Annotated in this window: 53 protein-coding genes and 8 pseudogenes (1 of these 61 running past the window's edge); 28 read left to right on the top strand and 33 right to left on the bottom strand. The window is 67.9% G+C overall.

Annotated features, from left to right (window positions below; translation table 11 throughout):
- A protein-coding gene (locus OG488_RS00835; RefSeq protein WP_329224907.1) for a pyridoxamine 5'-phosphate oxidase family protein crosses the window boundary here: on the bottom strand, positions 1 to 668 show its 5' portion. The gene continues 13 nt to the left of window position 1, outside the view; only the first 668 of its 681 coding nucleotides appear in the window; its start codon is at positions 666 to 668; its stop codon lies off the left edge, out of view.
- A 436-nt stretch (positions 669 to 1,104) separates the two neighbouring features.
- Between OG488_RS00835 and OG488_RS00830 the strand changes: the two genes are divergently transcribed.
- The 4 genes from OG488_RS00830 to OG488_RS00815 all read left to right on the top strand — a co-directional run bounded on the left by OG488_RS00830 (position 1,105) and on the right by OG488_RS00815 (position 6,176).
- On the top strand, positions 1,105 to 2,814 hold the full coding sequence (locus OG488_RS00830) for a RecQ family ATP-dependent DNA helicase (protein ID WP_329224905.1): 1,710 nt from the start codon (positions 1,105 to 1,107) through the stop codon (positions 2,812 to 2,814).
- A gap of 233 nt (positions 2,815 to 3,047) precedes the next feature.
- The gene (locus OG488_RS00825; RefSeq protein ID WP_329224903.1) at positions 3,048 to 3,407 is read left to right on the top strand and encodes an NUDIX domain-containing protein; all 360 of its coding nucleotides are present in this window, start codon (positions 3,048 to 3,050) and stop codon (positions 3,405 to 3,407) included.
- A 105-nt stretch (positions 3,408 to 3,512) separates the two neighbouring features.
- Complete coding sequence (locus OG488_RS00820; RefSeq protein WP_329224902.1) at positions 3,513 to 3,659, top strand: hypothetical protein; 147 nt, start codon at positions 3,513 to 3,515, stop codon at positions 3,657 to 3,659.
- Positions 3,660 to 4,031: 372 nt separating this feature from the next.
- Positions 4,032 to 6,176 (top strand): cellulose binding domain-containing protein, encoded by a 2,145-nt coding sequence (locus OG488_RS00815; RefSeq protein WP_329224901.1) that lies wholly within the window; start codon positions 4,032 to 4,034, stop codon positions 6,174 to 6,176.
- Positions 6,177 to 6,242: 66 nt separating this feature from the next.
- Here OG488_RS00815 and OG488_RS00810 read toward each other — a convergent pair whose 3' ends face one another.
- Positions 6,243 to 6,503, bottom strand: coding sequence for a hypothetical protein (locus OG488_RS00810; protein ID WP_329224899.1), 261 nt, complete (start codon positions 6,501 to 6,503; stop codon positions 6,243 to 6,245).
- Here OG488_RS00810 and OG488_RS39190 point away from each other — a divergent pair.
- Positions 6,394 to 7,104, top strand: a complete 711-nt coding sequence (locus OG488_RS39190) for a GrpB family protein (RefSeq protein ID WP_443074194.1) — start codon at positions 6,394 to 6,396, stop codon at positions 7,102 to 7,104. The genes OG488_RS00810 and OG488_RS39190 overlap by 110 nt on opposite strands.
- A gap of 180 nt (positions 7,105 to 7,284) precedes the next feature.
- The gene (locus OG488_RS00805) at positions 7,285 to 9,084 is read left to right on the top strand and encodes a hypothetical protein (protein ID WP_329224897.1); all 1,800 of its coding nucleotides are present in this window, start codon (positions 7,285 to 7,287) and stop codon (positions 9,082 to 9,084) included.
- 509 nt (positions 9,085 to 9,593) lie between these two features.
- On the opposite strand, the gene OG488_RS00800 is transcribed toward OG488_RS00805, so the two are convergent.
- A complete protein-coding gene (locus OG488_RS00800; protein ID WP_329224895.1) occupies positions 9,594 to 9,758 on the bottom strand; it encodes a hypothetical protein in 165 nt (54 codons plus the stop codon).
- 492 nt (positions 9,759 to 10,250) lie between these two features.
- Here OG488_RS00800 and OG488_RS00795 point away from each other — a divergent pair, with 492 nt between their 5' ends.
- The 4 genes from OG488_RS00795 to OG488_RS00780 all read left to right on the top strand — a co-directional run bounded on the left by OG488_RS00795 (position 10,251) and on the right by OG488_RS00780 (position 15,119).
- Entirely contained in the window at positions 10,251 to 11,228 is a 978-nt protein-coding gene (locus OG488_RS00795; protein WP_329224894.1) for an ABC transporter permease, read from the top strand.
- Positions 11,225 to 12,163: a carbohydrate ABC transporter permease gene (locus OG488_RS00790; protein ID WP_406460332.1), complete on the top strand. Its 939-nt coding sequence runs from the start codon at positions 11,225 to 11,227 to the stop codon at positions 12,161 to 12,163. The genes OG488_RS00795 and OG488_RS00790 overlap by 4 nt, the downstream gene beginning before the upstream one ends.
- 35 nt (positions 12,164 to 12,198) lie before the next feature.
- A complete protein-coding gene (locus OG488_RS00785; protein ID WP_329224892.1) occupies positions 12,199 to 13,848 on the top strand; it encodes an extracellular solute-binding protein in 1,650 nt (549 codons plus the stop codon).
- Positions 13,849 to 13,913: 65 nt separating this feature from the next.
- Positions 13,914 to 15,119, top strand: a complete 1,206-nt coding sequence (locus OG488_RS00780) for a Gfo/Idh/MocA family protein (RefSeq protein WP_329224890.1) — start codon at positions 13,914 to 13,916, stop codon at positions 15,117 to 15,119.
- Here OG488_RS00780 and OG488_RS00775 read toward each other — a convergent pair.
- Positions 15,106 to 15,891 (bottom strand): DeoR/GlpR family DNA-binding transcription regulator, encoded by a 786-nt coding sequence (locus OG488_RS00775; RefSeq protein ID WP_329224887.1) that lies wholly within the window; start codon positions 15,889 to 15,891, stop codon positions 15,106 to 15,108. The genes OG488_RS00780 and OG488_RS00775 overlap by 14 nt on opposite strands.
- A 126-nt stretch (positions 15,892 to 16,017) precedes the next feature.
- Here OG488_RS00775 and OG488_RS00770 point away from each other — a divergent pair, with 126 nt between their 5' ends.
- Positions 16,018 to 16,902: an SIS domain-containing protein gene (locus OG488_RS00770; protein WP_329224885.1), complete on the top strand. Its 885-nt coding sequence runs from the start codon at positions 16,018 to 16,020 to the stop codon at positions 16,900 to 16,902.
- 3 nt (positions 16,903 to 16,905) lie between these two features.
- A complete protein-coding gene (locus OG488_RS00765) occupies positions 16,906 to 17,763 on the top strand; it encodes a class II fructose-bisphosphate aldolase (RefSeq protein WP_329224883.1) in 858 nt (285 codons plus the stop codon).
- An 869-nt stretch (positions 17,764 to 18,632) separates the two neighbouring features.
- On the opposite strand, the gene OG488_RS00760 is transcribed toward OG488_RS00765, so the two are convergent.
- From OG488_RS00760 to OG488_RS00715, 10 genes and pseudogenes are all read right to left on the bottom strand, one after another.
- Complete coding sequence (locus tag OG488_RS00760) at positions 18,633 to 18,998, bottom strand: gas vesicle protein K (RefSeq protein WP_329224881.1); 366 nt, start codon at positions 18,996 to 18,998, stop codon at positions 18,633 to 18,635.
- A gap of 396 nt (positions 18,999 to 19,394) precedes the next feature.
- Positions 19,395 to 19,604, bottom strand: a complete 210-nt coding sequence (locus OG488_RS00755; protein ID WP_329224879.1) for a gas vesicle protein — start codon at positions 19,602 to 19,604, stop codon at positions 19,395 to 19,397.
- Positions 19,601 to 20,560, bottom strand: coding sequence for a GvpL/GvpF family gas vesicle protein (locus OG488_RS00750; protein ID WP_329224878.1), 960 nt, complete (start codon positions 20,558 to 20,560; stop codon positions 19,601 to 19,603). Before OG488_RS00750 ends, OG488_RS00755 begins: the two co-directional genes overlap by 4 nt.
- A gap of 389 nt (positions 20,561 to 20,949) precedes the next feature.
- Positions 20,950 to 21,363 (bottom strand): annotated as a pseudogene (locus OG488_RS39185) (gas vesicle protein); the annotation flags it as partial.
- A 51-nt stretch (positions 21,364 to 21,414) separates the two neighbouring features.
- On the bottom strand, positions 21,415 to 22,575 hold the full coding sequence (locus tag OG488_RS00740; protein WP_329224876.1) for an SRPBCC family protein: 1,161 nt from the start codon (positions 22,573 to 22,575) through the stop codon (positions 21,415 to 21,417).
- Positions 22,568 to 23,383: a hypothetical protein gene (locus OG488_RS00735; RefSeq protein WP_329224874.1), complete on the bottom strand. Its 816-nt coding sequence runs from the start codon at positions 23,381 to 23,383 to the stop codon at positions 22,568 to 22,570. The genes OG488_RS00740 and OG488_RS00735 overlap by 8 nt, the downstream gene beginning before the upstream one ends.
- A 177-nt stretch (positions 23,384 to 23,560) precedes the next feature.
- Positions 23,561 to 23,830, bottom strand: a complete 270-nt coding sequence (locus tag OG488_RS00730; protein WP_329224872.1) for a gas vesicle protein GvpG — start codon at positions 23,828 to 23,830, stop codon at positions 23,561 to 23,563.
- 21 nt (positions 23,831 to 23,851) lie between these two features.
- Positions 23,852 to 24,565, bottom strand: coding sequence for a GvpL/GvpF family gas vesicle protein (locus tag OG488_RS00725; RefSeq protein WP_329224870.1), 714 nt, complete (start codon positions 24,563 to 24,565; stop codon positions 23,852 to 23,854).
- 5 nt (positions 24,566 to 24,570) lie between these two features.
- A complete protein-coding gene (locus OG488_RS00720) occupies positions 24,571 to 25,020 on the bottom strand; it encodes a gas vesicle structural protein GvpA (protein WP_329224868.1) in 450 nt (149 codons plus the stop codon).
- 174 nt (positions 25,021 to 25,194) lie between these two features.
- A complete protein-coding gene (locus OG488_RS00715; protein ID WP_329224865.1) occupies positions 25,195 to 25,503 on the bottom strand; it encodes a gas vesicle protein GvpO in 309 nt (102 codons plus the stop codon).
- 876 nt (positions 25,504 to 26,379) lie between these two features.
- On the opposite strand from OG488_RS00715, the pseudogene OG488_RS00710 reads away from it, so the two are divergent.
- A pseudogene (locus tag OG488_RS00710) lies at positions 26,380 to 26,478 on the top strand (IS5 family transposase); the annotation flags it as partial.
- A 73-nt stretch (positions 26,479 to 26,551) separates the two neighbouring features.
- Here OG488_RS00710 and OG488_RS00705 read toward each other — a convergent pair.
- Positions 26,552 to 26,842: a hypothetical protein gene (locus OG488_RS00705; RefSeq protein ID WP_329239320.1), complete on the bottom strand. Its 291-nt coding sequence runs from the start codon at positions 26,840 to 26,842 to the stop codon at positions 26,552 to 26,554.
- A 1,453-nt stretch (positions 26,843 to 28,295) separates the two neighbouring features.
- On the opposite strand from OG488_RS00705, the gene OG488_RS00700 reads away from it, so the two are divergent.
- The gene (locus OG488_RS00700; RefSeq protein WP_406460318.1) at positions 28,296 to 28,796 is read left to right on the top strand and encodes a hypothetical protein; all 501 of its coding nucleotides are present in this window, start codon (positions 28,296 to 28,298) and stop codon (positions 28,794 to 28,796) included.
- 241 nt (positions 28,797 to 29,037) lie between these two features.
- On the opposite strand, the gene OG488_RS00695 is transcribed toward OG488_RS00700, so the two are convergent.
- Positions 29,038 to 29,598, bottom strand: coding sequence for a hypothetical protein (locus tag OG488_RS00695; RefSeq protein ID WP_329224861.1), 561 nt, complete (start codon positions 29,596 to 29,598; stop codon positions 29,038 to 29,040).
- A 116-nt stretch (positions 29,599 to 29,714) separates the two neighbouring features.
- Entirely contained in the window at positions 29,715 to 30,704 is a 990-nt protein-coding gene (locus OG488_RS00690; protein ID WP_329224860.1) for a helix-turn-helix transcriptional regulator, read from the bottom strand.
- Between the two features lie 93 nt (positions 30,705 to 30,797).
- Between OG488_RS00690 and OG488_RS00685 the strand changes: the two genes are divergently transcribed.
- Complete coding sequence (locus OG488_RS00685; RefSeq protein ID WP_329224858.1) at positions 30,798 to 31,196, top strand: VOC family protein; 399 nt, start codon at positions 30,798 to 30,800, stop codon at positions 31,194 to 31,196.
- Between the two features lie 187 nt (positions 31,197 to 31,383).
- Here the strand turns inward: OG488_RS00685 and OG488_RS00680 are convergent, their stop codons facing one another.
- From OG488_RS00680 to OG488_RS00670, 3 genes are all read right to left on the bottom strand, one after another.
- The gene (locus OG488_RS00680; RefSeq protein WP_329238325.1) at positions 31,384 to 31,539 is read right to left on the bottom strand and encodes a hypothetical protein; all 156 of its coding nucleotides are present in this window, start codon (positions 31,537 to 31,539) and stop codon (positions 31,384 to 31,386) included.
- A 166-nt stretch (positions 31,540 to 31,705) separates the two neighbouring features.
- Positions 31,706 to 31,939 carry a GAP family protein gene (locus OG488_RS00675; RefSeq protein WP_329224856.1) on the bottom strand — a complete coding sequence of 78 codons (234 nt, stop codon included), beginning with the start codon at positions 31,937 to 31,939 and terminating at the stop codon, positions 31,706 to 31,708.
- Positions 31,940 to 31,941: 2 nt separating this feature from the next.
- The gene (locus OG488_RS00670; RefSeq protein WP_329239317.1) at positions 31,942 to 32,088 is read right to left on the bottom strand and encodes a hypothetical protein; all 147 of its coding nucleotides are present in this window, start codon (positions 32,086 to 32,088) and stop codon (positions 31,942 to 31,944) included.
- On the opposite strand from OG488_RS00670, the pseudogene OG488_RS00665 reads away from it, so the two are divergent.
- Positions 32,063 to 32,191, top strand: a pseudogene (locus OG488_RS00665) (IS630 family transposase); the annotation flags it as partial. The gene OG488_RS00670 and the pseudogene OG488_RS00665 sit on opposite strands and share 26 nt — an antisense overlap.
- Before the next feature lie 5 nt (positions 32,192 to 32,196).
- Here the strand turns inward: OG488_RS00665 and OG488_RS00660 are convergent.
- Positions 32,197 to 33,006: an IS5 family transposase gene (locus OG488_RS00660; protein WP_329224854.1), complete on the bottom strand. Its 810-nt coding sequence runs from the start codon at positions 33,004 to 33,006 to the stop codon at positions 32,197 to 32,199.
- 815 nt (positions 33,007 to 33,821) lie between these two features.
- On the opposite strand from OG488_RS00660, the pseudogene OG488_RS00655 reads away from it, so the two are divergent.
- Positions 33,822 to 34,612 (top strand): annotated as a pseudogene (locus OG488_RS00655) (IS5 family transposase).
- A gap of 44 nt (positions 34,613 to 34,656) precedes the next feature.
- On the opposite strand, the gene OG488_RS00650 reads toward OG488_RS00655, so the two are convergent.
- The 3 genes and pseudogenes from OG488_RS00650 to OG488_RS00640 form a co-directional block, all read right to left on the bottom strand.
- On the bottom strand, positions 34,657 to 35,472 hold the full coding sequence (locus OG488_RS00650; RefSeq protein WP_329224852.1) for a DUF3592 domain-containing protein: 816 nt from the start codon (positions 35,470 to 35,472) through the stop codon (positions 34,657 to 34,659).
- Between the two features lie 353 nt (positions 35,473 to 35,825).
- A pseudogene (locus OG488_RS00645) lies at positions 35,826 to 36,649 on the bottom strand (IS5 family transposase).
- Positions 36,650 to 36,983: 334 nt separating this feature from the next.
- Positions 36,984 to 37,394 (bottom strand): hypothetical protein, encoded by a 411-nt coding sequence (locus tag OG488_RS00640; protein ID WP_329224851.1) that lies wholly within the window; start codon positions 37,392 to 37,394, stop codon positions 36,984 to 36,986.
- Positions 37,395 to 37,514: 120 nt separating this feature from the next.
- On the opposite strand from OG488_RS00640, the gene OG488_RS00635 reads away from it, so the two are divergent.
- Positions 37,515 to 38,332 (top strand): IS5 family transposase gene (locus OG488_RS00635; protein ID WP_443074193.1). Its coding sequence is split into 2 segments (ribosomal slippage): positions 37,515 to 37,862 and positions 37,865 to 38,332, totalling 816 coding nucleotides; the frame shifts between segments, so codons are not numbered across the junction.
- 554 nt (positions 38,333 to 38,886) lie between these two features.
- On the opposite strand, the gene OG488_RS00630 is transcribed toward OG488_RS00635, so the two are convergent.
- Together OG488_RS00630 and OG488_RS00625 are read right to left on the bottom strand one after the other, a co-directional pair.
- Positions 38,887 to 39,642 carry a hypothetical protein gene (locus OG488_RS00630; RefSeq protein ID WP_329224847.1) on the bottom strand — a complete coding sequence of 252 codons (756 nt, stop codon included), beginning with the start codon at positions 39,640 to 39,642 and terminating at the stop codon, positions 38,887 to 38,889.
- A gap of 430 nt (positions 39,643 to 40,072) precedes the next feature.
- Positions 40,073 to 42,436, bottom strand: coding sequence for a proprotein convertase P-domain-containing protein (locus OG488_RS00625; RefSeq protein WP_329224845.1), 2,364 nt, complete (start codon positions 42,434 to 42,436; stop codon positions 40,073 to 40,075).
- 1,026 nt (positions 42,437 to 43,462) lie between these two features.
- Between OG488_RS00625 and OG488_RS00620 the strand changes: the two are divergent.
- From OG488_RS00620 to OG488_RS00595, 6 genes and pseudogenes are all read left to right on the top strand, one after another.
- Positions 43,463 to 43,981: pseudogene (locus OG488_RS00620) on the top strand (transposase); the annotation flags it as partial.
- 229 nt (positions 43,982 to 44,210) lie between these two features.
- The gene (locus tag OG488_RS00615) at positions 44,211 to 45,095 is read left to right on the top strand and encodes a hypothetical protein (RefSeq protein WP_329224843.1); all 885 of its coding nucleotides are present in this window, start codon (positions 44,211 to 44,213) and stop codon (positions 45,093 to 45,095) included.
- Between the two features lie 127 nt (positions 45,096 to 45,222).
- A complete protein-coding gene (locus OG488_RS39180; protein WP_406460305.1) occupies positions 45,223 to 45,480 on the top strand; it encodes a TIGR02391 family protein in 258 nt (85 codons plus the stop codon).
- A 59-nt stretch (positions 45,481 to 45,539) separates the two neighbouring features.
- Positions 45,540 to 45,992, top strand: a complete 453-nt coding sequence (locus OG488_RS00605) for a hypothetical protein (protein ID WP_329224841.1) — start codon at positions 45,540 to 45,542, stop codon at positions 45,990 to 45,992.
- Between the two features lie 39 nt (positions 45,993 to 46,031).
- A complete protein-coding gene (locus tag OG488_RS00600) occupies positions 46,032 to 46,424 on the top strand; it encodes a hypothetical protein (RefSeq protein ID WP_329224839.1) in 393 nt (130 codons plus the stop codon).
- Positions 46,425 to 46,450: 26 nt separating this feature from the next.
- The gene (locus OG488_RS00595; protein ID WP_329224837.1) at positions 46,451 to 46,840 is read left to right on the top strand and encodes a hypothetical protein; all 390 of its coding nucleotides are present in this window, start codon (positions 46,451 to 46,453) and stop codon (positions 46,838 to 46,840) included.
- A gap of 51 nt (positions 46,841 to 46,891) precedes the next feature.
- Here OG488_RS00595 and OG488_RS00590 read toward each other — a convergent pair whose 3' ends face one another.
- The 6 genes and pseudogenes from OG488_RS00590 to OG488_RS39175 all read right to left on the bottom strand — a co-directional run.
- Positions 46,892 to 47,323 (bottom strand): hypothetical protein, encoded by a 432-nt coding sequence (locus OG488_RS00590; protein ID WP_329224835.1) that lies wholly within the window; start codon positions 47,321 to 47,323, stop codon positions 46,892 to 46,894.
- Positions 47,324 to 47,984: 661 nt separating this feature from the next.
- Positions 47,985 to 48,485, bottom strand: coding sequence for a class I SAM-dependent methyltransferase (locus OG488_RS00585; RefSeq protein WP_329224833.1), 501 nt, complete (start codon positions 48,483 to 48,485; stop codon positions 47,985 to 47,987).
- 340 nt (positions 48,486 to 48,825) lie between these two features.
- Positions 48,826 to 48,966: a methyltransferase domain-containing protein gene (locus tag OG488_RS00580; RefSeq protein WP_329238320.1), complete on the bottom strand. Its 141-nt coding sequence runs from the start codon at positions 48,964 to 48,966 to the stop codon at positions 48,826 to 48,828.
- A gap of 290 nt (positions 48,967 to 49,256) precedes the next feature.
- A complete protein-coding gene (locus OG488_RS00575; RefSeq protein WP_329238317.1) occupies positions 49,257 to 51,149 on the bottom strand; it encodes an ABC transporter ATP-binding protein in 1,893 nt (630 codons plus the stop codon).
- 47 nt (positions 51,150 to 51,196) lie between these two features.
- Entirely contained in the window at positions 51,197 to 52,087 is an 891-nt protein-coding gene (locus OG488_RS00570) for an aminoglycoside phosphotransferase family protein (protein WP_329224830.1), read from the bottom strand.
- 794 nt (positions 52,088 to 52,881) lie between these two features.
- Positions 52,882 to 53,091, bottom strand: a pseudogene (locus OG488_RS39175) (WapI family immunity protein); the annotation flags it as partial.
- A 134-nt stretch (positions 53,092 to 53,225) separates the two neighbouring features.
- On the opposite strand from OG488_RS39175, the gene OG488_RS00565 reads away from it, so the two are divergent.
- From OG488_RS00565 to OG488_RS00555, 4 genes and pseudogenes are all read left to right on the top strand, one after another.
- On the top strand, positions 53,226 to 54,161 hold the full coding sequence (locus OG488_RS00565; protein WP_329224828.1) for an alpha/beta fold hydrolase: 936 nt from the start codon (positions 53,226 to 53,228) through the stop codon (positions 54,159 to 54,161).
- Between the two features lie 139 nt (positions 54,162 to 54,300).
- Positions 54,301 to 54,450 (top strand): annotated as a pseudogene (locus OG488_RS39170) (alpha/beta fold hydrolase); the annotation flags it as partial.
- 414 nt (positions 54,451 to 54,864) lie between these two features.
- The gene (locus OG488_RS00560) at positions 54,865 to 55,008 is read left to right on the top strand and encodes a hypothetical protein (RefSeq protein ID WP_329224826.1); all 144 of its coding nucleotides are present in this window, start codon (positions 54,865 to 54,867) and stop codon (positions 55,006 to 55,008) included.
- Between the two features lie 241 nt (positions 55,009 to 55,249).
- Positions 55,250 to 55,594: a hypothetical protein gene (locus tag OG488_RS00555; protein WP_329224824.1), complete on the top strand. Its 345-nt coding sequence runs from the start codon at positions 55,250 to 55,252 to the stop codon at positions 55,592 to 55,594.
- A 103-nt stretch (positions 55,595 to 55,697) separates the two neighbouring features.
- On the opposite strand, the gene OG488_RS00550 is transcribed toward OG488_RS00555, so the two are convergent.
- Positions 55,698 to 56,099, bottom strand: coding sequence for a hypothetical protein (locus OG488_RS00550; RefSeq protein WP_329224822.1), 402 nt, complete (start codon positions 56,097 to 56,099; stop codon positions 55,698 to 55,700).
- Between the last annotated feature and the right edge of the window lie 38 nt (positions 56,100 to 56,137).

Genomic DNA, 56,137 nt, shown 5'->3' with positions numbered 1-56,137 from the left:
GTTCCGCTGCGGGCGGCGATGTGCCGGGGCGGCTCGATGCCGTCAGGGAGCAAGGGGTCGGCTTCCGGGGCGCCCCAGGTGGAGACCAGGGGCAGGACGCCCGCCCAGATCCCGAGGGCGGCGTCGGGTCCGTCGCCGTCCTCGGGGGCGCCCGTGCGTATCTTGACCGACGCCTCTCGAAGCGAAATGGCTAGCAGGGAGGTCGCCGCCAGCTCCCTGAGGTTCGGCCGCCGTGCGTGGTCCCACTGTCCCGGTGCGGCCTGCTCGGTCAGGCAGCGCAGCCCCTCCAGCTTCTCCTGCGCATCGGTGAGCAGGCGCGGGACGCCGTAGATCATCGCGCTGCGGTAGTTGACACCGTGCTCGAACACCGACCGCGCAAGGACGAGGCCGTCCACGTGCGTCACGGTGACGCATACCGTCGCCCCCGGCGAGGCGGTCAGGCTCCGGCTGGCCACGGAGCCGTGGAAGTAGAGGTTCTCCCCGTCGCTTCCGTAGACGGTGGGGACGACCATGGGGTCCCCTTCGATGACCACACCGAAGTGGCACAGGAAGCCTGCGTCCAGGATCGCTTCGAGTTCGCCGCGGTCCAGGCTGCCCTGTTCCCGTAGCCGGCGGTGACGGGTGCGGTCTGTTTCCGGCAGCGTGGCGGGCAGTTGGCTGTGGTTCACGTCAGCTCTTTCACGAGGGCGCTGTCCGTTGCTGGACTTCATGACGAACCGGACGGCTGTCGCGGCCCGGCACAGGCGCGCGCTCCACCGAGGTCGATGCGGCCTCAAGCTATCGATATCGGTAGCTGGGTGCCAGCCCCCAACGAAATCAGTTCTACAAAACCTGAAACGATACGAAACTAGTTGCAAGGTGCGGGAGGTGAGGGTGCCGCGATCCGGGTCCGCGACGGCGCTGCGACATGCGCTGAGCGACGTGCGCACCCCGCCGGTGCGGCGTGCGGCTCGCGCGCACAGTCCGGGGCGGGCGAGCTGTTGCGCCGGCGGCCGACGGGATCGGCCGCAGTCGGTGCAGTGAGGTGGCGGACGCGGGGTAGTCGGAGGTCACCCGGACGGCGCTTTTGCCGCGCGGCCCGATCCCACAGCCCCGAGGAGCACCATGTTCACCTTCAGCGCGTTGTCCCGGCGACTGCAGCGCAGTGCGCGCAAGGTGTTCGGATGGGAGCGGCTGCGCCCGGAGCAGTTGCGGGCGATGAAGTCGGTCATGGAACAGCGCGACACTCTCGTGGTGATGCCGACCGGCGCGGGGAAGTCCGCCGTCTACCAGGTGCCCGGGGTACTTCTGTCCGGCCCCACCGTCGTCGTCTCCCCTCTGATCGCCCTGCAACGGGACCAGGTGAGCGGTCTGTTGAGACGGGCCGGTGCGGACGCCGCAGCCGTGAACTCCACCCAGAGCCGCGGCGAGAACGACGCGGTGTGGGACCGGATCAGCGAAGGAGACGTCGACTTCGTCTTCCTCGCCCCGGAGCAGCTGGCCAAGGAAGAGGTGGTCGAGCAGCTCGCGGCGGCACGGCCCGCGCTGTTCGTCGTGGACGAGGCACAGTGCGTGTCGACCTGGGGGCACGACTTCCGGCCCGAATACCTGCGGCTGGGCCAGGTGATCGACCGGATCGGCCGCCCGCCGGTGCTCGCCCTCACGGCGAGCGCCGCCGCCCCGGTGCGGGCGGACATCGTCCAGCGGCTCGGCATGCGCGACGTGCGGGAGGTGGTCACCGGCTTCGACCGGCCCAACATCCACCTGGAGGTCATCCCCTTCCGGAGCGCCGCCGACAAGCGCCGGGCGGTGGTCGAACGCGCCGCCGCCGAACCCAAGCCCGGGCTGGTCTACGCGGCGACCCGCAAGGAGTCCGAGGAGTACGCCCGCGAGCTGGGCGACCTGGGGCTGGGCGTGGCGGCGTACCACGCCGGCCTGCCCGCCAAGGAACGCGGCGCGGTGCACGACCGTTTTCTCGCGGGGGAGCTGGACGTGGTGGTGGCCACCTCCGCCTTCGGGATGGGCATCGACAAGCCGGACGTCCGGTTCGTGCTGCACGCCTCGGTGCCCGGCTCCCTGGACGCCTACTACCAGGAGATAGGCCGCGCCGGACGGGACGGGAAGCCGGCCCGGGCGATCCTCGCCTACCGGTCGCAGGACCTCGGCATGCAGCGGTTCTTCGCCGCCGGACGCCCCGACCCGGACACCGTCTCCCAGGTAGCCGGCACACTGGAGGAACACGCCGGCCCGGTCCGGCCGAGCGACCTGCGCAGCGAGACGGGCCTGACGGCCAGTCGGCTGACGGCCGTCGTCAATCTACTGGAACAGGTCGAAGCGGTACGCACCACCGAATCGGGAGACCTGGAGACAACCGGCGCCGCCGATCCGGCGGAGGCCACCCGCAAGGCCGTCGAACTCGGAGACGCACACCAGCAGCTGGAGCGATCGCGGGTCGACATGATGCGGGGCTACGCGGAGAACACGGGCTGCCTGCGGCGGTTCCTGCTCGGCTACTTCGGGCAGGAACCGGAAGCCCGGGGGTCCTGCGGCTCCTGCGACCGCTGCGAGGCCGCCGCACTCTCCCCGGACGGCCCGAAGGCGGCCGCAGGGGTGCTGGCCGGCACCGGCGGACCGGTGGCCCCGCAGGAGGTGAGCCGCGCCGACGACGCCCCGCACCCCTTCCGGCTCGGCGCCCGGGTCCGGCACGGTCAGTGGGGGGACGGCTCTGTGATGAGCCAGGACGGCCGTCGGCTGACCGTGCTGTTCGAGACGGCCGGCTACCGCACGCTCTCCCTTGACGTGGTCGAACAGAACGGCTTGCTGACGTTGCGCTGAAGGCCCGCGGCCGGCGCGGACCACGGGCCGGCCGCAGGCACTCGACCCCGCAGCCCGGGATCGCGGGCCCGCTCCGGCTGGGCCATTTCGTTGGGATCATGCCGGGCTCGCCTGCCCTGGTGCCGCACCTCGCGGCGTTGTCGTCAGTCGCCGACGCTCCACGTCCCCTCCCTCCTCCGCCGTGCGAGGCGCAGCACCAGACCCCGCTCCCTGACCCGGCCTGATCCAAACGAATGACCCTAGGTGGGACGCCGGAGGTGGCGGCGCTGCGGGAGGCGGGGGAGGAGACCGGTCTCAGCGATTTCAAGATCGTCCGGAAGCTCGGCGTCGCCGAGTACGACATGAGCCCGTACCGGTTCGAGCTCCAGCGCCGGCACGTCTGCCACCTGGAGCTGACCGAGCCCACGCCGGAAGGTGGGCCAGCCAGAAGGACCACGACGGCGAGCAGGAGCCGACTCACTTCGAGTGCTTCTGGATCCCGCTCGAGGCCGCCCACGCGCTGCAGTCCGGCCAGGGCGCCCTGCTGGGACGCCTGTACGACTGAGGTCCGCACGGATCACGGGCTCACCCCAGCCCCCGGAGGCAGCCGATGAACCGCACCACCGAACAGCACGGATCGGTCGAGATCGAGCAGTTGTACCGCGGCCTGGATGCCGAGGACGCCACCAGCGCCGTATCGGTGATTCTGAAGTTGCGCGGTGAGACCTGCGGCACTCGTCACCGCCGTGCTCGCGTGGAAGGGCCCGGATCTCGAACCCCGCTACTACGAGCAGATCCTTCTCCAGCTGACCCGGCACGCCCGCGCGGTGGCCTCCGACGTCCGGCCATGCCGCAGCTTTCCCTAAGAACCACGGCCGGGTCGCCCTCGCCGAAGTGGTCCTCCGCGAAGCTGACGGCCGCCTGTCCGCTCCGCTGAAGCAAGCCAGGTCAGGTGCCACTTATCGTTGCAGCAGCCCTGCTTGCACCCGGACCAGCCGGCCGCCCGCGTCACCGGCCCGTCTCTGCCCGCCTGGTGGCGTGCAGAGGCCGAACGGCTCGCCGCGCGGCGTTACGGCTGGCGGGAGAGCAGATCGCCCTGGTCCGGCCCATTGACGCAGTCACGCCTCCCCCACATCATCTTGGGAGCGCTCCCACGAGCGTCGTACCGAAGGCACCCCACCGACCACATACCGGGCGTCCTGCCGGCCGACGCGGCGTTCGCCCGAGGAGGACACGTCATGCCGCTCGCACACCTCCCTCGCACCAGCCGGTTAGGCCGGCCGCCCCGCAGAGCCGGAAGAACAGCGGGCAGACGCCCCGCAGCCGCGCTCGTCTGTGCCCTGGCCACGGTCGCCGCCCTCGCGGCCGCTCCCCCGGCGCCCGCCGCGACCGGCCGGACCGCCGCGGCGACGTCCGTCGAGGAGGCGGCTGCCGTCGAGGTTTCCGTCAACGCGGGGGTGGGGCTCGGCACCATCGACAAGGCGGCGTTCGGCGTCAACCACGCGCTCTGGGACTCGCACATGAACGACCCCGAGGTGACCGGCCTGCTGGGCGAGGCGGGCGTCGGCGTGATGCGCTACCCAGGCGGCTCCTACGGCGACATCTACCACTGGAAGGACCACACCGCGCCCGGCGGTTACGTGGCGCCCCACACCACTTTCGACGAGTTCATGGGCAGCGTCCGCGCCTCCGGCTCCCAGCCGATGATCATCGCCAACTACGGCACCGGCACACCTCAGGAGGCCGCCGACTGGGTCCGGTACGCCAACGTCACCCGCGGCTACGGGACGAAGTACTGGGAGATCGGCAACGAGATCTACGGCAACGGCCACTACGGCAGCGGCTGGGAGGCCGACGACCACCCGGACAAGAGCCCGCATGAGTACGCCCGCAACGTCCTCTCCTACGCGGAGGCGATGAAGGCGGTCGATCCGACGATCAAGATCGGCGCGGTACTGACCACGCCGGGCGACTGGCCGGACGGCATCGTCGGCGCGGGGGACTCGGCCGACTGGAACCACACAGTGCTGTCCGCGGTCGCCGGGACGATCGACTTCGCCATCGTGCACTCCTACCCGGGCGGCGCCACCGCCGACGAGGCACTGGACCGGACCGCCCGGCTGCCCGGACAGCTCCGGGAAGTCCGCCGGCAGATCGACCGGCACGCCGGGGAACGCTCGTCGAAGATCGGTATCGCGCTCACCGAGGTCAACTCCAACGTCCAGATGAACAGTCGGCCCAACGGCCTGTTCGCCGCGGACACCTACATGACGGCGCTGGAGAACGGCGTCTTCAACGTCGACTGGTGGAACGTCCACAACGGGCCCACCAAGGTGGAGACGGTGGACGGCGACACCGACTTCAACGACTTCGGCCTGCTCTCCAGCGGCGGCTGCGTCGGCGACGTCTGCCAGCCGGCCGTGAACACGCCGTTCCACCCGTACTTCGGCATCAAGTCGCTGACCAAGCTGGGCCGTCCCGGTGACACGATGGTCGCCTCCTCCACCGACAGCGACCAGGTCTCCGCGCACGCCGTGCACCGGGCCGACGGCACGTTGAGCGTGATGCTGATCAACAAGGACCCGCTGAACTCCCGCACCGCGGACATCAGCTATGCCGGGTACACGCCCACTGGCCAGGCGCCGGTCGTTCACCGCTACGGCCGCGGCGACAGCGACGTCACCCGGGTGGCCGCCACCACAGGGGGCGACCAGGTGCTGCCGCCGTACTCGATCACCACGATCACCGTCGCCCCGCACGCCGCCGCGGCCTCGGTCGGCGCGCCCGGCGCACCGAAGGCCACCGCCGTGGGCAGCTCGACCGCCACGTTGAGCTGGGCAGTCCCCGCGAACGGTAAGGCGGTGCGCTACGAGGTGTACGAACGCCTGGGCGCCAACGCCCAGTTGATCGCCACATCGACCTCCACCTCGGCGACGCTGCACAACCTGCCGCCGGGCTCCGAGCACGCGGTCAACGTCCTCGCCCGGGACGCCGACGGCCGCCTCTCGCGCCCCTCCGAGCCGCTGACCTTCGCCACCACGGCTCCGCGCGACAGCGGCTGCCTGGTCAACTACCGGGTGGACAGCGGATGGGGCAACGGATTCGTCGCCACCGTCACGGTCTCCAACGTAGGTGACACCCCGATCAACGGCTGGACCCTGGACTTCACCTGGCCGTCCACCGGCCAGACCGTGCAGAGCTCCTGGAACGCGAACGTCACCAGTTCGGGAACGCGCGTACACGTGACCGACAACGGCGCCAACGCCGAGCTGGCCCCGCACGGCGGCTCGACCGCCACCTTCGGATTCGTCGGAGCCAACGACGACGCCAACCCCACCCCGACGACGTTCACCCTCAACGGCACGGTCTGTCGAACCTCCTGATCCGCTGCCTGCGGCCCGGCCTTCCGGCCGGCTGGGCTGCGGGTGCGCGAAGGCGGGCGCGCCGGGTCAGGTCGCCGTCGCCCACTCCACCCCGAGCGCGGCGAACTGCTGGCGCTGCTCGATGCTCAGCTGCTCCCGCCTGCTGCGGGTGGCTGATGCAGGCACGCAGCCGGACTTCAGGTCTGGACCGTGCAGGGCCGCCAGGACCACGGCTGAGATGATGTGGGTGTTCCTGAAGATCGAGCACATCAGCTCGACCGCTGTCCCGGGAGTGGCGGCCAGGCCTGCCATCGACCTGATGGGGCTGCCGTCCACGACCTCACGCATGCTGCACCCCACCGAGCAGTGCTCGCCGACCTCGGTTTCCACCCCCACGACAGCAGGACGACTGACTGGTCGTTGTGCGTCCGCTCAGAATGGGGTCCGTGGCCAGATCCTGCACGTAGTGACCCTGGAGAGTTGGCCTACCCGGAACCAGCGAATCCTCCGGGACCAACGAGCTCGTGCACGGTTGGCGGTGGGACGTCGATCTCGGATCGGCGATCATGGCTGCGTGGTGGGGAACGTGACGCCCACAGCGATCATCAGCGAACGGAGGATCACGGGCTTTTCGGCCGTTGTGATCGCTGAACTCGTGGCTGAGGTGAGGCCGTTGTGGCATGAGCGGCATCAGGCCAGGCTTGCGTCCCGGTCGCGGAAGCGTGCGGTGGGCGCTGGTGCGAAGCACCGCATGGTCTCCGTCGACCGGCTTCCGGCCACGCTGGTGCCCCTTCGCCACGGGGGTGCTCGTGATCTGCTGGCCTGCTGGTTCGGCGTGGACCCGCTCGACCGTCACACGGGCGATCGGAGAGGTGCGGCCCCTGCTCGCGGAGCGGGGATGCATGGTCAGCCCCGACGTGCGGCTGTGAACGCTGGCCGAGGTCGTTGACCATCTGGGACGGGCCGGGAAGACCGGCATCATCGACGGCACCGAGATCCGGGTCCGCCGCCCGGCCGTCGGCCGCAAGGACCGGGACAGGTTCATCTCCGGTGGCTTCCTACCGCCACCCGACTGAGCCCTCAAGCTTGGCGCGCCTGATTGTCGGTGTCCTACGCCATGATCGGACGCATGAACGAGACCATTACAGCAGCGCCCCGAGCTTCTCGCGCGTGGAACGGGTTCGCCGCATCCGCCGCCATGCAGGGGCTCGTCGGGGCCTCGGGCTGCTGGGACACAGACTCCTTCGCCGGTATCAGGACCACCGGCCGTTACATCGCGGGCAGTTGGCCGCCGGATCCGGTCGGATGGGAGGTCCGTCTGCCCGCAGCGGGCAGCTGGACGGAACTCATAGGCCGGCCGGGCGCACTTGCCCTGCGCGCGGCCGCCCCCGCGACCAGGCAGGAACGCCGTGAGGTGCTGCTGGACTTCCTGGACATGTGGGCGGACACCCCGTTCGCCGACCCGGCCTATCGGTTCCGCCTCGGGCGGCTCGCCGGAGAGACCTCGTTCACCGTCCGCGACGATGAGGGTGCGTCCTTCGGCCTGCATCTGCCGGCCGCGCGCCGGACCCTCTACTTCGAGGCCGTGTTCCCCGGCGGCGAGGCGGCCCCGCGCCCCGAGGAGCCGCTCCACGTCGTGGACTGCCACCGAGGTTGGGGTACCCCCGACCAGCTGCTGCGGCTGGTCGAGCTCGTCCGGGAGCGCGGCCCGCTCGCCTGGGACGCGGACGCGGCCCTGGCCCTGAGCGAGGCGACCGGCCTGAGTCGTCCCGCCGCGGCCCTCGTCCTGGCTGGCAACCCCGGTGCCGGCGGTTACTACACGCCCTTCCTGGACGAGCACGAGCGCGCCGTATACGGCTTCAAGGCGGGCGAACTCGAATCGGCGCGCGACGAGCTGTCGATGCTGCACGACGACGAGCGGCTCGCCCTGCTCGCCGACGTGCTCCCCTCCGACCCCGTGGACCTCTGGGAGCCCGGCGGTCTCGCCCGCGTCGCGGAGCGCATCGCCGCGGTCTGGGTGGAGCAGCACGGCGCCCGGGCGCACACGCCTTGGAGCACCTGGCAGGCCGCGGTCACCCTGGACACCGAGATGCCTGCGGCCCACCTGTGCCATCTGCTTCTGGACCCGGCGAACGCCACCCTGCCGCCGGGCTTCTACCTGCGGATCTGGCCCTGCCCGCCTGAGCACCGCCATCTGCGCACCGCCTGGGACGTCATGGGCCGCTACGACGCGGAGACCGTCGCGGACGCCTTCTTCGCCGGCCTGCCGTGGGCGTACGCGGATCTCCCGGCCGGAGACCCCGTACGCAACGGTGCGCCGGAGGCCGTCCGGCACCTGCGCAAGGTGCTGGCCGGTGGCGACTCACCGGCCCGGGTCCTCTACGCCGGTGTGATCGGTGGCAACCGGGGGAGTCAGCGCTGGGACTGGCTGAACGATGGCACCTGCGACCGCGTCATAGCCCGCATCACCTCCGGCGACCTGCCTCCGGGCCGCTACGAGTCCGATCCGCGCGCCTGCGTCCCCGACCTGCTCGCCGACGTTGCCCACGCCCTCGACCTGTCCGAGGACGCCGCCGCCCTGTACCTCCAGCTCCTGCTGCTCCCCGTGCCCTCGGACCGCAACGTGCGGCGCTGGAACGCCTGGAAACCGATCCGTCACAAGGCAGCCGCCGCAGATCTGTTGGCGCGTGGCCTGGTGGTGGAGGGCCGCCGGGCCCGCGCGGGACGCTCGTTCTTCCTGCCCGGCCCGTGGGCGCACGCCAAGAGGCCGCTACCGCCCATGGAGTCCTGGAAAGCGCCCCTGATCAGCGCGCAGCTGAGCAAGGACGGCAGCGAGGTGAGGGACTTCGGGCTACTCCCGGGCACGCTCCCCGAACTGTTCACCGAAGCCTGGCGGCTGGTCCGCAGGGGAGAAGGCCCGACGGCCTGACCGGTGACCGCGCCGAGGGCAAGTCCAGGGGGCGGGCCCGGAGTGCTGCCGGTACCCATCACCTCGGGGCCGGCTGCTGCGTTCCTGGTCAGGAGGTCTTCGAGTAGGAGCAGGAGCGGGGCAGGGGAGGAAGAGCCGCAAGAGGCAGCGCAGCAGCTTGCGTTTCGCTGACTGTCACGAGAAGCGCCTGGCCGGTGTGGAGGCGAGGCCGCGAGGGTGTACGCCGAGCTCGGGTCCGCCGGGCAGGAACCGCCGTCCGTCTATCTGTCAGCGGGCCGCTTCGGTTGACGGAGGACCAGGCGTACGCGGTCTCACACGAATCAGCCCCTCGCAGTCGAACATCGAGGTATCGCTCTGCGACGGATCCCGAAGTTCTGTGCCAGAACCCCATTCTCCTGAGCGAAGTCCGGCACGGGCTCGCTGTCGCGGTCGAGCAGGTCGTCGAACTCGCGGTCTGGGGTGCGCAACGGGTGACCGACACACCGGGGTTCGCGCCCCGGGACCTCCGGCTACAGTGTCGGCTTCTTCGTCGCGCCAGGAGGTCCTTGAAGAAGACGTCCAGGAGCTTTTCCCCCCGGCGCGGTGAGTCTCCAGCCGCCGAAGTGGTAGATCTCGTATCCGGCCAGCTGCAGCCGGCGGTCCTCGGCGGCCGCCTCCGCGTACAGCCGCAGCACGACGGTATGGGTGACCCGGCCCTTCCTGTCGGGCGGGGTCGCGATCTCGTAGTGACGCTGACAGCTGTCGCGACCCGGGCGCGCGAGGGGATCGCCGCCTCACGCAGACGCCGACGCACAGCAGAGGCCGGCATCGTCGCCGTCACGCGAGCTTCCTCCAGCAGCACTACAACGTCGCTCAGTCATTCATTCACTCATGCCTCCACTGACTGCGCGGACTCTCCGGCCAGGTGGCACCAAGAGGCTTCGGGAGCGTTCGCCCGGCGAAGCGGCGTCGCTCGATGTTCGGAGGGTGCTCGTAACTGCTCTAAGAAAGCTTTTTTCGAGCAGCTCTTGTCATCTGTGGACGTAGCAGCGCAGAATCAGTACATCCTGCGGCCCAGAACCCCAGATTCCGCTTCAGTGCGGGGTTCTTCAGGGCTGCGTCCCCTGATCGCCCTCTATACGGAGGTGACTGTGTCGGCCGCTGTGCCCACTTCGCCCCGTCCGGCCATGTCCCGGCCGGAAGCTCCTGACGACGAAACGCCTTCTCCGGTCGCCACCGCGGCCGGGCGCCCACCCGGGCAGAAGTCGTTCCGTCAGCGCTTCCGGCGTGACCGCATGCTGCTGCTGCTGTGTGTGCCGGGCGTCCTGTACTTCGCGGTCTTCTTCTACCTGCCGCTCGCCGGCAACGTGGTCGCGTTTCAGGACTACCAGCCGTTCCTCGGCTTCAAGTCGAGTCCCTTCGTCGGCCTCCGGAACTTCACCGACCTGCTCGCCCAGCCGGAGTTCTGGTCCGCCGTGCGCAACACGCTGGAAATCACCGTTCTCCAGCTCGTTCTCTACTTCCCCGCCCCCATAGCCCTGGCGCTGCTGCTCAACTCCCTGGTCGGGGAGAAGATCAGGCGGCTCGTCCAGACGGTCGTCTACCTTCCGCACTTCCTGTCCTGGGTCGTCGTCGTGGCGATGTTCCAGCAGGTCTTCGGCGGCACGGGCACGGTCACCAGCCTGCTGCAGAACCACGGCCTGGCGGTCGGCAACATCATGAGCAATCCGGACACCTTCAAGCTGCTCGTCACCTCGGAGATGATCTGGAAGGACTGCGGCTACGGCGCGATCATCTTCCTCGCCGCCATGGCGTCCATCGACATGACGCAGTACGAGTCGGCCGCCATGGACGGCGCGGGAACCTGGCGCCGGATGTGGCACGTCACGCTGCCCGGCATCCGACCGGTGATCATCATGATGCTCATCCTGCGCCTCGGTGACATCCTCTCGGTGGGATTCGAGCAGATGCTGCTCCAGCGCGACGCGGTGGGGCCCGACGCCTCGGAAGTGCTCGACACCTACGTCTACTACCACGGCGTGATCGACGGCGACTGGGGCATGAGCACGGCCGCCGGACTGATGAAGGGCGTGATCGGCCTCGGGCTGATCATCGCGGCGAACAAGCTGGCCCACCGCTTCGGTGAGCAGGGGGTCTACCGATGACCACGTCAGTCGCTGCGAAGCGAGAGAACCGCCTGGCCGGGCTGCGCTCCGGCGGGCAGCGTCCGCCGTGGATGGAAAGCCCCAGCCGGCTCGGCCAGGGCGCGAAGGCACTGGCACTCGCCCTGATCGTCGTCATGGTGACGTACCCCTTCCTGCTGGCGCTGGGCACCAGCCTGGCCGGCCAGAAGGAGCTGGAGGAGCGTGGCGGTTACGTCCTCATCCCGCACCATCCGACGTTCCAGGCGTACAGCGTGCTGCTCCAGGGCGGTGTGGTGACCCGGGCGACGCTGGTGAGCATCGGGATCACCCTGATCGGCACCGCGCTCAGTCTGCTCTGCACGGTCACGCTGGCTTACGGTCTCTCGCGGCCCGGCATGCTGCTGGGCAAGCCCATCCTGCTGATCGTGCTCGGCACGTTCCTCTTCGCGCCGGGCATCATCCCCACCTATCTCGTGGTCCAGCAACTCGGCCTGCTCGACAGCTACGCGTCGCTGATTCTTCCCGTCCTGCTCAACGTGTTCAACGTGATCGTGGTGCGGGCGTTCTTCCAGGGCATACCGGCTGAGCTGTACGAGGCCGCCCGCCTGGACGGCGCGGGTGAGCTGGCCATTCTCCGGCGCATCGTGCTGCCGCTGTCCAAGGCCGTCATCGCCGTCGCGGGTCTCTTCTACGCCGTCAGTTACTGGAACAGCTTCTTCAACGCCCTGCTGTTCATGAACGACTCGGGCAAGTACCCGCTCCAGGTCATCCTGCGCTCCTACGTCGTCCAGGGCGAGACGATCAATGCCCACGCGCTCGGCGTGAACGTGCTGCCGCCCTCGATCTCGCTCCAGATGGCCGTGCTGATCATCGCACTCGTGCCAATCCTCCTGGTGTACCCCTTCCTTCAGAAGCACTTCGCCAAGGGTGTCCTCACGGGCGCCGTCAAGGGCTGACCACCATCACCGATCCTGCCTTTCCCAGGAGAACCATGTCTTCTCAGCACGTCAACAGGCGAACGTTCCTCGGCGCCGCGGGCGCTCTCGGCATCGCCGCCACCGGAATGTCGACCCTCACCGGCTGTTCCACGGGGACGTCCGCCGCGGGCAAGGGCAGCGAAGCGTTCAGCAAGGTCAAGCTCCCGGCGTACGTGCCTGCCCAGGTCGCGGCACCGGACCTTGCGGGCAGCGCCGAGGGTCTGGACGCCGCCTACCTCCGCTACCCGAAGAACCTGGTCAAGTCGGTCGCCGCGCCGCCCGGCGACGGCTCCCCGATCACCGCGCTCACGGAGACCTTCACGACGCCGGCCCCCGCGATGGGGAAGAACGCGTACTGGAAGGAGCTCAACAAGCGCCTGGGCTCGGAGTTCAGGATGAACATCGTCGTCGAGACCACCGACGACAGCTACTCGTCGAAGTTCAACGCGGCGATAGCGGGCGGCGAGATCCCCGACCTCGTGTGGATTCCCCCGAACCAGGGACTGCGCCGGATCCCCGAACTGCTGGAGGCGAAGTTCCAGGACCTGACCCCCCACCTCTCGGGCAACGCGGTCAAGGAGTACCCGAACCTCGCCAACCTTCCGGAATTCGCCTGGAAGACAGCCGTCATCAACGGGAAGATCTTCGGCGTACCGGTGGCGTACGGCCGTATGGGACAGGTCTACGTCACCAATGAGGACTTCTGGAAGCCGGTCGGCGGGGCCACCTTCACCAGCGCCGAGGACTTCCTCGCCAAGGGCAGGGAACTGCTGGACGTCAAGCGCCACAAGTACGTCCTGGAGCCTGCCTACACCAACCATGTCGGCATGTACGCGCAGTGGTTCGGAGCACCGTCCGGGTGGTCGCTGAAGAACGGCAAGCTGGTCCACCAGTTCGAGACCGACGAATTCCGTGAGGCACTGGAATTCGGGGTGAAGGTGAGCAAGGCCGGGCTGTTCTGGCCGGACCCCAACCTCACCACGACGCGCGAGAAGATGGCGCAGGGCACGCTGGGCGCGTACGTCCAGTCCTTCCCCTCCTTCCTGGTGGACGTCAAGACCTACGACTTCCCCTTCGGGGTGATCCTTCCGTTCGCTGCGAAGGCCGGTGCCACCCCGCACTTCTACTACGGTCTCGGCTCGGTCGGCTTCACCGCGATCAACAAGAACGCCGACAAGAAGCGTCTGGAGATGCTGCTGAAGGTCCTCGACTACCTCGCGGCCCCGTTCGGCACCGAGGAGCGGCTGTTCCTCGACAACGGCATCGAGGGCACGCACTTCCACCGCACCGCGAAGGGCGACGTCGAACTCACCGACAAGGGCAACGCGGAAGCCGTGACGACGGGTATGCCGGTCTCCTTCCTGGCCAATGCCCCCGAGTACCTCTACCTGCCGGGGCAGGCCGACCTCACCCGCCGGATCCACGACTGGCAGAAGAAGCTCATCGCCATGGCGGTGATCGACCCGACGGTCGGCCACTACTCCGACACGTACGCCAGCAAGGGCAACTCCCTGAAGACGGGTGTCAACGACGGCATCAAGGACATCGTCGCCGGGCGAAAATCGGTCTCCGAGTTCGACGCCCTGGTACGCACCTGGCGCTCCGGCGGCGGCGACAGGATTCGCGCCGAGTACGAGAAGTCCCTCGCGCAGAGCACGAAGTGACCGACGTACCACCATGGACCGGCCGTCCCGCCACGGCCACCGCACACCCGCTTTCAAGGAGAACCATGCGAGACCTTCGTATCGGCGTGGTCGGCCTCGGCCTGCGGGCCAATCTGGCCGATGCCGCCCACCGGCCGGGAGCCGGGTCCGTCGTGGCCGCCGTCGCCGACACCGATCCCGCCGTGCGGGCCACGGTGGCACAGCGGTTCGCCGGGGCGACCGCGGTGGACGACTACCGCACACTGCTCGACGACGACACCGTCGACGCCGTCATCGTCGCCACTCCCGACGATACCCACGAAGCAGTCGCCTGCGACATCCTGCGGGCCGGCAAGCCGGTGTACGTGGAGAAGCCGCTCGGCATCACCGTCGAACAGTGCGACACCATCCTGCGCACCGCCCACGAGACCGGCACCCGCCTGTACGTCGGGCACAACATGCGGCACATGGGTGTGGTGCGGCTGATGCGCGACATCATCGCGCGCGGCGACATCGGCGAGCCGAAGACCGTGTGGGTCCGGCACTTCGTCTCGTACGGCGGCGACTACTACTTCAAGGACTGGCACGCCGACCGCACCCGCACGACCGGGCTGCTGCTCCAGAAGGCCGCACACGACATCGATGTGGTGCACTGGCTGGCGGGCGGGTACACCTCGCGTGTCAACGCCATGGGCGACCTGATGATGTATGGGGACCTGCCGCGCAGGGAGGCGGGCACGCCCCGCCCCGACGGCTGGCTGCGCGAGTTCGACTGGCCGCCGGCCACTCGCAAGGACCTCAACCACGTGGTGGACGTCGAGGATGTGTCCGTCATGAACATGCGGCTGGACAACGGCGTGATCGCCGCCTATCAGCAGTGCCACTTCAGCCCCGACTACTTCCGCAACTACACGGTCATCGGGACCGAGGGGCGGCTGGAGAACTTCGGGGACCGGCCGGGCGACGAGGTCAGGGTCTGGAACACCGGGCCGAGCAGCTACCGCGCGGACGCGGACGCGGTCCACAGGGTGCCGGAGTCGACGGGCTCGCACGGTGGTGCGGACGAACGGATCATCGAGGAGTTCTGCCGCTTTGCCCGGGACGGCGGGGTGACCGACACCTCGCCGGTCGCCGCCCGCATGAGCGTGGCCGCCGGAGTGATGGCGACCCGGTCACTGAGGGACAGCGGTACGCCCTACGACGTACCGCCGCTGGACCCTGAACTGATCGCTTACTTCGCGTCGGGCCAGCTGCGGGACCCCTCGGGAGCTCCGGCGCTCACACCGCGATGACCTCGACACCGGCGTCGGTGAACAGAGCCGTCATCTCCGCGCCGATGCCGGTGTCCGTGACGAGGATGTCCACCTGATCGGTGGTGCAGATGCTGGCGAAGGCGCGGGTGCCCAGCTTGGTGGAGTCCGCCGCGACGACGACGCGCTCCGCGCGCTCGCACAGCAGCCGGTTGATGCCCGCCTCGTCCTCGTGGTGCGCCGCGGCTCCGTGCACGACGTCGAAACCGTTCACGCCGAGCACGGCGGTGTCCATGGTGATCTGGCCGAGGACACCGTCGGCGAGGGGACCCGTCAGTTCGTACGACTGCGGGCGGGCCACTCCGCCGGTCACCACGATCTTGAACTGCGGCCTGATCGCCAGCTCGTTGGCGATGTTCAGCGCGTTGGTCACGATGGTGAGCGCCGGGGCGCCGGAGGCGAGATCGGGCCGGACGGCGAGCGAGCGGGCCACTTCGGTGGTGGTCGTACCGCCGGTGAGGCCCACCACCTCGCCCACGGCGATCAGTTTGGCGACGGCCTGCGCCACGCGCTGTTTCTCGGAGGCCCGGCGGGCCGTCTTGTAGCGGAGCGGGAGTTCGTAGCTGACGCCGTGGACGACGGCGCCGCCTCGGGTGCGCGCCAGCATCTTCTGCTGGGCGAGTTGGTCGAAATCACGCCGGATGGTGGCGGCCGAGACGTCGAGCGCGAGGGCCGCCGCCTCGACGTCGAGATGGCCCTGCTCGACGAGCAGTTCCAGGAGGGCCTTCCAACGCACGTCACGGGACTGGGACATCTCTCGTACTCTCCTCGTTCGGCAGAAGGCTGTGACCTTAACCGGGACCAGTCAACATGCTTGATTATGCTCTAAATAACCCGGTATCTTGCAGAAGTAATCATTTTCCTGAGGGTGGGACGCAGCATGAGCCATGTCCAGAACGAACTTTCCAGTCAGCCCGAGTGCTGGGAACGCGCCGCGGCGCTGGCGGGAAGCCGGGCTGCGACGCTGCCGGTCGCCGGGGAACGCGTCGCGATCGTCGGCTGCGGAACCTCTTGGTTCATGGCGCAGGCCGCCGCCGCCCTGCGCGAGGGAGCCGGACAGGGCGAGACCGACGCGTTCGCGGCTTCGGAGTTCCCTTACGGCCGTACCTACGACCGGGTGATCGCGCTCAGCCGCTCGGGCACCACCACCGAGGTGCTCGACCTGCTCGCCAAGGTCCGCGGGCGGGCCCGGACGACCGCGCTCACCGGCGACCCCACGACCCCTGTCATGGAGGCCGCCGACGACGTCGTCGTCCTGGACTTCGCCGACGAACGGTCCGTCGTGCAGACGCGTTTCGCCACCACCGCGCTCACCCTGCTCCGCGCCCACTTCGGTCTGCACACCGATGCCGTGGTGGCCGACGCCCGTACCGCGCTCGCCGAGCCGCTGCCCGAAGGCCTCGTCGAGCGCTCGCAGTTCACCTTCCTCGGCCAGGGCTGGAGTAACGGCCTCGCGCAGGAGGCAGCGCTGAAGATGCGGGAGGCCGCACTCGCCTGGACCGAGGCGTACCCGGCCATGGAGTACCGCCACGGCCCGATCAGCATCACCACCGAAGGCACCGCCACCTGGATGTTCGGCCAGGCCCCCGAGGGCCTTGCCGAGCAGGTCCGCTCGACCGGCGGCATGTGGGTGGCGGGCCGTCTGGACCCGCTCGCCGAACTCGTCCGGGCGCAGAGGCTCGCCGTCGCCATCGCGGCCGCCCGGGGCCTCGACCCGGACTCGCCGCGCCACCTCACCCGCTCCGTCGTCCTCGCCGAGGGCTGAGCGGTGGCCCTCGCCCGGAGCGGCACGCTGGTCGCCGACGCCGCCGCGCGGCGCGGCGCGGTCGCCGCGTTCAACATCATCACGCTGGAACACGCGGAGGCGGTGATCTCCGGGGCCGAGGCCGCCGGTTTCCCGGTCATCCTCCAGATCAGCGAGAACGCGGTGAAGTACCGGCAGAGCCAGGTGCTTCCGCTGGCCCGTGCGGCGGCCGAGTCGGCCCGCGCGGCGTCCGTGCCGGTCGCTCTCCACCTCGACCACGTGAAGAGCGACGCCTTGCTCCGGCAGGCCGCCGACGCCGGGTTCAGCTCGGTGATGTACGACGCGGCGCACCTTCCGTACGAGAAGAACCTCGCCGCCACCCGGAGCGCGGCCGACTGGGCGCACTCCCAAGGACTCTGGATAGAGGCGGAGTTGGGTGAGGTCGGCGGAAAGGACGGGGCGGCGCCGCTGGATGCGCACGCACCCGGGGCGCGGACCGGACCTCACGAGGCCGCCGCCTATGTGGCCGAGTCCGGTGTGGACGCGCTCGCCGTCGCGATCGGCAGCTCGCACGCGATGACCTCACGCACCGCCGCCCTCGACCACCGGCTACTCGGCCGGCTGCGAGAGGTCCTCGGTGTGCCGCTGGTGCTGCACGGCTCCTCCGGAGTGCCGGACAGGGAGCTGTCCGCGGCCATCACCGGTGGCATCGCCAAGGTCAATATAGGGACGGCGCTGAACATCGCCATGACCACGGCGATCCGCGAGGCGCTGACCACGCGGCCCGACGCGGTCGACTCCCGCACGTACCTCGGGGCCGGGCGCCAGGCCATGGCCGAGACGGCCGCCAGCCTGATCAAGCTGGTCGCCACCGCCGCCTGAGCGAGGCGGTCCTCACCGGCCATGACTGGATTTGTGACCACGTGTCCGCCGGCCGGGCCCCGCATTCCCCGACACCGCCGACGTCCCCGCAGGAAGAAAGCGGTGACGCGGGGCCGGCCGGCGGGGACGTGGGCGTCCATCAGCTCCGGACCGCATCCTGCCTGCTCTCCAGGGAGAGGCCGCCGATGCTCGCTTGCTGGCCGTGAGAACTCAAGGTTCGGCCGGGGCGCAGCGTCCGGGTGAGGGCAGGGGCAGGGTACTTCGCCGGAGCCGGCAAAGTACCCCCCACCGGTGCCGCTGGAGGCTTCCGCGGCGCCGCCGGAGGGCCGCGGGTCGGGTTCGCCCCCGCTGGTGTCGCCTTCGGAGGCACCGCAGTCGGCGCGCGGCGTGGCTGACGGCTCCCCGGGAGTGGTGGGACTGGTCATGGGGGGCTTCATGGCGGGACTGCTCGATGAGGGCGGAACACGGATGCACCCCGAACCAGGGCCGGTGCGGGGCGTCGTCACTTGTCCATCCATCAGGCATTCGATGAGCACCGAACCGCCAAGCGGGTGGATCCAGAAGTGCGGCCTGGCGTCCAGGACGTCCCGCGCATGTCGCACCGCAACATCCGCAGGCATGGTCACGGCCGGCATCCGATAGTTGCCCCAATGACGCTGATCCGCTCACCCCGCTGTTCGTGCGAGGGAGCAACTCCGCCGTCATCCTCGTCCAGTGCTCCTCATCGTCCCACCAGGGGCGGCCTTCGAACGGAGTTGATTCGAAGTCGATCACGTCGCCGGCAGGCGGGCTTCCGCCTGGCACTCACACGGTGATGCTTCCTGTCCGGAGGGCTGCCGAGTAGTGAGGGAGGTCGGCCTGATGGCACGTCAGGTCGGGCCGGGCGGCAGCAGCGATCCCAGGGGGCCGAGATCGAGGTTGAGATCGCGCATCGTCAGCCCGTAGCGGTCGCAGAGCTCGGCCATCCGGTCCTCGAGGATCATGAGGGTCATACCGACGCGCTCTTCCTGAGCCTCGGTCAGGTCGCCCTGGTCCACGCGGTGGACCGCAGTGCGTTCCATGAGCTGACGCAGGAGCTCGACGATCGTGAGCACCAGCTTGATCAGGTCTCGTTCCACTGTGTCCGGGTCGGTCTCCAGCCGCCGGGCCGGGCAGGTGGACGCCGGCCCGGCGTCGTCCGCGGCTGCGGGCAGCAGACCGAAGGCGTTCGCGGCCGCCTGCGCCACCTCCTCCAAACCCCTTTCCGCCGGGACCGGTGGGGCACCGGCTCGGCTCTCGGACACGGCTTCGGCTCGGGTCTCGACTCTGGCTTCGGCTCGGGTCTCGGCCGAGTCTCCGGCACCGGATTCAGCCAGGGCCTCCGCCCCAGATCGGCCTCCGGCTCCGGCGTGGGGTGCCGATTCGGACTGCATGTACTTGCCTCCTCCGCGGGCCGAAGTGGTCCGTGGTCTCGCAGATGCCCGTAGTGATCTCTGCTCGTTCGCGCTCCCCGCCCACCCCGGCGATCTCGTGGCTTCAGGGAGCTTGCTCCGTGCCTGCCCCGGTACCGGTCGCGCGTGCGGCCGCATGCGCGACCAGCCTGTCGGGCCGCCCCGCCGACCGGTCCGGTGCCGCCTTCCATCCGGAATCCGTTACCAGGGTGCTGGGCTGTCCGGCGTGATGGAGTGGATGACCGCACGCAGGTTGATCCTGACCAGATCGACGTCCGCGACAGAGAGGACGAGATCTCCGGTGAGGACCGCACCGCCGGTCAGTAGACGGTCGAGCAGGTCGATGAGGGCCACCTGGCGACCGGACGGCAACTCGTCGTCGAAACCGGCGGTGGTCAGGCTCTCCGTCACGCGGAGTCACCCTGCCGCAGCCGGCCGGCGCCCGCCGTCGCCTGGGTCGGCACTGACTGGGTCTGGGCCCATTCGGTGAAGGAGTAGGGTACCCACGGCCCGGTCACCTCGATGGCGACGCCTGGCGTCCCATCGGCCAACTCCTCTAGTGCGGCAGCAAGTTCATCGATGAACTGCGCCGGTACCAGATACGCGTCGTTCACCAGGTTCTCGCCGCGGGCTGCGCCCAGCGCGCCCTGCTGGAGGCGATGAGGGATGTGAGCGGTCGCGTAGCCGGCGGCGGTGTCTACGGCCCGCTGGGCCACGACCCCCGCCACTCGGTAGGTGTCCGCGTGACGGGTGCGCTGGGCGCGACGGCGCTTGAGGTAGTCGCGGCCCGGGCTGCTCCCGATCCGGCCGTCGGCCGTCCCGCCGGACGGCGCGTCAGTGCGCTCCCTGCCGCTGGTCGGGGCGGGGGACGCCGGGACGGCCTCCGGGTCGGCGAAGATCTTGACGCCGAGCTCGACCTGGCCTGTCAGCAACTCCAACGCCTGCCGGAAGGCCGGGGCGTTCTCGGACAGCATCGCGGCCACCCCCGCGTCGTCGACGTAGACGGTGGTCAGGCGGAGCGGGAGCAGTGTGGTCAGGGAGGCCGCCGCTTCGATGCACCCGTGGTGTGCGCGAGCCAGGGCCTCGAGGCGCTCGAGGCTCTCCAGCTGTTCCTTGAGCGCGTCGCTGCTGAAGGTGTCCTGCGGGACGTCCGCAACGATCGCGGCCAAGCCCTCGTGTCGGATCAGACGAGGCGGGTCGCCGAGACCGCCCAGGGTGTGGACGTGCTGCGACAGGCCGCCACCGCCACCGCCACCGTCTACGGCTATGGCGTAGACGTAGACGAGAGGGGCGGGTGGGGCGGGGGCGTCACCATGAGCAGTCGGCGAGAGCCCGTCGGTCGGGACGATCTGGTCGGGGGTGTTCACTGTTCCGGGTCTCCTTCCTGTCGGGGCTTTCTGCGCCGGGTGCCCGGGGCGGGCGCTTCGGCCGACCGGGTGGTGCGCTTCCGTGCGGGCTTACGTTCAGGCTCTCGCGGATTCCTGCGGGCGGGTTTGCCGGGCACGTCGTCGCCGGGCTTCTGTGCCTCCGTGCCGCCCGATGCCCGCGCCACCGGCTCGCGTGCCGTCCGTCGAGGGGCCGCCGACCGGGCGGCCCGCTCCTCGGGTGCGGCCCGTACGGGCTTGCGCCGCGCGGGCCGGGACGCCGCCCCCGTCGCACGCTCTTCCTCTCCGTGTGCGGCGGGGGCGGCGGCCGGCTCGGGCGGGTCCGGGAGTGATGGCTCGTTCGCGCGGTCCGCGGACTCGGCATCCGGCAGGGGCTCATGACGAGCCCACCGGTCCACGCGCTCGCGCGCATCCTCGGGCCTGTACTCCCCGAGGGCGGGCGACTGCGTCTGCGCCGCGCGCAACTGCGCTACCTCGGCACGCAGTTGCTCGATCTCCAGGGCCTGCTGACTCTGGTCAGGCACGACGTCCCGTACCGCGGGCCTGGGCGCGCGGGACGAGAGCGACGGGTCGTTCTCCCACCAGTCGATGCCCATCTCCTTGGCCTTGTCGACCGAGGCGACCAGCAGGCGCAGTTTGATGGTGAGCAGTTCGATGTCGAGCAGGTTGATCTGGATGTCGCCGGCGATGACGATGCCCTTGTCCAGAACGCGTTCGAGGATATCGGCGAGGTTGGCCGACGATCCTTGCTGGCCCGTCAACGATGCTGCGGCGGGGCCGCCCATGCGAGCGGCGGCGAATGGTTCGGACAAGGGTCACGCCTCCTGCGGTGGGGTTCAGCGACGCGCCGGAGCGGCACGCCTGCGCGGTGCCGGGGCTACCGCTTCTTCCTGGTCCTCCTCGTGTGCTTCCTGCTCGTCGAAGGCGCCGTCCTGCTCGTAGCCGTCCTCGGCGTAGCCGTGTGCCTCGTCCGTGTCGTCGGTGTCCTCGGTGTCCTCGGCGTAGGCCTCGAAGTCGTCGTCCTCCTCCGCGTCCTCGTAGTCGGCGTCGTCGCCGTCCTCGTACGCGTAGTCGCCGTCGGCGTATCCATCTTCGGAGTCGCCGTCGGCGTACTCGGCGTCTCCGGACTCGGAGTCGGACCGGTCGGCGTTCTCCTCGTCCTCCACGGCTTGGTCGTGGTCGACCACGACCTCGCCATCACGGATCTCTCCGCGCCAGCCGTCGGTGGCCTCGCCGCGCATCATGATGAACTTGCGGTAGAGCTTCAGGTCGAGCCTGGCCCGGCGGCCCTGGGCGCGCCAGATGTTGCCGGTCTTCTCGAAGAGTCCCTTCGGGAAGTACTCCAGCACCAGCAGGACGCGGGTGAGGTTGTCGGTCACGCGGTGGAAGGTGACGACACCCTTCACCGTGCCCTTGGCACCCTCGGTCGTCCAGGAGATCCGCTCGTCGGGGATCTGCTCGGTGACGCTGGCTTTCCAGCTCCGGGTGGACTTGGCGACCTTCACCTTCCAGTTGCTGGAGGTGTCGTCGGACTTCTCGACACTGACGACGCCCTTGGCGAAGGTGCTGAACTCCTGGAACTGGGTCCATTGGTCGTACGCCTCGCGCACCGGCACGCCGACGTCGATGTCCTCGCTGATGAGCACCGACTTGGACTTGCCGCCACCGGACTTGCTCCCCTTGCCGAACAGGCCCTTGACCTTGTCCGCGACGACGTCCTTGGCGTGCGAGGCTCCGGCGGTGAGAGCCGCCTTGGCGGGTGACTTGCCCTCGGCCAGCGCCTGCCCGCCCTTGCTGAGGGACTTCCAGGCGCTCGGCCCACCACCCTGGCCGGGCTCGCCGAGTCGGGAGGCGGTTTCGCCGAGCTTGTGGCCCAGCGAGCTGACGGCATGTTGGGCGCGTGCCGCCAGGAAGTCAGTGAGCTCTTCCTTCAGGCGGCCCGCGGCGGGGTTGTCGGCCACGGACTTCTTGATCTGGGTGAACGGCGATTCAGCCACGGTCGCCTCCATTCTGACGACGGCCGGCGCTGCGCCGGGATCCGGCGGAGGACGAGGCCGCCGCTGAGCCCTTGGCGGTCGTCTTCTTGCGCGCACCCGACGTGGACGCGCCGGCGGAGCCGGAGGCCGACCTGCGGGTTGCGGGAGACGAGGAGCCGGACGACGGGCGGCGGGCGGCCGAGGTCTTCTTGGCGGCGGTCTTCGTCGCCTGCGGGGAGCGCGAGGCGTTACGCGACCTGGCGGCCGCCTCCTCCTGGTCGTCTTCCTCGTACTCCGCCGCACCCTCGTCGTCCAGGTGCTCGTCCTCGCCCTCTTCGCGGTCCAAGTCCTCGTCGAACTCGAGCTCTGGGTCGTCGTAGCGGTCGCCGTCCGAGTCGCCCGTTGACTCCTCGGCGTCGTCTCCACCCCTGCCCTTGGCGCTCGTGACGCTCTTGAGGGTCTTCGTGCCCTTCGCCTTCGACGCGCTTGCCGCGCGCTTCCCGGTCTCCGCGACCTCGTCGGCCGCGGCCTCCGGGTTGGTGAGTCCCTGGGCACGCTCGTGGAGGGAGTCGGAGAGGTGGTTGACGCGCTTGGTCAGCGCCGAGCTGGCGGCGGTCTTCGTCGCGCCGACCAGTTCGGTGCGCACCTGGTCGCTCAGCCCGGCCAGCAGCGGGCTGGAGGAGGCCATCTTGAGCAGCTGCTGCGGGTCCAGGCTCAGCTTCTTGCCGGCCAGGAACATTCCGAGCCCGATCGCGACTTTGGCCTTCTTCGTGCGGCCCAGGAGATAGCCCCCGACCAGAGCTGTGCCGATCTTGGTGTTGGTCATCATGCGGTGTGCACCTCGTTGGTGGAAGTAGGTGGACAGATGGGATGAACGGATGGGAAGAACAGAGGGGAAGGAACCCGGTGCGGAAGCGTGGACGGCGGGGTGGACCGACGTGGGGAGGCCGTCAGGGAGCAGCAGCTCGTGCCACTGGTCCGCCCGCGCCGAACGGAGCGGATCTCCTCAGCCGGGCGGCTGCCCGTTCGCAGCCATACGCTGCTGCTGGGCCTCCAACTCCTCTAGTTGGTCGAGAAGTTGGTCCTCCCGGCGGTCGAACTCCTGCTCGCTGATGCGGCCCTCGACCAGCTCCTGCTCGAGAGCGATCAGCTCCCGTCGCACCGGGGCCGGATCGTAGTACTGGCGCTCCGCGGTCTCGGTGAGCTGCTGGGTCACCCACAGCGCACCGCGCACCGGGGCCAGCGGCAGTGTGATCAATTGCGAGAACAGACCCATGGCAGACGGGGGTGACCTTCCTCAGACGAAGCTGTAGGCGGGCAGCGGGCCGTGCAGGTGGTAGGCGTAGGCGTCGCCGCGGCGCTCGGCGTCCTCGTGGACGGCCTGCGAGAAGTCCGCCGCCTTGTCCCGCTCGACCAGGAACGACACGTTCAGGAAGTGGGGTTCGGCCGCCTGGGCCGGTGCGCTGTTCACGGCTGCGGGGCCGAGGGTGCCCACGATCTCCTCGCCGGTACGGCGCTGCCTCTCCTGGACCTCCTGCGAGATGAGCTCGCCGAGCCGGACCTTGGCGTCATGGGCGTCAGGGTTACGGCGGGTGTTCTCGTTGAGACGCCGGGCCTCGTCGCTGCCGGTCAGGATCTCCCGGAGCAGGTCCGCCTCGTCGCGGGAGACCTTGAGGTTGTACTCCAGGCGACCGTCCAGCTCCTCCAGCCGGCCTCTGTAGACGTCCTGCTGCTCGTCGAGGGCGGTGGCGACCGCCGCGTCGTCGGGCCCCAGCAGTCCGAACTGCATGGGCAGTACGGCACCGTCGGCCATGAGCTGCTGCAGGACGGCGTCGTGCGCGGCGAGGTCGCGGCGCTTGGCCCGCAGCCCCTCAGGCGCGGTGCTGACCACGGCTGCCAGGCCGGCGCCGTGGACCACGCGCAGCTCGCTGCCGTCGGGGCCGACTCCTTGGAGTCCGGCGAGGGCGAGTGGGTGGTCGCCCGGGGTGATGGCGTAGACGTACGTCGGCATGGTGGTCAGTCCTCTCGACGGCGCTGTGCTGGACGGCGGTTGGCGGATGCCTTGCGGGTGCGCTGCTCGGGCTCTTCGTCCCTGTCGCCGTCGTTTCCTTGCGTGAACGAATCGGTGAACGCTTCAACAGCGCCCGTCAGTGCTCCTTTTGACTTTCCCTTCGCCCCTTTCTCCGTCATATCACCGACAAGGTCGGTGAGTTGACTCGGTGCCTTTCGGCCGGATTCCAGGTCGAGACGATTACAGGCCTCGGCGAAGCGCAAATAGGTGTCGACACTCGCCACGACGATGCGTACATCGATCTTGAGTATCTCGATTCCCACCAGGGACACCCGGACGAAGGCATCGATGACGAGCCCCTTGTCCAGGATGAGTTCGAGAACGTCGTAGAGCGTTCCGCCTCCGCCTCCACCACCGGAGGCGGAGGGGGCACTGCTCTGCTGCACAACACTCATGAGTGGAAAACTCCTCGGTCGCAGGGGGGCCTGAAGCCGCGCCGGACGCGTGGGTACGCGAGGGTCGACTGAGCGGATACCTGTGGGTGCGGGCGGGTCGGCCCCGTTGGCGCACACGGGTCAGCTGGGTGAACAGGCTGGTGAGCACGTATTTTCAGGGGCGCTGCCCAGGTGTCAACGACGGTCTGTCTGTCCCTTGGAATAGCGGTGGGTCTGCTCGTAACCCAGCAGTTCGCCCGCCTCGTCGAGGTCGACGCGATAGGTCGCCATGACGCTGGCCGTGTCGGGGATACGTTCGATCTCCGTGACCTCCACATGAGCAGTCCAGCCGCCGCCCGAGGGCTGGAGGGAGGAGACGGAGTGGGGTTCGCGACCGATCAGCTCGGTCAGCTGGGTGGCCGCCGCACGCAATGCGGAACGGGCAGTGATCGTCGTGGACTTCGGACTTCGGCCATCGGAGTCCTCGGTGCGTGGTGATGTCATGGTTCAGATCCGTAATTCGTTGTCTTCCGGTCGGTGCATCTCGATGGAAAATGATGCTTTCGGGTGAGTGCCCCTGCTCAGGGACCCTATGCAGACGTGATCGAAAATTCTTTTCCGAGCCGTCGATTACTGGGTGAGGATGCGATAACAGACAGTTGCTTCAGCAACGATGAACCCTTGGGAGGCCGAGGTCGAGGGTCCCCGACGCCGGAGATGTCGGGGACCCTCGACGCACGGGTGACCTCGGCCACAACCGCGAACGCGCAGCAGTGTGGCCGCCTCCGCTGCCTCCTGGTCGCTGTCGGCGATGTAGCGGAGCAGCGTTGCGTGCCGGGCACGCATCTGGCAGGTTCGTGCAGCCGGCCGCAGACCAGGCGCAGCTGCCAGCCCAGCCGGTCCATCGCACGCGTGAGACACGCTGCAAGCCGGAGAGCCGGGTGCTCGACATCCAGCCTGACGAGCGCCCCACCCTTGGGGTGCCTATATGAGCGCTGCGTCGCCCCGGGCCGCGCCGTTCTCCCCCTGGCCGCTGTCACCGTCCAGCCGCAGCCGCGGTGACCACTGCCTGGTCTGCATATCGGGGGCACGGACCCTCGGCCTTGCCCGTGATGCGGCCGCCCGGGTCCGTCCATGCCATGCTTAGCATGCTGAGAGGGCGTTTACACCTCTTTTGATGCGGTTTCAGGTGCTATGTGAGGCGGCTTTGATGAGATGAGTGCTTCTCAGGATCCGGGTGGTGCCAGTGTGGTGTTGATGCCGTGGTCTCGCCCGCACTCCTCCTGTTTCATCCCAGGACGCGCCGTCGTGCACCGTTCGCTTCGCGCGCCTGATGCACGCGCCAGGGCCGGATCCGCGGCCGGCCGGTACTCCGGAATCATGACTGAGCGCCGTCGCTATCCAAGCGATCTCTCCGATGCCCGATGGGAGCTGGTCGAGCCGGCCCTGACCGCCTGGCGGGCAGAGCGCCGACAGCGCGCGATCGAGAAGCACGTGAAGGACATCAACAAGGCCTACGAGCGGGCCTTAAAGAAGTACCCGATCACCGTGCCTAGGCGGCAGGAGTCTCACTGCCTCCGCCGGAGCCACCGGCCTGGGCGTCGGCATTGAGCAGGGCCCGCAGCTGGTCCGCTACCTGATCTGGCTCGGCCAGCTGCCTGACGGCGGGTTCGGAGAGCAAGCCGACAACGCCGAACACTCCGGAACACCTCTGGAAGACGTTGCGGTCCTCGCCGCCGAGCTGGAGCGGGACGGCCTGATCGACGCCATGGGCGCCTTCGGCGCACCCGACTCCCACCGGAGCACCAGCGACGGACGCGTAGAGCTGCGGCGGCTCTCCCAACTGCGGAGCGCACCCGCCGCCCGGCACCGCTATGCAACCGACGGCTTCCTGCGCTGGCTCTACGCCACCGCGCACGACCAGCGCCCGACCCGACCGCCTTCCTGGGCACCACCGAGTCGTACTTTGCCGGCAGCGCCTTGGCGGAAACCGAACTCGAGGATGCGCTGGCGCGCCTGACGAACCCTGGACTCGTTGCCGACGCCGGCACCCAGCCCAAAACCGTCGCCATCACCCTCGGCGGCATCGACTGCGTGCTTTCTGGAGCGACCGTGAGCGCCAGAAGTCCAAGACGGTCGCGTCGAGGCCGATTAACGGCTCCCCGCCGTGCGCGGGTGCTGGAGCAGGGGCCACGATCGGGCTGGCCACGTGCTGGGGGAGAGGTGGGTACGGAGTTGCGGTCACAGCGCCCAAGCATCGCTCACAACGGAAGTGCACAAAGGACGAACTGGCCTTTCCCATGATTCCTCTGAACGCATCACGGGCGTCCCTCCGCCACGACTGACCTCGACTGCGCAATCTGCACCAAGAGCAGCTCACCTGCGGTGGTGAGTTTCCGTGGTGAGCACGGTGAGCCGTGGTGAGTTTTCGCGGTGAGGCGTCCCCGCCATGGTGAGTTGGCCCGAGACCGTGGTGAGTTTCCCGATCGGTAACTCACCACCGCAGGTGAGACGGGTGCGCGGCCACTCACCACGGCACCCTGTCCACTGGACACTTATGTTGACGAATCTGACGCATGATGCGCTGGTGGTCGACGGGGGTGGAGATTGCCAGGTGCCCGCAGCGGGAGTTCCGTCGCCGGTGCCAGAGACCAGCTTCCTGCTCCGGGCCCCGGCACCCTGGCACAGAAACCGCGGCGGCTGCCGGGCTGCGGATCCTCCTGGTCCTCGAGCGCCGCCGCTGCAGCGCCGGGCGGTCGGCTGCGCAGCGCATTGACTGGTGAAGGGTCCGTCGGTCGCACGCGCAGCCGGCACGGGGCCCGATACCAATCCCGACGACATGACCGAGAGCATGACCGACACCTCCCGGGAGCGGACCTGTGCAACCCCAGGTCAAGCACCGGTTTTTCCCGTGGTGAGTGCTCAGACTTCCCCTCTTCTACCTGGCTGCCCGGCTGTTGGGTGGTGGTGGGTGTGGTGGCAGTGGGCGGGCGTGGTCTCGGGGAAGACGGGGCTGCGCTGGCGTGAGACGCCGCGTCGCCCTGTAGGGCGCCCCGGCGGCACAACAGGCCCGCTGGGGCCGCTGAGACGCGTCTGGCGGCCTCTCAGGCCGTGTGCTGCGCCGGCCGGACAGGTAGTGCACCCGAGGCTCTTGGTCCCATTTGGGTTGCTTCAAGCATTCATCCACTTCACGGGGTTCCTCTGCGCTTCGGCTTCGCCGCCGAAGGCGCTCGCCGCCCTCACCTGCAGGCCCTGGGGTTAGACTTGCCCGCCCACCCCTACCGGAGGTCATCGCAGTGTTCCCCGCACGGGTATCCGCCGTTGCCCCGCTGGTTCCGGTGGTTCTCGCCCTGTCCGGCTGTTCTTCATGGGTCTGCACCGACACGACGGCGGAGCGCGGTGAGGCCGCTGTCAGGGTGCAGGTCGTGGACACGGATGGGCAGCCTCTCGGCTTCACAGCGGCGGTCGTTGACTGGAGCCTTGAGCCCCACCCGCAGACGCCCTCCGAAGGCGACCAGGTCCACTTCCGCTTCCGCTTCGACGGCGCCGATGAATATTCGGACCCCGCGGTGGACGCCTGCGCGGTCGACAAGCAGCGCGTGACGTTGGGATGTCAGACGGTTTCCTCGTCCCAGGCCTTCGGACGCTGGATCGCCGTCGAGCATCCTGAGCAGGTTGACGCAGTGCTGTTGATCCCCAACGACCAGTCCCACGACAGACGCACCTGCGAAGCCGACATCAAGGACGGGGGCGGGACGCATCCTCCGGAACCACCCAGCAGGGGGGACCAGCTGTAGGGAGGTCAAGGCAGTTGAGCGCGAGTCACGGATGTGTCGGCGCCCTAGGGTTTGCGCTGTTGGTGCGGGGAAGGCGGGGCGGCGCTGCGCTGGCCTCATGGGGGACTGCGGCGGCCCGATGGGCGCCGCAGCGACCAGGCACCGGGCGAGGCGCACTATCCCCTCCACTACCGGGCGCGCATGACTCCGACCTCTCCTCGCACAACCGCAGGTCAACCCCCGGTTTTCCCGTGGTGAGTGCTCAGACTTCCCCTCCTCTACCCGGCCTGACCTGCTGTGGGGGCGGGGTGGTGGTGGCTGGTGGGCGGGCGTGGTCTCGGGGAAGCGAGGGGACAGGCAGGACCAGTCGGTGTGAGGCTCCGACACTGCTGACCCAGACGTGGAAGGGTGCGATCTCCGACTCGGTCTCGGTCTGCTCCGAGCGGCTCTGCACGTCCTCCAGGCCCGACCACGCGATGGAGCCGGGCTCGCTGTCTGCCAAGAAGCCCTCGACGATCGGACCGAGATCGTCGGAAGCCACATAGGTACCGCCGAACGGCAACGCGTCCGGGGGCACGGAGCCGGTCGAGCACCGGAGCTGCCGGGCCTGTTCGTCGTGCCACACGTAGAACGTCGCCGCCCCGGAGAAGTTCAGACCAAGAATGCGCTCCTCCATGGCTGCAGCAGTCCACTCGAAGGCAGCCACCACCTCGGCGGCGGACAACGAGCCCCTGACCTCGTCCGCCGCATCCAGCGACCAGGTATGGGTCTCCCACTCCACCCGCCGGTCAGCAGGCTCCAGCACCAAGGGCTCGTCCGCCACCTCAGCAATCCACGTCAACAGCACAGCAGCAGTATCCCTGCATGGCTCAGGCCCCAACAGCCACCATAAGAAATGACGTCTTAGCTGTGCCATCTCATGACATTGGTTCCTTGTGGTCAGGCTTGGCGGGCGTAGGACGCAAGGCGATCGGCGAGCGCGGTGACGAGGTTGCGCAGTTCATCGGGGCGCTCGATGACGAACGGCCGGTCGAGTGAGGCGAGTACTGGAGGCAACCAGTCGAGCCGCTCCGCCCGCAGCTCGACGCGCAGCCAGCGCTCGGTCGCCCGGTCCTGGCCTGCCGTGGGCTCGTGCTCCTCCAGGCTCGCGACGCTGGCGGGAAGGTGGGCGCGGATGTGCTCAACTGTCCCGTGGATCCGCAAGGTCACCTCATGCCGGTACTCGGCCGTGGCGAACGCTGACAACACGCGCTGTGCCGGACCGGGACCCACGGGCGCTTCGAATGAGCCGGGCAGGGCCCGCGCGTCTGCGATGCGATCGAGCCGGAAGGTTCGGTCCTCGCCGATCTGTGTGTCCTTGCCCGGGACGTACCACCGGCCCGCATGGGTGACGATCCCGTACGCGTGCAGCGTGCGTTCGCTGCGCCGTCCGTCGCGGTCGGTGTAGCGGATCGAGACCGGTCGGCGGTGCTGCACCGCATCGGCGATGGTGAGCAGGACCCCAGCGTCCGGGGTGTCGGTCTCGCCGAGCTGATCCGTGAAGGCGAGAGCCTCCAGAAGTGTGTCGAGCCGACGGGCGATGTGTTTGGGAAGCACCCGCCGGATCTTCGCCGATGCAGTCTCGCTTGCCGTGTGCTCCGTCGTCGTCAGCCCTGCTCGGCGGCCGGCGACCAGGCCGAGCAGTACGGCCAGCGCCTCGTCGTCGCTGAGCATGAGCGGAGGCAAGCGGTACCCGGGAGCGAGCCGGTACCCGCCGTAGCGGCCGCGCACCGATTCGACGGGCACATCCAGGTCGATCAGCTGGTCCACATATCGCCGCACGGTGCGCCCTTCGACGCCGAGCCGGTCGGCTAGTTCGGCCGCCGTCCGGGTGCCGCCCGACTGCAGCAGCTCCAGGAGTGTCAGCACGCGGGCAGTGGGTCGGGGCATGTGCACAACCTAATGCGAATACAGGACCGATTCTGTCCACTATTTCTCCTAGCCTGCGCAGTGAACGCTTCCAGCACAGCCAAGGAGATCCCCATGGACTTCGTCTCGATCCGCATCATCACCAGCGACGTGGCGCGCCTCGTCGAGTTCTATGAGCGAGCCACGGGGGTGCGGGCGACGTGGGCCACCGAAGACTTCGCCGAACTCGACACCGTGGGCGCCACCCTCGCGATCGCCGGCACCCGGACCGTCCCGCTGTTCGCCCCGGGCTCTGCCCGCCCGGCGGACAACCACAGCGTGATCACCGAGTTCCTCGTCGACGATGTGGACCGCGTTCACCAGAACCTGATCGGCTTCGTCGCCGACTTCGTCACCGAGCCCACCACGATGCCCTGGGGCAACCGGTCGCTGCTGTTCCGTGACCCCGACGGCAACCTCGTCAACTTCTTCACCCCCGTCACCCCAGCGGCCATCGAAAAGGTCGCACGCTGACGCCACGCAAGCAGCCCGGGCTTCTGTGAGCGGTGTAGCCGGTCGGCGAGCGGGCTGGTCCGCGGCGGCGCAGGGGGGTATGCGGCGAGGCCGCTGATCGCGTCGCCGATGAACTTGGCCCCCAGGACCGTCAGCAGCACGGTCGTGATGGCGCCGTTGTGCGCGGCCATCCAGGTCTTCCAGGACTTCAGGACCCTGCCGACTTCTCTCCCGCGGTGAGGTAGACGCCGAGCGGCAGCAGCGCGCACAGCGAGCCGATCAGCACGAACAGCGCGATGGCGAGGGTCTCGCCTCCTGACGAGGCGGAGCTGCCCGCGATGGAGAGGGCGCCGGCGACGGCCAGTGCCAGGTTCTTGGGGTTGAGCGCGGACAGCGCGGTGGCCAGCCCTGCCGCCTTGCCCTAAGAGAAGGTGTCGATGGCCTTCATCCAGCCGGCAGCTCGGCTTCGCGTCGACGGCCCTTCCACTGCTTCAGGCCCAGAAGCACGAAGATCACGCCGGCCAGGAGCTTCACCCAGTACACCCAGGAGGCCGCCTCTCGCCCTGGTGTGCGTCGGCGCCGGAGCCGAGCAGGACGACGACGGTGCTCAGCACTGCCAGGGTCGCTGTCCAAGCGGCGGTGAAAGCGATGCCGTTCATCCGGCCGTGGGGTGTCGCCGGCATCAGTATGACGGCGATGACCGGCACCGGGCTGATGGCGATTCCGAGGGCCGGGGCGAGCATGTGTCCGATGGCGTCGCCCATGATCAGCCTGCCACGGTCAGGGCCGGCAGTTGCCAGGTGCCGTCCAGCACGGATGCGTGAGGACCGTAGATGCGGATGATGACGGAGAAGGGGCCGTCGGGGGCGGGCAGCCAGTTCGCGAGGTCCGTGAAAGCCCTGGAGGATGACATCACTGCGTGGATCGACACCTGGAACGAGAACCCGCGGCCCTTCACCTGGACCAAGACAGCCGACGAGATTCTCAACTCTCTCGCTGACTACCTCACTAACTGATCGTTTCAGAATGCCGCCCGGAGGTGCCGGAGACAGATGATGCCGCAGGCGAGTTGTAGTAGTCCGAGGTGGAGATCAGCACGCATCTCGTAGCGGATCCGGAGTCTCTTGAACTGGTGGAGCCAGGCGAAGGTGCGCTCGACAACCCAGCGGGTCTTGCCCAAGCCGGAGCCGTGAGGGGCACCGCGGCGGGCGATTTTGGGTGCTATGCCTCGGCGCCGGAGAAGTCGCCGGTACTTGTCGAAGTCGTAGCCGCGGTCGGCGTACAGCCGTTGCGGGCGATGGCGCGGCCGTCCGCGTAGTCCACGAATGCGTGGGATGGCATCGATGAGCGGGATGAGCTGGGTGACATCGTGTCGGTTGCCACCGGTGAGTGACACTGCGAGAGGTGTGCCCTTCCGGTCGACGATGATGTGGTGTTTGCTTCCTGGGCGGCCCCTGTCGACCGGCGATGGTCCGGTGTGAGCTCCCCCTTTCAGACTGCGGACGTGTGAACCGTCGATGGCACAGTCGTCCATCTCTAGCAGTCCGGCCTTTCGCAGCTCGGCGAGGATCGCAGCATGCAGGCGTGGCCAGACGCCGGCCTCGGTCCAGTCCCGTAGACGACGCCAGGCTGTGACCCCCGAGCAACCCATCTCCTGACGTGGCACATCACGCCAGGCTGCACCCGTGCGCAGGACGAAGAGAATGCCTGCCAGGGCGGTGCGGTCATCTGTCCGACGTCGTCCCGGATGCCGATTCCGCCGCTGCGGAGGGGGTGGCAGAATTGGAGCGATGCGGGCCCACAGGTCGTCGGGCACGAGATCTCTGATCACGTCGAGATCGTGGCGGAAGAAGTCCGACCGGCGGGTCTGTTCACAGCGAACTCGTCTGATGAGTGTGAGCGGACGGCAGGGATTCTGCAGCGCCCCGTGATCTGAAGCCCGGCTTCTTGCTACTTGCTCGTTTCTGAGACTGGGGTGGGCGAACGTGCTCGTCGTACTTGTTCCGGCAGCCGGGGCTGTCGTGTGGGCGGTAGCGCTGTTGGTGTCTGACGTGCGGAGTCGGCAGCGGCGAATCTCTCTGGAGGTCCCGTGTTCCGGGTATGGGCAGGGCCGGTTCTCCTCGGATGAGACGCGTTACCACTTGGGGCCGGTCGTGCACGAAGGGCGCGTGATAAAGGGCTCGCTATACGGGAAGAGGTTGCGGATCTCAGTCGGCCAGGCCGTGAAGGTGGAGCTCGACCCGCGAGAGCCGGCCCGCATGTATCTGCCGGACACCATGCCACTGTTCGCACACAAGGTGGCAGCCCTTTTGTACGGAGGGCTGGGAATCGCCCTGATTGGGGCTGCGTTGGCGATCAGCATGTGAGCTCATCAGCGTGACGGTGCGCGGGTTGGACTGCGGTGGTGCTCTGGCCATCACCTCCACGACGCGCTCCTGGCCGACTCCTCAGAGACGGCAGGCTCGGACATGTTTCCACCGAGAGCGACGGAGACCACGTCCGACCCTGCAGACAACGTCTGACTACGACGCCTCATTGTGAAACGGTCAGTAAGAGCTCGTAACACGATCTTGTTGATGTGGGCTGGTTGGGCGATACCGGTGTGACGAGGCGGCCGTTCGTGAGGGTGTGGGTACTCGACCGTGGATCGTGGACGATGAGTTGTGGGCGTTGATCGAGCCGTTGTTGCCGCCGTGGCCGGAGCGGTCTCCGGGGCCTCGGCCGGTGTCGGACCGGCTCTGTCTGCAGGGCATTCTGTTCGTCCTCTACAACGACATAGCTTGGCAACTTTTGCCGTTGGAGCTGGGCTTCGGCTCTGGGCAGACGTGCTGGCGTCGCCTGGACCGGTGGCAGAAAGCAGGGGCTTTCGACCGGCTGCACCGGGTCATGCTCGCCGAACTGAACGCGGCCGGCGAGCTCGACTGGTAACGGGCCTGCGTGGATGGTTCTCACATCCGCGCGAAAAAGGGGGCGCCGACACCGGTCCGTCGCCGGTCGACCGGCGGAAGACGGGCAGCAAGCACCATCTGATTTGCGACGGACGCGGCACCCCACTGAAGGTCATCACGACCGCGGCGAACGTCAACGACGTCACCCAGACCCTCGCCCTGGTCGACGGCATCCCGCCCGTCGCAGGGCGCCCCGGCCACCCCCGGCGCCGACCTGAATCCCTGCTCGGCGACAAGGGCTACGACTCCAACGCCCATCGCGACGCACTGCGGAAACGACGGATCCTGCCTGTCATCTCACGCAAGGGATCCCCGAACATCAAGGGCATCGGCAAGCTCCGCTACGTCGTCGAGCAGACCTTCGCCCTGCTCCACCAGTTCAAGCGGCTCGCCGTGCGCTGGGAACGCCGCACCGAACTCCACGACGCCTCCGTCTCTCTCGCCTGCAGCCTGATCTGCTTCAGACGCCTCAAGCAGTACCAGTCCTGAGCGGTGGTACCAGTTCAAGAAGTGCTCGGCACGCGCGAGCGGAGTCAGCCACGCAACGCGATGAAGAGCTGGTACCCGGTGACTCCAAGCCCGCCGCAGGCCATACCGAGGCCTACGACTGCCATCAGCGCCATCATGACCTGGCCGTACAGGGACTGGCGGGCGGAGGCGCGGCTGGGGTTGCGCGGGTCGTAACTGAGCTCCAGTTGCTGCCCGCCGGTCGGCTCCCGGTAGAAGTGCAGCCCGCCATCCTGGTCCACATACCGGTACACCTTGGTTTTGTCGGTGTAGTGGTCGAGTTCGGCCATCACCGTGATGCCGTGCTTGGGGAGGCGCAGCGCGTCGTACATGCCTCGTCCCAGCGTCAGAGCCATGAATGCCCCCGCGCACGCGAAGAGCTGAAAGAACGGCAGCGCGATCGCCCACGCCGGCTCACGGAGCACCGCCACTGTCACATCGATCACCGCGAAGACCGCGATCACGGCGACAACAAGATCGCGCTTCGAGGGCCTTCGGGGGTGTCCAGCAGGCACTTCGGTGATCAGCTCTTCGCCGTCGACGCGCGGTCCTTCGGCCGCTCTCTCGGGCAGGCGGGCCTCCAGGGCGGCACAGAACGCGGTCACGGCAGCGGCGCTGGCCTCGTGAACCGCGTACACGGCAGGAGGGCGGTCGGCCTCTGCAGTCGTCAGTACAACCTCGAACGAGCGGTCGAGGCTGCGGACCGCTTCGATGGCATCCAGCGGAATTCGTGTCACGCGCCCGTCCTGTTCCCACTGCACATAGTCGAGTCCGTCCCCGAAGCGGGCGGTGGCACTGCTGCCGCGCAGCACGAGGGATGGGAGGGCAGGCGTCGTCGTCATGTGCATATGACGGCTGAGATCAGCAAACGGTTGCCCACCGTCGTGGCAGGCGCACGCCACAGCCTTGGGGCAGAAGGCGGCTCCACTCAGCGCGCTGGGGCATCTTGGTCCCTGGCACCACCGGGCCATGACGATGATCCAGAAGCAAAGTCACGCACCCAACATCGGAGCCGTCCTTGCCAACTTCGATTACCGCCCTCAGCCCGCACGTGCTCGCCTAGCGCTGGCTCTGCCCCACCCGACCAGAACGCTTGAACAAGATCTTGTTACGAGCTCTAAGGTCGGAACCACCGGCCAGAAAACAGAGCAGAACTAAGTGAGCGTTTTGTTCTCCGGTGTCTGTTTCATTTGGTCTAGGTGCCGCGCCAGTTGAGGGTGGCTTCGTGGGTGAGGCGGCGGGTCATGAGGTTGATGGCGGCCAGTTGGATCATGGCGGCTGATCGGTGGGGGTGGGTTTCGTAGTCGCGGGCCAGGCGGCGGTGGTGCATGAGCCAGCCGAGGGTGCGTTCGATGACCCATCGGCGTGGCTGGACGTGGAAGCCTCGGGTGGTGGGGTTGCGTTGGACGATCTCGAGGTCGATGCCGAGTCGGGCTGCGTGTTCGACGGCTTTGGTCTTGTAGCCGTTGTCGGCCCAGGCTTTGGTGACGGTGGGGTGGAGTGCGGCGACGTTGGTCATGAGCTGGGTGCCGGCCGCGGAGTCGTGGACGCTCGCGGCGGTGACGGCGACGGCCAGGAGGAGGCCGAGGGTGTCGGTGACGATGTGCCGTTTGCGTCCGATGATCTTTTTGGCCGGGTCGATGCCTTGGCTGGTGAGGGGGACGGTGGCGGAGGTCTTGATGCTCTGGCTGTCGATCAGGCAGGCGCTGGGCTGGCTGGCGCGACCTTCGGCCTTGCGGACTTTGCCGCGGAGGATGTTGGTGAGCTGGTCGAAGATGCCGTCGGCTTCCCAGCGGGCGAAGTAGCCGTAGACGGTCTGGTGGGGTGGGAAGTCGTGGGGGAGGTAGCGCCAGGGCATGCCGGTGCGGTCGACGTAGAGGATGGCGTTCATCAGGGTGCGTAGGTCGTGGGTGGGCTTGCGGATGCCGGCGCGGGCTTGGCGCCAGGCTTCCAGGGTGGGCGGATGAGTTCCCAGCGGGCGTTGGACAGGTCGCTGGGGTAGGACTGTGAGGGCTGCATGATGCCTGGGTACGTGGCTGCAGCCGACGTGGGCAGGGCGTGTGCGAGGCATCCGGGGCACCGGGGCGCGGGTTCGCAGACCCGCGTGAACCAGGTTGCTTCTGAATGAGACGGGATCTCTCATCGGAAACCCGGCGCATTACTGGTCCACGAATTGCCGCATAAGCTACTTCTCGGGCGATCACCGCTCAGGCGACCACGCTTGACCGCTCAGAAACACGGTCAAACACCTGATATGCGAACAAAACGCTTAATAAGAGGATGTCTCACGTGGCGGTTCGTTGATGCGGCATTGAGCCGAAGCGCGGTAGTTGTCACCAAGGCCGATAGATTGTCACCCGGGGACGCCTGCTGGAACTTGCAGTGCTTCGGGCCGTGGCCCGCCGGCACAGCCAAGGACTTCTATCGCTGAAGAGTTCAGGAAGATCGTGAACACCGACGACCTGTCCACGGAATCAATCAAACCAGTACGAAGAAGCTCTTCCCCGTACTGCCGGAGGATTTCGACGGTGTCGGCAAGGCCCTCGATCGTGTGGCCACGGCGGGCAGCTGAGCGGATGCGGCGTCCGAACACCCCCGCGTGGCGGTTGGCGGGAACCAGACCGTCAAAGACGACGAAGGTCCCCCCGGCAATCAAGGTTTCACGCGCAGGTCCGCATGCCTGGGTCTGTTCGCGAAGCATGGCGATGAGCTCCTCGCGAGGAATGCTACGCACCGGTACCCGTTCAACCCAGGCGTCGCCCATGTGTGACAACCGCAACGCCTCTCTGGTGACAGACCGGCTGATTCGAACTGCTCTTTGCGCAGGCTATCTGGTGCCTGCGGTGACAACGACTGAGCCTCCACACGGGCATGATGCTGATTCGTGAGGGTTGATCTGTCGCGTCGGCTCGTTCCCGACGAACTGTGGGAGCTGTTCGCTCCATTGATGCCGAAGTTTGTCTCCCGCCCGCAGGGCGGTGGTACTGCTCCGGTGGAGGAACGGGCGGTGTTCGCCGCTGTGGTGTACGTGCTGACGAGTGGGTGTGCCTGGCGGCATTTGCCGGAGTCCTTCGGTGTCTCGCCGGCGACTGCGCACCGCCGGTTCAGCGTGTGGGCCGCGGCCGGGTTGTGGCGCAGGCTGCACCGGGCGGTACTGGACGAGCTCGGCTCCAGAGGCGATCTGGACTGGTCGTCCGCGATCGTCGACGCCGCGTCGGTACGAGCTAATAGGGGGGCTCGCTGACCGGACCGAATCCGGTCGATCGTGGCAAGAAAGGCAGCAAACTGCATGTGCTGTCCGAGGCCCAGGGCCTGCCGCTGGCCGTCGCGGTGTCGGGGGCGAACATGCACGACAGTCAGGCGTTCAAGCCGCTCATCCTGGGCATACCAGCCGTCCGATCCCGGCGCGGACCCCGTCGGCGGCGGCCGGGGAAGATCCGCGCGGACAAGGCCTATTACTCCGCCGAGCACCTGCGCTGGCTCCGCAGCCGGAACCTCGTCCCACGGATCGCCCGCCCCGGCATCGAGTCCGGCGAGCGGCTCGGACGGCACCGCTGGAAGATCGAGCGGTCGATCTCCTGGCTCTTCGGATACCGCCGCCTCACCGTCCGGTACGAGCGAAAAGGCAGCCACTTCCTCGCCTTCCTCGGCCTCGCAGCAGCCCTCACCTGCTACAAGAGGCTCGCGAGACTCACCACGTGAGACATCCTCTAACCCTCAGGATTTCTGGCGCATCACACTAGAGGTGCAGGACGCCGTGCAGGCCCCGGCCGCGTCGTGGGTGGACCCTTGTGCTGTGCCGGCGGTGGCGACGTACGCTCGGACACATGAAGCGACCCCTGGCACTTTCCCTGCCAGGGGTCGCTTCGTTGGTGGTGGGTCACGTCTAGCGATCAGCCAGAGGACCGTTACGGCGTCCAGGATCCACGGGCAGGTGCTCGCACCACCATGAATGCCGGAATGCTGTCACCGGTTACGGACTGCCGGCATGTTGCTGAGAGGTCGCTTACGAGCTTTTGTGGCGGATGGACCAGACAATTGTAGCCACTACGCCAGCCAGCGCAAGGGCATATGCCGCAAATTGAATCTTTTCCCCGATGGTCATTGCCCCGAACACGCATTCCCCTTTGTGGAGAATGACACGGTGTGCGTTCACCCAGAACGTTTCGATTTTCCAGCGGCCAGAGCCGACCGTGTGCAGTGGCACCCCACGGTCGGCTCTCTAACACGGTAAAGGCTTTTTCCTCAGGAGACTACTACTTGAGGTAGCCGCCCTTGAAGCCGGCCTGGTCGGCCCACACGCGCTGGCGGGCGTCCCAGTCGAAGCCGGCCCACGTGCCCTGCCAGACCGTCTCGGCATGTGCGTTGTTAGCCGGGTTCGCCGAAATCCACTTCGAGACGACGCCGTGCGAGAAGTCGGAGAACGGGACGAAGTTCTTGTGCGAGGCGAACCCGCTGTACACCTTGCTCACTCGCGAGGACGAGTACCGGTAGTTGACGCCGACCGTCACGCGAGTGACCTTGACTCCGAAGATCTTGTCGTAGACGGAGTAGGTGATCGTCTTGTCCTTGTACGTCACCGAAGGGTCGGACAGATCGTCATCGGGGTCGGGGGCAGCAACGTTGTCCTTGACGTCGATTTCTGCGGTCAGGACGACGTCTCCGCCTTCCGTCTCCTTCGTCATCTGGGTCTCGAAGTTTTCCTCGTCGATCACGCCGCCGGCGGTGTCCGAGAGGAAGTCCCCGAGCTCCTGGCCGCGCTGCGGGTCATTCAGGAGATCCATGAAGCTCTCCTGGTCGCTGCTTGAGAGCTCCTGGAAGTCACCCAGCGTCTCGCTGGCGCCGTCGACGCCGAACTCGACCTGGTTGTTGAGGTACTCCTCGTAGCCGGCCGGGGTCGTGATGTCTGTGGCGGAGGCGCTGGTGGGGAGGGCCACGATCGTCATCGCAGCTGCCGCAGCAGTGGCCAGGCCGACGATACTCGTGCGCGAGGTCTTTGCGATTCTAGACATGTTCAGGTCTCCGTTACTGGTTTTTGAGAAAAGCATGAAATGCAGCAGAGAACGTACGCTTTAAAAAAGAGGGGTGATTTTACCCCTAAATAGCCCCCGCCCCATTTTCGCGGTTCACCTTTCGCGAAAGTGTCCCGCTTGAAAAGAGTCTTCCACAGGAACTGCCCATGCGCGACAATGTTTTACATCTTCTGAGCTTTACTTGAGCATCGAGGGGCCGCGATCGCTGAAGTGTGAGGCTCGCGCTATGTGTAATTGCGACAAACGGCGCACGAGGTGCTGATGTTGCGCGTAATGATGTGCTCAATATATGGACATGGTGCAAACGCGAGTAAGCGCCCGACCGGTGAAGACCAGTCGAGCGCTTACTCAAAAAACGGAGGCCGTCTATATGCCTTCGAATAGGGGACTTGTGTGCGTGAAGCCCCGGCTAGAAGGCAAGCGACCATTCGTTGAGGCTGCCTGAAGCTCCTGCGGAAACATCTTCAACGCGTAGCCCCCAGGTGCCGGCCGCCGGTGCCGCACTGGCGTCGACGGTGTACACGTGCTTGAGGTTTCCGCCGGACTCCAGTTCAGAGTCCGCCTTCACCAGGTGCAGTGCACCGCTGGGGTCGACGAGGTAGATCTCCACGTCGCCAAGCCAGTCATGTGTGGCGTCGACGTAGACCCTGAGCTCCTTGGGCGCGTTGCCCGTGATCCCCTTCACGACAGTGGAGGATGTCAGAGCTCCGGGGTCCGGGAGTGCGAGGTTTGCCTGGTTCTCGAAGGCAGGGAACGTCAACGACCATCCGTTGAGGGTCCCGGTAGCACCCGTGGAGGTGTCCTGAACCTCCAGCCTCCAGGTGCCCGCGGCCGGAGAAGTGCTGGCATCGACGGTGAACGTACCTGTGGCATCAGCGGTCGAGGACGTCGACTTGACCAGGTACGACTTGCCGTTCGGGTCAATGAGGCTGATCTTGAGGTCCCCGACCCACTCATGCGTGATGTCGGTGTGGACCTGCAGTGCAGCAGATGCCTTCCCAGAGAAGCCATCAACCGTGATGTCGGAGTTGAGCCTTCCCAGATCCGGGATGGCGGCTGCGCCGGTCTTCTCGAACGAGGGGAAGGTCAGGGACCAGCCGGCGAGTATGCCGACGCCTCCGCTGGACCTGTCCTCAACGCGGAGTTTCCAGGTCCCCTTCGCCGTGGAGGTGCTGGCGTCAACGGTGTAGGTGCTGTCGATCGTGCCGCCGTTCTGCGTTCCCTCCGAAGCCTTGAGAAGGTAGGACTTACCGGCGGGGTCGATCAGGTTGATCTTCACCTCTCCCCGCCAGTCATGCGTTGCGTCGACGTGCACCTGCAACGCCTTCGGCCCCTTGCCAGGTATATCCGTCACCGTGATCGGCGAATGGATGGCGGCCAGGTCGAGGATCGCCATGTCCGCATTGTTGATGATGGTGCTAGGGCGCGGCTTGGCATCGGGAGCAGGGGGCGGTGTGGGGTCGGCCCCGCCGACAGCTCGGCCGATGTCGATCCGGGGGACCGCGATTCCCGTGTCGGTGTCCGTGACCGTCTGCCCGGTGCTCTTCAGTAGGGCCTCGAGTTCAGTGATGCTCTTCTCGGGATACTTCTGACGGAGCACAGCGAAGGCTCCGGCCACGTGCGGCGCGGCCATGGACGTGCCGTCCATGGAGTTGAACTCGCGGTTGGGAACCGAGGAGATGATCGCGTTGCCGGGCGCGAAGAAGTCGAGCAGAGCGCCCCGGTTGGAGAAGGAGGAAACTTCGTCGTCGTCGTTGCTGGAACCGACGGCAATTGCCGACGCCACACAGGCGGGGCTGTTGACGGAGCCACTGAGCGCGTTATTTCCGGCAGCGGCGACAGTAGCGACGCCGACGCTGAGCAGACGGTCAATCACCGGCTTGCGGGCATCCTTGTCGCACGCGACGGAGTGCACCCCACCGCCGAGGCTGAGGTTGGCAGCCACGACAGGTGTTCCGGCTTGCTGCAGCTGCCAGACCTTTTCCAGGCCTGCAATCTGTGAACTAGCGAAACTCTTGACGCACGGCACAGGCTCAGCGCCGCAGTACTGCTCCGAGTTGAACTTGCTGAAGACCTGGATGGCGATGAGGTTCGCTCCGGGGGCGACACCCGACGCAGGGGCTCCGGCTACGCCTGTGCCGTTGCCTGCGGCAATGCCGGCCACGTGCGTTCCGTGGTCGCACTGAGCGATGGTCGCGCAGGGTCCGGTATCTACGCTGGCCGAGCCTGCACCTTCCTGCTGCGCACTGCCGTTGGGGCACAAGCTGGTGGAACCGTAGGCCGGATCGTTAGAGGAGAAGCACGCCTCCGCGATGACCCGGTCCTTGAGGAAGGGGTGACTGGTGGAAACGCCGGTGTCCAAGATGGCGATGGCACTGCCCGCGCCGGTCATCCCCGACTTGATGGCTTTGTCGCCGCCGATCAGGGGCACGCTTTCGTCCAGGGACGGCGACACGGCAAGGTCTTCCGTGACGCTGACGACCCCGGGCTGCGTCGACAGTTCCTCCAGGCCGCCCGCGTCCACCTTGAGGGTGACCACGGGAAGTACGTCGAACGCCTGCACCGTCTCACCAGCGGTTGCGGCACTTGCCACGTCAGCGCGCTCTTCGGTGACGACATTGACGCGGATCTTCCCGCCGGCTGAGGTCGCGTCATACAGAGGCGGGTCGATCGGGTCAGTCTCGCCGGCTGCGGTTGCGGCAACGCTCGACGCCGGGGCGGCGTGCGCTGGCAGCCCCCCGAGGGTGACGGCCATCATCGCGATGGCTGCCACCGTCCATATAGGTCTCTTCATATCGCTCTCGAGAAGTAGCGGGCGCGGTTCAGCCCGCAAAGATGGCTGGAGAGGTGGTCCCCAGGTCAAGTAGTGGAGCGAGAGCGCTTGCGCTTCTCGCCCAATTCGCCTAAAAACGTGCAGAGTTCATCAAAGTGATCAGTGCGCTGTTGGGTGACCGGATGCGCGGACCGGCCCCGCGACTACTGGCGTTTGCGGCCTGTGCGTGTTGCGGCGGTTGCGGCAAGTGACGGCAGCACGGCAGGTCGTTCAGCTCTGCGCATGAGCCCCCCCTGGCGCAGATCGACTGGCTTGAGCGTTGCGGACATTAGGCCGCCCTTGATCCTCGCCGCAAGCCCTCAAAACTTCGCTATTGAGGCGTTTGTTCGGTTGCAGAAGCGAGGCGGCGCAGGCTGGGCGTCGTCCCGCAGGGCCGCATCGAGCGAGCCTTCGGGCTCAAATCCGGCCGCACTGCAGCGGGGGGAGCTGCGCTGCGGCGTCAAGGGCGGATCAGGTGAGGTCTTGGCTTGCGCTACTGCGCAGATGCAAAGTGACTGGCCTGCTGCGCGGTGTCATGTGATTCAAGACACTGCATATGCCGCTTGCGGTTGCCGAACCTGCAGATATCTTCAGCATGTGCACGATCAGTGTAGGAATGATGGAAGCCTCAGCTCAGCGGATCTCTCTCGCTTTGCCCGAATCGCCTTCGGTGCCCTGCGGTGGCTCGTCGCTATCGTGACGGTAGCTGTGACGGCGTGGATCGTCTGGGCCGTTGTCATGGCCGGAGGCGGCGTCACACTTGTAATCGTCGCTGCTGTCCTGGTCGCCCCAGGAGCTCTGATGTACGTGTGGTCTCGCCGGCGAGCGGTGGAGGCGAGGTCGACACCCTCCGCTCATCAGCTGACTGACGTCTGACACGTCTCCCGACACCCCGCGCGCGACCACCTCTCCCTCGGTCCGTACTCTCCGGAGCTTCGACCATCTCCTACGTGTGGGGTTGGCTCAGTGGGCTGCTTTTGGGACGGGGTGGAGTCGGTTGTTCCGGGAGGGCTCTGGAAGCTCGTGGATCCGTTGATCCCCCTGTTGAAGGAGCGGCCGCAGGGCGGCGGGACGCAGGGGGCGCCTGCTGAGACGCTGTTTGCCGCGATCGTCTATGTCCTGGCCCGCCAGCGGGTGCCTGGCGGGCTATGCCACCGTGCTTCGGAATCTCCAAGTCCACGGCCCATCGCAGGTTCCTGATCCGGTCTCTGGGGGCCGGTTCTCCCATCCGATCTTGCAAGGCCTGGTCGCCGCCGACCTGTCGACCTACCCCATGTGGTTCTGGGCCCCGCACACGTGAGGGCAAGAGAAGGTGCGACCTCACAGGTCCGACCCTCTTGGGCGAGGCAAGCCGGGTTCCAAGAAGTTCGTCCTGTCGGACGCGAACGGACCGCCCCTTCTCGTCGGCCCCTCCGCGGCAAAGACCCACGACAGCCTCTCGCTGAATCCATGATCGCGGGTCACCAAACGAGACACGAACCCCACCGCGGACGCTGCTTCAAGCCTCCAGCGCGGACAAGACGTCGTCATTGGCGGCATTTGCCTTGATCGACCTTCTGTTTAATTGACAACATGTGATCATTCATTGACCATGCCAGATGATCCCGGCTTCGGGGCTGCCGAGTGCTTCCCCCCTCCTCCCGGCACGCCGAGTGAACTCATCCTGGGCACAGAGCTGTTTCCCCCACGCCCAGTCAGGATCTCCTGTCGTTTTCCGTAGAAGAGGCGCTACTTCATGTCGCGACGCACCACACTGCAACTAGCCAGTCCGCTGGCCCTCGTCCTTGCCGTCTCGATCGGTGGCACCGCTGCCGCCCATGACGGCGGCAAGGGCTGGGACAACCACGACACCAGCGGTTACACCATGCCCCAAGCCCTGCCGGGCGGAGTTGAACCCACTGACGCAAACTGCGCCTTCCTGTCCGGCGGGGAGCCGTGGACGGCCAAGGAAGGTCTGGCACACCTCACGCCTGGCGCGGACGGCAAGATCAGCCTCGACGTCAAGGGCGACGGCGGTGCCTGCACCGTATCGCTGGCCTCCTACCGGGCCCACGGCTCGACATGGGCCACCTCAGGTCTGCAGATCCTCACCGATTTCGCCACGGCCACCGTGGCCGACGGCGGTACCGGAACCCTCACGATCGCGGTGCCCGACGCCGGCTGCTTCGCTCAGATCGACCTCTACCACGGCAGCACCCGCTACGACGGTGGAACGGGAACCGGCCACGGCCCCGCCCCCGACGGCCCGAACAAGCCTGTCATCGGAGACAAGCTGATCGCGGCCTGGAACGGCCCCACCGGCGGCAAGGACTGCACGGCTGAGACCACGCCGAGCACCACGGCCCCCACCACACCGGCCGTCACCACACCCGCCCCGGCGACCTCTTCCGCGTCCGCGATACCGTCCACAGCACCGAGCACGCCGGCCACCTCTGCGACGCCCACGCCGACGGCGACCACCAGTTCCGCGGCGCCCGCGCCCCAAGGCGGAGACGAGTCACTGGCCACCACCGGAAACAGCGGCACCGGTCTGCTGGCCGGCGGAGCCGCAGCCCTTCTGCTGGCGGGCGGCGGCCTGTTGGTCGCCCAGCGTCGGCGCACGGCTGCTCGCACCAAGTAAGCAGCCCCGGCTCTATCACGCGCGTCCCGGTGGAGGGCCCTGCGCCCTCCACCGGGACGACCGAAGCCGGCGCGCTGCACCGGGCCCGTGCCGAGAAGTCCGGCCGCCCGTTCGCCGTAAGGCGGCTATGGACGCCACCAACGTCTACGAGAAGGTCTTCGCGTCCAAGAACCCGATGCTGGCGTGGCCTGGGGACCCGAGCGACCGCACGGTCAGCTCCATGCAGAACGGCCTGGCCACGTACGCGCCCGGAGTCAACATGACCGTCCGCAACACTGCCACTCATGTGGCCTCCGACGAGATGACTGCCCAGCAGGCACTGGAACGGCTCGCCACCTTGAGCCTCCTTGCGGGCTGGATCGACGAGTTGGAAGGCCCCATCTGACTTGCACCCAGCAGCAGGTGGTGAATGAGATAGCGCGCCGAGACGTACAGCCGCCTGCTGTGGACGACCTTGAACGCTTCGAGGAGATGCTTCTCGATCAGCTCGCCGAGGCCGGACTACCGACTGACGGAGTACTGGTGGAGCTGTTGGAACGCGAGCAGGCACTCGCGAGCCTCGGAGGTGCTCTCCGGCGACTGCCCATGGAAGATCGCGGCCGGTCGGTGTACGTGAGCAAGATGATCACTGCGGCGGCCGCCGGACTCTTCGACGCGGCGCTCAACTGCCTGTGGAACGAGACGGTCGGCGAGCTTCGACGGCGCGTAGCCGGATACGACCTGGCATACTTCTTCGACATCGCCGTTCCGTCACACGACCGACGAAAGCACCTATCGACGGAAGACGACCTGGTCAAGGTCGACGACATCGACCTCCTGCGCGCAACGCGCGAGATCGGACTGCTCTCCGCCACCGGCCAAGCTCAGATTGACCACATCCGCTACATGCGGAACTAGGCCAGCGCCGTCCATCCCAATCAGGTGGAGCTCACCGGCATGCAACTCGCTGCCTGGCTGGAGACGTGCGTCCGGCAGGTCATCACCCTGCCCTACGACACCATCACCGCCGAGACCGGCAAGCTGCTGGCCAACATCAAGAAGGACCAGCTGGGCCCGAGCGAGGTCAAGAACACCACGGCGTTCTTCGAGGACCCTCCCGCAGACCGCGCGGACGCACTCGGTGCCGGCCTGTTCGGCCCCTACACCAACACCGGCCGCACACCGGTTGTCGCTGACAACGTCCTCCTGCTGTGGCCGGAGCTTTGGCCAGAGACACGCTCTAGTCGCACCGCCCGGTGTGCCAGCGCTGCCACCTGGGCAGTGGTCGTAGTCGGCCCGGCTCGCGCCTCGGATACCGTGTTCCTCTACGGGGTGCCACAACGGATGTGACGCCCCCCACCGGAGGTAGTCAGCGTATGAGTTCGAAGCGCAGCAAGAATCCAGCCCTGCCCGTACTTGACGACGCATTCCGACTCGCGTCGGTCAAGGACGCCGAAGAGTCCACCCGTGACTTGGCCGCGCGGCTGGCCACCACCGAGCTGCGCCGCGCTTCCCACCCGGGCCGGGTCACCTGGGAGCCCACCGATCAGGCCGAGCCGGTACCGGTCCCACCGACTGTGGTCGACGGTGACGGGGACCTGTGGCTGCGGGACCGGGGCACTGGTACCTGGACCATGCCCGAGTTCAACCCGAAGGAGTTCCCGGCCCGCTGTGGCGAGGTTCTGTCGTGGAACCAGCTTGCCCGCGAGTTCGGCCCGCTTACCGGACTGGCCGACGACCGCCGCATCGGCGGCGGCCGGCGCTGACCGTGCAGTCGCCTGGGATGACTGCGCCCCTGAAGCGCCCGTTACGGGTAGCTAGGAGCTCCAGCTCGCTTCCACCCAGACCTCGACGTCCTCCACCTGCTTCCGGGCGACCTCGACCCACTGGCCCAGGTGATCGCATACGGCGTCGTCGTCCGGGCCACCGGAAAGGTCGCGGGGCAACGCACCGCACCTGGTGGTGTGGGCATTGGCGATCTCGGCACCGTCGTTCAGGCCGAGCCAGATCACGGATTTCGACAGGTCGCGGACCTTGGTGAACTGGCAGCCCAGGCAAGCCACGTAATGCCGGTCCGGCGAGTCCGGCGTGTAGACGAAGACGACTGCGTGGGCCTGGTTGTAGTACCGCTGGGCAACGCTGACGCCCGCAGGGCTCCATGTCTCCCCGCACTCCGGCCACCGCATATGGACAGGATCATCAACCGGCGTGGCGGGCGCGGGCCGGCGGGTGAAGAGGCTGAACGCCATGGTGTGGCTCCTTCAGGGCGGGGTGTGGTCGCGTAGGCAGAGCTGCGCCCCTGGCCGGTTGCTCTTTGGCGGCAAAAGGGTGCGCGGTGGCCGGTCGGCCTGCCCGGTCCTCGCCTGCTGAGCGAGGACCAGACGGAGCGCCCGGGGGTCAGTGCGGGAGGCGGGTGAACGTTGCCAGGCTTGTCGCGGTCGTCGACCGGTGAGCTGGGTGCCGGATCGTGGCGTGGATGGAGAGCTCGTGTCGGAACTCCGGACGGAAGACTGGGGGAGCGGCGGGGTAGTTGTGGGCCACGGGACGCAGGCTCAATCCGCGCAGGGCGAAGGCGGGCGTCATGGTCCAGGCCAGGACGCCGATCCCGATGGCGACGACGCAGTTGTCTGCCGGCGTTGCGGACCACACCATGACGACCGAGGCGCAGTCCTGGAGAGTGTGAACGTGATGCGGGCGCCGGTGTTGTATGAGGAAGCCACCGACCAGCCCGAACAGCTCGATTGCCTGCCAGGCTGTGTAGACGGCGGTGGTACTGAGGGCGAAGCTGGCGGCGGGGTACGTGCCGATGTGGTGGACGTAGCTGAGCGCTGACTGTGACCAGCCAACTCATCTCGCTGGACACCGGGGCCAGGAGAATGGCCGCATGACCGTCTTTCGCTGTGCCAACTGTCAGCAGCCTCTCACCAGCGAAGTGCTGCCAGGTGAACCACCGAGGGGTATTGAGCGGCCGCCGGGGCACGAGGTCATTCCGTCTCGGATGGCCCCTGGAACCTTCAGCAGCCGGTCGGGGTCCAGGTACGGCACGGAGCCGACGGAGTAGATCAGGTCGTAAGGATCGGCGTCGCGCAGATGGGTCACGGCGTCAGAGCACACCAGGTGCAGACCCGGGGCGTCCCGGTAGCGGGTGAGGGCACGCTGGTGCTGGGCGGGGGAGGCATCCGCGGCGGTGACGTCGGCGCCCCGGGCCGCGAGGTGAGCGGCGTGCCGGCCAAGGCCGCTGCCAAGGTCGAGGACGCGCAGCCCGTTCACGTCACCGAGGGCTTCGATGCCGGGACCGACCTCCCGGATGCCCCAGTCCCACCGGTCCAGCTCGGTCAGCTCCAGCCCTCTGGCCAGTTGGTGGGCGCCGTAGACGTTCCAGGTCTCGACGGTGTCCGATTCAGAGGTCACGAGGTTCTCCATCAGATCGCGGGCGGCGGGGATCAGGGGCGCAGTGCGTAGCAGCGCAGGACGTCGAGGCGGCGGTCTGGACGGTGGCCCAGCCCGCGGTGAGGATCTCGGCCTGGGTGGCGGTGATTCCAAGGCCTTGCAAGGGGTCGTTAGCGGCGCGGCGCTCGGAGATCTCGATTACCACCCAGAAGGTCCCGCCCGGGGCAACGAGGCGGCGGACGCGGTCGAGGACGGCGGACGCGGTCGAGGACGGCGGCTTTGTCGTCGATCCACAGGTAGACCAGGGTGACGACCGCGTACGCCGGTTCCGGCAGGACACGGAGGTCGTCGGTGGTGATGTCTATGCAGGGACCGGTTCGTGACCGGGCCCGGGGTCCTGGGCGGCGGCGAGGGCGACGGCGCTGGGGGAGTAGTTGATGCCGGTCGTGCGGTAGCCGAGCCGGGCGAGGCGTCGGGCAAGCGAGCCGTCGCCGCGGCCGATGTCGAAGGGCGGGGCGTTCGCGGCCGGGGCGGAGGTGGTCTTCCAGCAGCCCGTACTCGGTGTCGTCGAGCTGCCGGTAGGGGCGGCCCTGGGGCCAGAGCCGCTCCCGGTAGGTCACGGCCTCGGTGGACGCTGTGGTGAGGGGGCTCCTTCACGGGCGGGCGGCACGGAGGCGCGGGCGTTGACGGCTTCGGGTTCGGTGCTGTGCATGGCGCTCCTTGGCGTCGGGGAAGTGGCGGGGCCGCGCTGGTGTGCGCGGCCCCGCGTGGACCTTTGGTGGGGGCCGCGGGTCAGCGGTCCTGGGCGAGGGCGTACAGCTCGCCGAGCAGACTTCCCTCGGTCGCGACGAGTTCGTCGAAGGTGCCTTGCTCCCGGACGGTTCCCTGGTCGAGGACGATCACTCGGTCGGCCATCCGGACGTTGTCGAGGCGGTGGGTGACCACCACGGTGATCCGGTCCGAGGCCATGGCCCGCAGCTCCCTGAAGATCTGGTGCTCCCCTCGGGCGTCCATCTCGCTGGTCGGCTCGTCCAGGACGAGCACGGCCGGCTCTCTGTACATCGCCCGCGCGCAGGCCAGCCTCTGCCACTGCCCGCCGGACAGCTCGTGGCCGCCCCACACGGACCGGGCGAGCAGCGTCTCCAATTCCTTGGGGAGATCACGCAGGGCCTTGGTCATGCCGACCCGTTCGGCCGCGTCCCAGATCCGCTCGTCGCCGTGCTCACGGGGCTGGCCCAGGGTGATGTTCTCCCGGGCGGCGAGCGGCCAGTGCCCGTTCTTCTGCGGCACCAGGCCCACGTGCCGCCACACCGACTCCGCGTCGGCCCCGGCCAGGTCGGTGTCATCCCACAGGACCTTGCCCTTGGTCGGGACGGTCAGTCCGGTCAGCATGCGGATCAGCGTGGACTTGCCGGCGCCGTTCTCCCCGACGAGGGCGACAACTTCGCCACGGTTCAGGGTCAGGGTGATCGGCTGGACGGCCGCGCCCTCCTTGCTCGGGTAGGTGTAGGAGGCGCCTTCCAGGCGGATCTGCTGCGGAGGCTTGGCCCGCGTGGTGCCGCGCGCCGTGGTCATGGCGCGGACCTCGTCGACGAACTCGTAGTAATCGGAGAGGTAGAGCCCGTGGTGGAACATGACCGTCGAGTACCGAATGATCGAGTTCAGGGCGCGGCCGGCGGTCTGCGAGGCGACGACCGCGGTGCCCGCGATTGCGGTCGTCATGGCCCCGGCGAGGACCAGACCGGCGAGTGAGGCCCACATGCCGAGGGTGAACAGTCCGCCGAGCGAGGCGGCCAGCAGTGTGATCCGCAGATACGGGCGGGCCCCGGCGACCTCCCGCATCTCGACCCGGTCACACATGGACCGGTACCAGAAGTGCAGGTAGCCGCGCATGGTGTTGGCGCGGAGCTCGTCGGCGAGCTCGGCCGTCGTCAGCCACCAGCGCATCATTCCTCGGACGTTGCGGGCGGAGATGGTCCGGTCGTGGACGCGGTAGTCGACCCGGGCGGCGATCACGCCGCCGAGACCGCGGGGGACGACGGACAGCAGCAGCACCCCGAGGAGCAGTGGGTGCAAGGTGGTGAGTACCACGGCAGCGGAGGCGAGCTGGACGAATCCGTTGGTGAGGGTCTTGGAGTCGTCGGCGAGGTCGACGGCGCGCAGCGCGCCGATCTCCGCCGCCTGGCTCCGGTCGCTGAACCCTTCCGCGTCGTAGGCGGCGAGTTCGGCCCGCATGTGGAGATCCACGAGCTGCAGGTCCGCGGCGGAGGCGATCTTCGGATTCAGGCGCCGGGTCGCCCAGTCCGCGAGGATCCACATGGCCGCGCCGGTGGTCATCGCGACGACGGCGACGGTGAGCGCCGGCCACGCATGGGACAGGCCCTGGCGGGGGTCGTCGATCATCAGCTGCGGCAGGGCCTTCGCGACTGCGGTGAGCATCACGGCCGTGCCGATGCCGGACAGCAGCTGGCACACGACAATCGTCATGGCCATGTGCCGGTCGACGCTCCAGGCCAGGCGGGCCGTCTGGATGAGGGCCGCGGGGATGCGGCGGGCCATGTCCCACAAGGTGGCGTCGTCCATCGCCCGCCGGTGTTTGCGTCCGGTGTAGTCGAGCTCCGGGGGTGCCGAGGGTTGCGGAGCGCCTGCCCGCGCGGCCGGGAGGGACGCCGTCTCGCTGCCCATGTGTGACGCGTCGACGGCCGGGGAGTCTGTCCGGTCGTGCGGTGCGGTCATGCGAACACCCCCGCCATCAGCCGGTCCAGGGTCCGCCGCCCACGTGCGGTGAGGTGGGGGTCGTCGAGCTTCGGTCCCCAGACCAGGCAGCTTGCCGCGTCGATCGCCGCGAGGCATTTCAAGGCGTGCTGCTCCTCGGCGGTGAGGTTACGGCCGTAGCCCTGGAGGCAGGCGGCGCGCAGGTCGGGCCGGGCTGTCCAGGTGGAGCAGGCCATCAGCACGAAGTCCTGCACGGCGGTCGCGGCCCGGGAGCGCTCGAAGTCGATCCAGCCGGCCTGCTGCCGGGCGGTCGACCACATGAGGTTGCGGTCCCACGCGTCACCGTGGATGTACGCGAGCGGCAGCGGCGGCAGGGCCCGCAGCTCCTTGGCCAGCTGGCGAACGAGCCTCTGCTCCGGCGGGGTCAGTAGTCCTCCGGCCGCCGCCAGGTGTCCCTCGGCGCCGTTGGCCTCGGCCTGCATCGCCTTCTCTGCCTCGGCCCGTCGAGGACCGTTGAGGTCACCGGCCGTGTGGAGGCGGGCCAGCAGGGCGCCGCCGTGCCGGTGCGCGCGGGCTTCCTCCACGGGCGAGAGTTCCAGTTCCTTGAGCGGCCGTCCCGGGACGGCGGTCAGCAGCAGTGCTAGATCCTTCGCGTTCGAGGCGCGCAGCTGCGGCGCACCGCCGGCGCCGAGGGCCGGTGCGGCACTTCGGAGCGCGAGCGTCTCGCGCTCGTACTTCACGGCCTTGGAGGAGATCTTCAGGTAGTAGCGGGCCGCCCCGCGCAGGTCGAGCCGCCAGACGCGGGAGTTCTCGCACGGATGGCTGACGTCCGTGAAGGCGGGACGGGCGCCGAGTTCGCGGCTGGCCCACGCGAGCAGGGCGGGGGGTGGAGTAGCCGGGGTGGTCATGCCCCCCACCCCGATGACGGTCGTGATGCTGCAGCGAACAGGGCGCGGCGGACGTCTACGGGCCGGCGATGCGCGAGGGCCTCGGCGGCCGCAGCAGGAGGGTTCTCGAGAACAGGGTGAAGGGTGATCAAGCGGACGGGATTCACGGTTTCTCCTCGGTTCGGAACGGGTCAGAGCACCCGGACAACGGACCTGATCGCAGGGCCGCTACGGGCAGCCACGGGCGACGAGTCGAGTGAAGGTTCGACGCCGGGACGCGGACGGCAAGCGCCGTCTGCGTGGGCGGCTCCTCTCGCTTCGTTCGATTCACACGTACGGGGAAGGCGGCGAGACGGTCGCCCGAGTGGCGGATTGCATGAAACCTGGACAGCTCCCGTCCCCCTCGGTGTGGTGTGGCTGTGCTCTTCGGACGGACCTTCGTTCACGCCACTGACAATCCGCAGCCACCAGCACCGTGATCCGGTCATTCCGAACCTCCCCTGCCACCAGCTGCCACCCGCGAATCGGAGATCTCTGACCTGGGGTGATGTTGGGAGAAAGGATTCTTGAACTTTCCAGGCAGGCCCGGAATCCGGCGCCCGCGAGAGTGGCTCGATCTGGTCCGCGGCCGGATGAGCACCCGGAGCGTCACGCCCCTGGGTGGCCGCGACGGCGGCTAGCATCGGCACCTTGGACGCGGCCAGCGCACACCCTGGTGATGTTCTCGCGTTCCGTGCCCGCGCCCGCAGATTGGCCGCTACGTTCGAACGCGGTTTCCCCCGCTGCGCCGTTGAGGAGCTGCGCCGCGCTCAGGGAGACAGAGAAACGCGAATTACCCCAGTCCCACCTGCGATTCGACGGGCGAGGCTGACAGCCACGACCGGCTCGACGAACCACGTGTCCGGCGACAGCTCACCTTCGGCATCAGGTTCGGTGACCTCCACCGTCCCCGCGGCCACCACGCGCAGCCAAGCGGACACCTTGCGGGCCTCATCGGTGAGCAGACACGGGTCGGCGAAGGACCAGGGGGGGTAACCCCACCACGCTCCCTGGCATCAGCAGCACCATCAACAGACGTGCAAGCCGGATTCTGTGGGCAGCCAGGTTCCCGAATGATCAGACAGGTACCACAGCGCCTCAAGCCGTCGAAGGATCACTCGTGTCCCGCACCCCCCGTATGAGCCGTTCCGCGTCCCGTGTTCTGTCCTCCCTCGCCTTGCTGGCTTTGGGGGCCGGTGGCATTACTGCCTGCAGCGACGGTGATTCCGCCTCCAGCCCCACAGCCTCGCCGTCCGCCACCTCGTCCGCCTCCTCGGGATCCGCCAAGGCGGCCGAAGCGAAGCTGCACATGGTCGACACCGGGGGTCACCGTGTGGCCTTCTACGTCACGCAGGGCAACGGCTCTGCCATCGTCCTGGACTCGGGCGGCGGTGAGTACTCCTCGCAGTGGAAGGACATCGTCACCAAGCTTCACGCGGCCACCGGTGCCACCGTCATCACGTATGACCGGGCCGGCCTCGGCGAGAGCGACGTGGTGCCTGGCGCGTGGAAGGCTCGGAGCGCCGTCAGCGACCTCAAGGCGGGACTCAAGCAACTGGGCATCGCCAAGGACGTGACCTTGGTATCTCACTCCCAGGCCGGGGAGATCGCGAACTACCTTGCCCAGGACAACCCGGAGATGCTTTCCGGCGCGGTCCTGGTCGATGCCAATCTCCCGCAGTTCTTCACGGACGGGGAGATTCCTCGTCTCGTGGCTGGGTCGCAGCCGGAAGTGGATGCGGCGAAGAAGGACCCCGAGAAGCCGGAGAACCGCCAGCTGATCTCCACAGCAGAGGGCTTCGCCGCAGCGCACAAGGCATTCCATCAGGTGACGTGGCCGGCTTCGGTGCCGGTAACGGTCATGGTTTCGGAGAAGACTCCGTTCGCCGGGTCTCCTGAGGACGCCCAGCGCTGGCGTGACGCAGCCGCCTCGTTCGCCCAGGAGGCGCCGAACCGGACGCTCGTCACTGCCAGGGGCACTTCCCACGAGGTGCCGACGGACCGTCCCGACCTTGTGCTCAAGGAGATCGAAGCCATGTTCGCCGCACACCACTGATCTCCGGGACGCGATGTCCCCACAGGGCCGCAGTGGTCTGCTCTGCGAGCAGGAGCAAAGTCCCTCGTGAAGCTGTTGCTCATCTTTTGGTGCCGACGGAATCCACGATGCTCAACCTGCGGTCACGCCCGCAGGGTTTCAGGCAGACTTCGTGGTGATCCCGCACACCGGTCACCTGATCCCGCTGGAAGCCCCAGCCCACCTCGTCGAGGCCATCACGGCGTTCACGAACCTCTCCACACAGCAGACAGCGGACAGCGGTCCTGTGAGCCGGTCAAGGGGTGCGTGACTGGATGGTCATCCGAGGGTCGGAGACATCGGTGCCTGTGGGTGCCCGTTCCGTCCTTGGTCCGGATACCACGGACGCCGGGTCTGGTTCCGTGACGTAATCGGCGTCCTTGGGAAGAGTGCGCGCCAGCCTGAGGGGGCGGGCTCGACGTGAGGGATGTGTTCGGAGCAATGCACGTAGGCCTCGTGGAGGGAGATGAGCGTCCTGTGTCAGGGCGTTCGAGCCCGGCGATCCGGGTGCCTCCGACCGCAGCCGCAGCGGTGGACGCCTACCTGGCCGGCCAGGAGACAGACTCGACGAGCCCCTGCTCATGGGTGTGGAACGAGACATCCTGACGTGCCTGTTCGCTGACGCCGCACGGCAGGCGCAGCTGTCGTCCACGCCCATGACCTTCGACGGGCCGCCACGGCTGTCGTGCTGGAGGACGGGACGCCGGCCCGGCACCTGGAGATGTACTGCGGGACCTCGAAGTCGTCCGCCCGCGCCGGTCTGCTGCCCCTCGATGAGGGCTACGACCGGGGGATCGTCTCGGTGCTGAAGTCCACGGTCGGGGACTGACCCTGCCTACGCGGCTTCGGCTACCTCGGTAACTCGTGCGCCGCCGTAGACGGCGGGCGCACCTCCTGCGGCTCACCTTCCGCCGCCCCGGGCCCCTAAAAGAGTCTTTGTCCTGGCGGGGGTGTTTGGTAAGTCGCGCGGTGTCAGCGGGTTGGGGCCCCGCACGGAGGCGTGTGAGGATCCGCCCGTGGAGTGCGATGTGTGTGGACGGGCGATGTGGCGATGGCCGACGCTGCCGACTGTGTGGGAAGAGGAGATCTGGTCCTGTTCCTGGTGCTACGCCGCCACCCATGTGGGTGGCGAGTGGTTCGAGGTCGCGCGGCCGCCGTACTTGCCCATGAGCATGCGTTGGGAGAGGGCCGTCGCGGACGGCCTTCCCGCCGACGTCTCCCACGCTTTCGGCATCTTCGACAGGACGCTGTGCGGAATCCAGCAAGTCGGCATGTCGCCGTCCGATCACTGGTGGCTGCCGGAGCGGGAGAACGTCTGTGGCGCCTGCCGCGAGGTGGCAGGCGTCATCGATGGACGCTGGCCACAGGCGATGAGGGACGAGGACGCGCGGGTCAGCGTGGCCCGGCGGCTATGAGTCCTTCCAATTCGGAGTCGACCTCATGAGCCGCAGACTCACCCGCGAATCGACCCACAACTGGCGCGACAGCTGAACGGCGGCAGCGTCGGGCTCCTGCGAATCACAGCAGGTAGGGCCACAGGCTGACGCTGCTCCGCTCCACACTGATCTCGACCCACGTTCCATCGACAGCAGTCGATGGCGGCGGGTCGGCGAGGTCGAACAGGATGTTGGTTCCAGCTACTTCCAGCATGGCTCCGCCATCGCCCGTCAGGCCCAGCCGCCCCCGAAAGACGATCCGACCGCCTTCCTCCTCATCCACCCCGGGTGAAAATGAACTGGCCGGTCGAGTGTTGCCGCCCCAGGCCACGTCCTCTTCAACGGTCCACTCCGCGTGATGTTCGCGGCCCACTCCCGTCGGTTCGCCGCACCAGAACGCCGCAGCGGCACCCACCTCCGAGCGCACCCGAACCGTCGCGCGCCCGTCGGCGACCTGCCCCACCGCTTCCACTTGGACCAACACCCCGCAATCATCCACGGCAGCACTGCGTTGCCAAACAC

The sequence above is a fragment of the Streptomyces sp. NBC_01460 genome (assembly GCF_036227405.1).
Taxonomy (GTDB): domain Bacteria; phylum Actinomycetota; class Actinomycetes; order Streptomycetales; family Streptomycetaceae; genus Streptomyces.
This window is presented reverse-complemented; position numbering and strand designations above follow the sequence as displayed.

What these genes read in the sequence shown, in the direction of transcription:
- OG488_RS00830 (WP_329224905.1), top strand. Translation starts at nt 1,105, where the DNA reads ATGTTCACCTTCAGCGCGTTGTCCCGGCGACTGCAGCGCAGTGCGCGC.
- OG488_RS00825 (WP_329224903.1), top strand. Translation starts at nt 3,048, where the DNA reads ATGACCCTAGGTGGGACGCCGGAGGTGGCGGCGCTGCGGGAGGCGGGG.
- OG488_RS00815 (WP_329224901.1), top strand. Translation starts at nt 4,032, where the DNA reads ATGCCGCTCGCACACCTCCCTCGCACCAGCCGGTTAGGCCGGCCGCCC.
- OG488_RS39190 (WP_443074194.1), top strand. Translation starts at nt 6,394, where the DNA reads ATGATGTGGGTGTTCCTGAAGATCGAGCACATCAGCTCGACCGCTGTC.
- OG488_RS00810 (WP_329224899.1), bottom strand. Translation starts at nt 6,503, where the DNA reads ATGCGTGAGGTCGTGGACGGCAGCCCCATCAGGTCGATGGCAGGCCTG.
- OG488_RS00805 (WP_329224897.1), top strand. Translation starts at nt 7,285, where the DNA reads ATGAACGAGACCATTACAGCAGCGCCCCGAGCTTCTCGCGCGTGGAAC.
- OG488_RS00795 (WP_329224894.1), top strand. Translation starts at nt 10,251, where the DNA reads ATGTCCCGGCCGGAAGCTCCTGACGACGAAACGCCTTCTCCGGTCGCC.
- OG488_RS00790 (WP_406460332.1), top strand. Translation starts at nt 11,225, where the DNA reads ATGACCACGTCAGTCGCTGCGAAGCGAGAGAACCGCCTGGCCGGGCTG.
- OG488_RS00785 (WP_329224892.1), top strand. Translation starts at nt 12,199, where the DNA reads ATGTCTTCTCAGCACGTCAACAGGCGAACGTTCCTCGGCGCCGCGGGC.
- OG488_RS00780 (WP_329224890.1), top strand. Translation starts at nt 13,914, where the DNA reads ATGCGAGACCTTCGTATCGGCGTGGTCGGCCTCGGCCTGCGGGCCAAT.
- OG488_RS00775 (WP_329224887.1), bottom strand. Translation starts at nt 15,891, where the DNA reads ATGTCCCAGTCCCGTGACGTGCGTTGGAAGGCCCTCCTGGAACTGCTC.
- OG488_RS00770 (WP_329224885.1), top strand. Translation starts at nt 16,018, where the DNA reads ATGAGCCATGTCCAGAACGAACTTTCCAGTCAGCCCGAGTGCTGGGAA.
- OG488_RS00735 (WP_329224874.1), bottom strand. Translation starts at nt 23,383, where the DNA reads ATGATGACCAACACCAAGATCGGCACAGCTCTGGTCGGGGGCTATCTC.
- OG488_RS00730 (WP_329224872.1), bottom strand. Translation starts at nt 23,830, where the DNA reads ATGGGTCTGTTCTCGCAATTGATCACACTGCCGCTGGCCCCGGTGCGC.
- OG488_RS00725 (WP_329224870.1), bottom strand. Translation starts at nt 24,565, where the DNA reads ATGCCGACGTACGTCTACGCCATCACCCCGGGCGACCACCCACTCGCC.
- OG488_RS00720 (WP_329224868.1), bottom strand. Translation starts at nt 25,020, where the DNA reads ATGAGTGTTGTGCAGCAGAGCAGTGCCCCCTCCGCCTCCGGTGGTGGA.
- OG488_RS00715 (WP_329224865.1), bottom strand. Translation starts at nt 25,503, where the DNA reads ATGACATCACCACGCACCGAGGACTCCGATGGCCGAAGTCCGAAGTCC.
- OG488_RS00690 (WP_329224860.1), bottom strand. Translation starts at nt 30,704, where the DNA reads ATGCCCCGACCCACTGCCCGCGTGCTGACACTCCTGGAGCTGCTGCAG.
- OG488_RS00685 (WP_329224858.1), top strand. Translation starts at nt 30,798, where the DNA reads ATGGACTTCGTCTCGATCCGCATCATCACCAGCGACGTGGCGCGCCTC.
- OG488_RS00675 (WP_329224856.1), bottom strand. Translation starts at nt 31,939, where the DNA reads ATGGGCGACGCCATCGGACACATGCTCGCCCCGGCCCTCGGAATCGCC.
- OG488_RS00670 (WP_329239317.1), bottom strand. Translation starts at nt 32,088, where the DNA reads ATGTCATCCTCCAGGGCTTTCACGGACCTCGCGAACTGGCTGCCCGCC.
- OG488_RS00650 (WP_329224852.1), bottom strand. Translation starts at nt 35,472, where the DNA reads ATGACGACGACGCCTGCCCTCCCATCCCTCGTGCTGCGCGGCAGCAGT.
- OG488_RS00640 (WP_329224851.1), bottom strand. Translation starts at nt 37,394, where the DNA reads ATGGGCGACGCCTGGGTTGAACGGGTACCGGTGCGTAGCATTCCTCGC.
- OG488_RS00630 (WP_329224847.1), bottom strand. Translation starts at nt 39,642, where the DNA reads ATGTCTAGAATCGCAAAGACCTCGCGCACGAGTATCGTCGGCCTGGCC.
- OG488_RS00615 (WP_329224843.1), top strand. Translation starts at nt 44,211, where the DNA reads ATGTCGCGACGCACCACACTGCAACTAGCCAGTCCGCTGGCCCTCGTC.
- OG488_RS39180 (WP_406460305.1), top strand. Translation starts at nt 45,223, where the DNA reads ATGGACGCCACCAACGTCTACGAGAAGGTCTTCGCGTCCAAGAACCCG.
- OG488_RS00600 (WP_329224839.1), top strand. Translation starts at nt 46,032, where the DNA reads ATGCAACTCGCTGCCTGGCTGGAGACGTGCGTCCGGCAGGTCATCACC.
- OG488_RS00595 (WP_329224837.1), top strand. Translation starts at nt 46,451, where the DNA reads ATGAGTTCGAAGCGCAGCAAGAATCCAGCCCTGCCCGTACTTGACGAC.
- OG488_RS00590 (WP_329224835.1), bottom strand. Translation starts at nt 47,323, where the DNA reads ATGGCGTTCAGCCTCTTCACCCGCCGGCCCGCGCCCGCCACGCCGGTT.
- OG488_RS00575 (WP_329238317.1), bottom strand. Translation starts at nt 51,149, where the DNA reads ATGGGCAGCGAGACGGCGTCCCTCCCGGCCGCGCGGGCAGGCGCTCCG.
- OG488_RS00570 (WP_329224830.1), bottom strand. Translation starts at nt 52,087, where the DNA reads ATGACCACCCCGGCTACTCCACCCCCCGCCCTGCTCGCGTGGGCCAGC.